The organism is Massilia sp. TWP1-3-3 (genome assembly GCF_049897805.1).
In the GTDB taxonomy this organism is placed as follows: domain Bacteria; phylum Pseudomonadota; class Gammaproteobacteria; order Burkholderiales; family Burkholderiaceae_D; genus Telluria_A.
In genome coordinates, this window is the sequence record NZ_JAFCWX010000007.1 from 112900 (window position 1) to 168879 (window position 55980).

General features: G+C 62.7%; 52 protein-coding genes (2 of these 52 cut by a window edge). 17 read left to right on the forward strand and 35 right to left on the reverse strand.

Translation table 11 applies throughout. The annotated features are described in order from the left end of the window. From ACP7D4_RS08950 to ACP7D4_RS09005, 12 genes are all read right to left on the reverse strand, one after another. Positions 1-1817 carry the 5' portion of an HDOD domain-containing protein gene (locus tag ACP7D4_RS08950; protein WP_426208720.1) on the reverse strand. Its footprint begins 340 nt before the window's first position, so 1817 of the gene's 2157 nt are visible here — the first part of the coding sequence; its start codon is at positions 1815-1817; its stop codon lies beyond the left edge, outside the window. A 276-nt stretch (positions 1818-2093) separates the two neighbouring features. After that, positions 2094-3374 (reverse strand): multidrug effflux MFS transporter, encoded by a 1281-nt coding sequence (locus ACP7D4_RS08955; RefSeq protein WP_426103772.1) that lies wholly within the window; start codon positions 3372-3374, stop codon positions 2094-2096. A gap of 11 nt (positions 3375-3385) precedes the next feature. Further along, positions 3386-4588, reverse strand: a complete 1203-nt coding sequence (locus tag ACP7D4_RS08960; protein WP_426103773.1) for a THUMP domain-containing class I SAM-dependent RNA methyltransferase — start codon at positions 4586-4588, stop codon at positions 3386-3388. 68 nt (positions 4589-4656) lie between these two features. After that, positions 4657-5256, reverse strand: a complete 600-nt coding sequence (locus ACP7D4_RS08965; RefSeq protein WP_426103774.1) for a 2-hydroxychromene-2-carboxylate isomerase — start codon at positions 5254-5256, stop codon at positions 4657-4659. 11 nt (positions 5257-5267) lie between these two features. Next, the gene (locus ACP7D4_RS08970) at positions 5268-5684 is read right to left on the reverse strand and encodes a CopD family protein (protein WP_426103775.1); all 417 of its coding nucleotides are present in this window, start codon (positions 5682-5684) and stop codon (positions 5268-5270) included. Positions 5685-5687: 3 nt separating this feature from the next. Then, positions 5688-6296 (reverse strand): hypothetical protein, encoded by a 609-nt coding sequence (locus ACP7D4_RS08975; RefSeq protein WP_426208721.1) that lies wholly within the window; start codon positions 6294-6296, stop codon positions 5688-5690. 11 nt (positions 6297-6307) lie between these two features. After that, on the reverse strand, positions 6308-7690 hold the full coding sequence (locus ACP7D4_RS08980) for an AAA family ATPase (protein WP_426208723.1): 1383 nt from the start codon (positions 7688-7690) through the stop codon (positions 6308-6310). Between the two features lie 13 nt (positions 7691-7703). After that, entirely contained in the window at positions 7704-8969 is a 1266-nt protein-coding gene (locus ACP7D4_RS08985; RefSeq protein ID WP_426208724.1) for a glutamate-5-semialdehyde dehydrogenase, read from the reverse strand. A gap of 208 nt (positions 8970-9177) precedes the next feature. Beyond that, positions 9178-10194 carry a DNA polymerase III subunit delta gene (gene holA, locus ACP7D4_RS08990; RefSeq protein ID WP_426103779.1) on the reverse strand — a complete coding sequence of 339 codons (1017 nt, stop codon included), beginning with the start codon at positions 10192-10194 and terminating at the stop codon, positions 9178-9180. A gap of 20 nt (positions 10195-10214) precedes the next feature. Further along, positions 10215-10727 carry an LPS assembly lipoprotein LptE gene (gene lptE / locus ACP7D4_RS08995; protein ID WP_426103780.1) on the reverse strand — a complete coding sequence of 171 codons (513 nt, stop codon included), beginning with the start codon at positions 10725-10727 and terminating at the stop codon, positions 10215-10217. A gap of 2 nt (positions 10728-10729) precedes the next feature. Beyond that, positions 10730-13372, reverse strand: coding sequence for a leucine--tRNA ligase (gene leuS / locus ACP7D4_RS09000; protein WP_426208725.1), 2643 nt, complete (start codon positions 13370-13372; stop codon positions 10730-10732). Between the two features lie 218 nt (positions 13373-13590). Beyond that, positions 13591-15702, reverse strand: a complete 2112-nt coding sequence (locus ACP7D4_RS09005) for a carbohydrate-binding module family 20 domain-containing protein (protein WP_426103782.1) — start codon at positions 15700-15702, stop codon at positions 13591-13593. Positions 15703-16289: 587 nt separating this feature from the next. Between ACP7D4_RS09005 and ACP7D4_RS09010 the strand changes: the two genes are divergently transcribed. Then, positions 16290-16655, forward strand: coding sequence for a VOC family protein (locus ACP7D4_RS09010; RefSeq protein ID WP_426208727.1), 366 nt, complete (start codon positions 16290-16292; stop codon positions 16653-16655). Positions 16656-16922: 267 nt separating this feature from the next. Here the strand turns inward: ACP7D4_RS09010 and ACP7D4_RS09015 are convergent, their stop codons facing one another. From ACP7D4_RS09015 to ACP7D4_RS09025, 3 genes are read right to left on the reverse strand one after another with little or no spacing between them, the layout of a single operon-like run. Then, on the reverse strand, positions 16923-17249 hold the full coding sequence (locus ACP7D4_RS09015) for a barstar family protein (RefSeq protein WP_426103784.1): 327 nt from the start codon (positions 17247-17249) through the stop codon (positions 16923-16925). Next, entirely contained in the window at positions 17236-17673 is a 438-nt protein-coding gene (locus ACP7D4_RS09020) for an ExbD/TolR family protein (protein WP_426208729.1), read from the reverse strand. The genes ACP7D4_RS09015 and ACP7D4_RS09020 overlap by 14 nt, the downstream gene beginning before the upstream one ends. 7 nt (positions 17674-17680) lie before the next feature. Continuing rightward, a complete protein-coding gene (locus tag ACP7D4_RS09025) occupies positions 17681-18340 on the reverse strand; it encodes a MotA/TolQ/ExbB proton channel family protein (RefSeq protein WP_426208731.1) in 660 nt (219 codons plus the stop codon). Positions 18341-18804: 464 nt separating this feature from the next. Here ACP7D4_RS09025 and ACP7D4_RS09030 point away from each other — a divergent pair, with 464 nt between their 5' ends. Further along, the gene (locus tag ACP7D4_RS09030; protein ID WP_426208733.1) at positions 18805-20889 is read left to right on the forward strand and encodes an acyltransferase family protein; all 2085 of its coding nucleotides are present in this window, start codon (positions 18805-18807) and stop codon (positions 20887-20889) included. 51 nt (positions 20890-20940) lie between these two features. On the opposite strand, the gene dapB is transcribed toward ACP7D4_RS09030, so the two are convergent. Together dapB and ACP7D4_RS09040 are read right to left on the reverse strand one after the other, a co-directional pair. Further along, positions 20941-21747: a 4-hydroxy-tetrahydrodipicolinate reductase gene (dapB, locus tag ACP7D4_RS09035; RefSeq protein WP_426103788.1), complete on the reverse strand. Its 807-nt coding sequence runs from the start codon at positions 21745-21747 to the stop codon at positions 20941-20943. Between the two features lie 14 nt (positions 21748-21761). Continuing rightward, positions 21762-22322 carry an outer membrane protein assembly factor BamE gene (locus ACP7D4_RS09040; protein ID WP_426103789.1) on the reverse strand — a complete coding sequence of 187 codons (561 nt, stop codon included), beginning with the start codon at positions 22320-22322 and terminating at the stop codon, positions 21762-21764. A gap of 90 nt (positions 22323-22412) precedes the next feature. Here ACP7D4_RS09040 and fur point away from each other — a divergent pair, with 90 nt between their 5' ends. Then, positions 22413-22841 (forward strand): ferric iron uptake transcriptional regulator, encoded by a 429-nt coding sequence (gene fur / locus ACP7D4_RS09045; protein ID WP_426103790.1) that lies wholly within the window; start codon positions 22413-22415, stop codon positions 22839-22841. A gap of 38 nt (positions 22842-22879) precedes the next feature. Here the strand turns inward: fur and hrcA are convergent, their stop codons facing one another. Together hrcA and ACP7D4_RS09055 are read right to left on the reverse strand one after the other, a co-directional pair. Then, positions 22880-23893: a heat-inducible transcriptional repressor HrcA gene (gene hrcA, locus ACP7D4_RS09050; RefSeq protein ID WP_426103791.1), complete on the reverse strand. Its 1014-nt coding sequence runs from the start codon at positions 23891-23893 to the stop codon at positions 22880-22882. A gap of 149 nt (positions 23894-24042) precedes the next feature. Next, positions 24043-24759, reverse strand: coding sequence for an HAD family hydrolase (locus ACP7D4_RS09055; protein WP_426208734.1), 717 nt, complete (start codon positions 24757-24759; stop codon positions 24043-24045). 214 nt (positions 24760-24973) lie between these two features. On the opposite strand from ACP7D4_RS09055, the gene ACP7D4_RS09060 reads away from it, so the two are divergent. Both ACP7D4_RS09060 and ACP7D4_RS09065 read left to right on the forward strand, forming a co-directional pair. Next, positions 24974-25582, forward strand: a complete 609-nt coding sequence (locus tag ACP7D4_RS09060) for a hypothetical protein (RefSeq protein WP_426103793.1) — start codon at positions 24974-24976, stop codon at positions 25580-25582. 35 nt (positions 25583-25617) lie between these two features. Beyond that, the gene (locus ACP7D4_RS09065; RefSeq protein WP_426103794.1) at positions 25618-26277 is read left to right on the forward strand and encodes a hypothetical protein; all 660 of its coding nucleotides are present in this window, start codon (positions 25618-25620) and stop codon (positions 26275-26277) included. A 218-nt stretch (positions 26278-26495) separates the two neighbouring features. Here ACP7D4_RS09065 and ACP7D4_RS09070 read toward each other — a convergent pair whose 3' ends face one another. Genes ACP7D4_RS09070 through ACP7D4_RS09080 form a run of 3 tightly spaced genes read right to left on the reverse strand, consistent with a single transcriptional unit; the run spans position 26496 to position 30039 of the window. Further along, on the reverse strand, positions 26496-27173 hold the full coding sequence (locus tag ACP7D4_RS09070) for a hypothetical protein (RefSeq protein WP_426208735.1): 678 nt from the start codon (positions 27171-27173) through the stop codon (positions 26496-26498). Beyond that, positions 27163-28560: an alkaline phosphatase gene (locus ACP7D4_RS09075; RefSeq protein WP_426208737.1), complete on the reverse strand. Its 1398-nt coding sequence runs from the start codon at positions 28558-28560 to the stop codon at positions 27163-27165. The genes ACP7D4_RS09070 and ACP7D4_RS09075 overlap by 11 nt, the downstream gene beginning before the upstream one ends. Before the next feature lie 24 nt (positions 28561-28584). Beyond that, positions 28585-30039, reverse strand: a complete 1455-nt coding sequence (locus ACP7D4_RS09080; protein WP_426103797.1) for an alkaline phosphatase — start codon at positions 30037-30039, stop codon at positions 28585-28587. 246 nt (positions 30040-30285) lie between these two features. On the opposite strand from ACP7D4_RS09080, the gene ACP7D4_RS09085 reads away from it, so the two are divergent. Then, the gene (locus tag ACP7D4_RS09085) at positions 30286-30891 is read left to right on the forward strand and encodes a PEP-CTERM sorting domain-containing protein (protein WP_426103798.1); all 606 of its coding nucleotides are present in this window, start codon (positions 30286-30288) and stop codon (positions 30889-30891) included. Positions 30892-31005: 114 nt separating this feature from the next. Here ACP7D4_RS09085 and rsmA read toward each other — a convergent pair whose 3' ends face one another. Genes rsmA through ACP7D4_RS09105 form a run of 4 tightly spaced genes read right to left on the reverse strand, consistent with a single transcriptional unit; the run spans position 31006 to position 36591 of the window. Continuing rightward, a complete protein-coding gene (gene rsmA / locus ACP7D4_RS09090) occupies positions 31006-31794 on the reverse strand; it encodes a 16S rRNA (adenine(1518)-N(6)/adenine(1519)-N(6))-dimethyltransferase RsmA (RefSeq protein ID WP_426208738.1) in 789 nt (262 codons plus the stop codon). Then, positions 31791-32888, reverse strand: a complete 1098-nt coding sequence (gene pdxA / locus ACP7D4_RS09095; protein ID WP_426103800.1) for a 4-hydroxythreonine-4-phosphate dehydrogenase PdxA — start codon at positions 32886-32888, stop codon at positions 31791-31793. The genes rsmA and pdxA overlap by 4 nt, the downstream gene beginning before the upstream one ends. Before the next feature lies 1 nt (position 32889). Continuing rightward, positions 32890-34257, reverse strand: a complete 1368-nt coding sequence (locus tag ACP7D4_RS09100) for a peptidylprolyl isomerase (RefSeq protein WP_426208740.1) — start codon at positions 34255-34257, stop codon at positions 32890-32892. 60 nt (positions 34258-34317) lie between these two features. After that, the gene (locus ACP7D4_RS09105; protein WP_426103802.1) at positions 34318-36591 is read right to left on the reverse strand and encodes an LPS-assembly protein LptD; all 2274 of its coding nucleotides are present in this window, start codon (positions 36589-36591) and stop codon (positions 34318-34320) included. Between the two features lie 98 nt (positions 36592-36689). On the opposite strand from ACP7D4_RS09105, the gene ACP7D4_RS09110 reads away from it, so the two are divergent. The 5 genes from ACP7D4_RS09110 to ACP7D4_RS09130 all read left to right on the forward strand — a co-directional run bounded on the left by ACP7D4_RS09110 (position 36690) and on the right by ACP7D4_RS09130 (position 42055). Next, positions 36690-37745 carry an aminoglycoside phosphotransferase family protein gene (locus tag ACP7D4_RS09110; protein WP_426208742.1) on the forward strand — a complete coding sequence of 352 codons (1056 nt, stop codon included), beginning with the start codon at positions 36690-36692 and terminating at the stop codon, positions 37743-37745. Positions 37746-37759: 14 nt separating this feature from the next. After that, the gene (gene murU, locus ACP7D4_RS09115) at positions 37760-38482 is read left to right on the forward strand and encodes an N-acetylmuramate alpha-1-phosphate uridylyltransferase MurU (RefSeq protein WP_426208743.1); all 723 of its coding nucleotides are present in this window, start codon (positions 37760-37762) and stop codon (positions 38480-38482) included. Then, positions 38482-39816 carry a Xaa-Pro aminopeptidase gene (pepP, locus tag ACP7D4_RS09120; RefSeq protein WP_426208745.1) on the forward strand — a complete coding sequence of 445 codons (1335 nt, stop codon included), beginning with the start codon at positions 38482-38484 and terminating at the stop codon, positions 39814-39816. Before murU ends, pepP begins: the two co-directional genes overlap by 1 nt. Continuing rightward, positions 39813-40955 (forward strand): UbiH/UbiF/VisC/COQ6 family ubiquinone biosynthesis hydroxylase, encoded by a 1143-nt coding sequence (locus ACP7D4_RS09125; RefSeq protein WP_426208747.1) that lies wholly within the window; start codon positions 39813-39815, stop codon positions 40953-40955. The genes pepP and ACP7D4_RS09125 overlap by 4 nt, the downstream gene beginning before the upstream one ends. Positions 40956-41140: 185 nt before the next feature. After that, entirely contained in the window at positions 41141-42055 is a 915-nt protein-coding gene (locus ACP7D4_RS09130; RefSeq protein ID WP_426103807.1) for a GGDEF domain-containing protein, read from the forward strand. On the opposite strand, the gene ACP7D4_RS09135 is transcribed toward ACP7D4_RS09130, so the two are convergent. The 6 genes from ACP7D4_RS09135 to ACP7D4_RS09160 form a co-directional block, all read right to left on the reverse strand. Further along, positions 42048-43004, reverse strand: coding sequence for a M20/M25/M40 family metallo-hydrolase (locus ACP7D4_RS09135; protein ID WP_426208748.1), 957 nt, complete (start codon positions 43002-43004; stop codon positions 42048-42050). The genes ACP7D4_RS09130 and ACP7D4_RS09135 overlap by 8 nt on opposite strands. 16 nt (positions 43005-43020) lie before the next feature. After that, the gene (locus ACP7D4_RS09140) at positions 43021-44391 is read right to left on the reverse strand and encodes a reverse transcriptase family protein (RefSeq protein WP_426208749.1); all 1371 of its coding nucleotides are present in this window, start codon (positions 44389-44391) and stop codon (positions 43021-43023) included. Between the two features lie 387 nt (positions 44392-44778). Next, on the reverse strand, positions 44779-46242 hold the full coding sequence (locus tag ACP7D4_RS09145) for an NAD(P)(+) transhydrogenase (Re/Si-specific) subunit beta (RefSeq protein WP_426103810.1): 1464 nt from the start codon (positions 46240-46242) through the stop codon (positions 44779-44781). Further along, positions 46239-46568 carry a proton-translocating transhydrogenase family protein gene (locus tag ACP7D4_RS09150; RefSeq protein ID WP_426103811.1) on the reverse strand — a complete coding sequence of 110 codons (330 nt, stop codon included), beginning with the start codon at positions 46566-46568 and terminating at the stop codon, positions 46239-46241. Before ACP7D4_RS09150 ends, ACP7D4_RS09145 begins: the two co-directional genes overlap by 4 nt. Positions 46569-46604: 36 nt before the next feature. Next, positions 46605-46964 carry an aspartate 1-decarboxylase gene (gene panD / locus ACP7D4_RS09155; RefSeq protein ID WP_426208829.1) on the reverse strand — a complete coding sequence of 120 codons (360 nt, stop codon included), beginning with the start codon at positions 46962-46964 and terminating at the stop codon, positions 46605-46607. Positions 46965-47020: 56 nt separating this feature from the next. Beyond that, positions 47021-48133: a Re/Si-specific NAD(P)(+) transhydrogenase subunit alpha gene (locus tag ACP7D4_RS09160; protein WP_426103813.1), complete on the reverse strand. Its 1113-nt coding sequence runs from the start codon at positions 48131-48133 to the stop codon at positions 47021-47023. Between the two features lie 221 nt (positions 48134-48354). On the opposite strand from ACP7D4_RS09160, the gene ACP7D4_RS09165 reads away from it, so the two are divergent. From ACP7D4_RS09165 to ACP7D4_RS09180, 4 genes are all read left to right on the forward strand, one after another. After that, on the forward strand, positions 48355-48858 hold the full coding sequence (locus ACP7D4_RS09165; protein WP_426103814.1) for an NUDIX hydrolase: 504 nt from the start codon (positions 48355-48357) through the stop codon (positions 48856-48858). 9 nt (positions 48859-48867) lie between these two features. Further along, positions 48868-49974: a tRNA 2-thiouridine(34) synthase MnmA gene (mnmA, locus tag ACP7D4_RS09170; RefSeq protein WP_426103815.1), complete on the forward strand. Its 1107-nt coding sequence runs from the start codon at positions 48868-48870 to the stop codon at positions 49972-49974. A 122-nt stretch (positions 49975-50096) separates the two neighbouring features. Beyond that, the gene (locus tag ACP7D4_RS09175) at positions 50097-50435 is read left to right on the forward strand and encodes a PadR family transcriptional regulator (protein WP_426103816.1); all 339 of its coding nucleotides are present in this window, start codon (positions 50097-50099) and stop codon (positions 50433-50435) included. Next, positions 50432-50944 (forward strand): DUF2812 domain-containing protein, encoded by a 513-nt coding sequence (locus tag ACP7D4_RS09180; RefSeq protein ID WP_426103817.1) that lies wholly within the window; start codon positions 50432-50434, stop codon positions 50942-50944. The genes ACP7D4_RS09175 and ACP7D4_RS09180 overlap by 4 nt, the downstream gene beginning before the upstream one ends. Here ACP7D4_RS09180 and ACP7D4_RS09185 read toward each other — a convergent pair. From ACP7D4_RS09185 to ACP7D4_RS09195, 3 genes are read right to left on the reverse strand one after another with little or no spacing between them, the layout of a single operon-like run. Then, positions 50941-51330, reverse strand: a complete 390-nt coding sequence (locus tag ACP7D4_RS09185) for a response regulator (RefSeq protein WP_426208751.1) — start codon at positions 51328-51330, stop codon at positions 50941-50943. The genes ACP7D4_RS09180 and ACP7D4_RS09185 overlap by 4 nt on opposite strands. Positions 51331-51346: 16 nt before the next feature. Further along, positions 51347-52123, reverse strand: a complete 777-nt coding sequence (locus ACP7D4_RS09190) for a 5'-3' exonuclease (RefSeq protein ID WP_426103819.1) — start codon at positions 52121-52123, stop codon at positions 51347-51349. 7 nt (positions 52124-52130) lie between these two features. Next, positions 52131-52802 (reverse strand): glutathione S-transferase family protein, encoded by a 672-nt coding sequence (locus ACP7D4_RS09195; RefSeq protein ID WP_426103820.1) that lies wholly within the window; start codon positions 52800-52802, stop codon positions 52131-52133. A gap of 70 nt (positions 52803-52872) precedes the next feature. Between ACP7D4_RS09195 and ACP7D4_RS09200 the strand changes: the two genes are divergently transcribed. Both ACP7D4_RS09200 and ACP7D4_RS09205 read left to right on the forward strand, forming a co-directional pair. Beyond that, positions 52873-54495 (forward strand): FMN-binding glutamate synthase family protein, encoded by a 1623-nt coding sequence (locus tag ACP7D4_RS09200; RefSeq protein ID WP_426103821.1) that lies wholly within the window; start codon positions 52873-52875, stop codon positions 54493-54495. A 65-nt stretch (positions 54496-54560) separates the two neighbouring features. Next, positions 54561-55980 carry the 5' portion of a CocE/NonD family hydrolase gene (locus ACP7D4_RS09205; protein ID WP_426208753.1) on the forward strand. 500 nt of this gene lie beyond the right edge of the window, so 1420 of the gene's 1920 nt are visible here — the first part of the coding sequence; its start codon is at positions 54561-54563; the stop codon falls past the right edge of the window.

The window sequence follows — 55980 nt, forward strand, 5'->3', positions numbered from 1 at the left end:
TGGTCGCGTTTGACGTGATTGCGGTCGGCGATCTCGATCTTGCCGCCGTCCGGCATGGCTTCCACCGCGTTCTTGATCAGGTTGACCAGGATCTGCTTGATCACGTCGGCGTCGCACGCGATGTCGCCGCACACGCTGCTCATGGTGGACGTCAGCGCCACCTGTGCCGGCACAAAGCCGGTGGCGTGAAACAGGCGCAGCACATCGTCCACCACGCGCGCCAGGCTGGTGCTGCGCGCGCCGTCTAGCATCGGCACCTCGGTCAGGCCGTTGATCAGGTGGCCGACGCGGTCGATTTCCTCGTTCAGGATCGACATCTCGCCCACCACCGGTTCCTGCCGGTTCAATTTGTCGTCCAGCACGCTCAGGTAATTCTTGATGATCGACAGCGGGTTGTTCACTTCGTGCACCACGCGGCGCGACGCTTCGCGGTATTCCTCGGCCACGTGCGCCAGCTGGCGGCGCGCGTGGCCGCGCCCGGCCATCGCCGTTTCAAGCGCGTTGGCCGCCTGCGCGCCGAACGCGTGCAGGAAGCGCTCGCGATTTTTGCACGCGGCTGCCTGCCATGGCGCGACGCCGCCCACCAACACGCCTAGGCAGCGCATGCCGGCCACCAGCGGCACGCACAGCATGGCGTCGGTGCCCAGGATGCGCAGCAGCTGCTGCTCGGCCAGGCCGATCTGATGCGCCTCGCCGGGGATCAAGGCCAGGCGGCGTTCCAGCGCGGCGTCGGCCAGCGCGCCGCCCTTGTCGAGCGGGACCGAGAACTCGGCCACGCGCTGCTGCTGCCCGCTCGGGGTGCCCACCAGCGCATGGCCGCTGGCGTTTTCAAGCAGGATGATGGCGTTGTCGAAGTCGAACAGGATGCGCGCCGAGCGCGTCATCGCTTCGAGCAGCGCGCTTTCGCCCTGCTGGCGCGCAAAGGCCTGGCCCACTTCGGACACCAGCACCAGGCTGCGCACGTCGTCCGACAGGCGTTGCTGAACGGGGTCGCGCAGCGTTGGCGCGTACGCCGGCGGCGGATCGATCTGGTCGGCGCCGGCCAGGTCGATGCCCAGGTCGGCGGCGGCCTTGCCGACTTTTTGCGCGGCGGCGGCGCACATGGCGGCGGCCTGCTCCAGGTCCACCCCGCACAGCGGCAAGCCTTCGGCCACGTCGGCGCCGTCGATACCGTGGGTGGCCAGCAGGTGCGCCACGCGCACGATGCGGATCAAGGGATGGCTGTCGGCCAGCTTGCTGCTCGGCTCGTGGTGGTACAGCACGGCGTCGGCCAGAAAGGAGTCGAGGTGCCAGCGTTCGATCAGCCAGGCGCCCGCCTCGGCGTGCGTGATGTGCAAAGTGCGCTGCTCGACCGCGCACAAGTCTTCGTCGTCGCGGGCGGCAAAGTTAAAGGCGTATTCCTGGGGGGCCGTGGCCAGCAGCGCGAGCCGGCCCACGTTATGCAGCAGGCCGGCCAGGTAGGCTTCCTCGCCCTGCGCGTAGCCGATGTGATCGGCCAGGTCACGCGCAATCATGGCGGCGCACAGCGAGTGCTTCCAGAAGCTGCGCAAATCGGTACTGCCGGAATGGGGGAAATTGCTGAAGGTCTGGAACACCGATTCGCCGATGACCAGCAGCTTGATCATGTCGGTGCCCAGCGTGATCAGGGAGTGTTCCAGGCCGATGGCACGCGCGCTGCGGTGATAGGCTGAACTGTTGGCAACGGCGAGGATCTTGCTGGCCATGCCGGGATCGTTTGACACCAGTGCCGCCAGCGCTTGCATGCCAAGGTCGTCGGCCTGCAAATGCTCGATCAACTTGATCAACATCTGCGGCATAGCCGGCAGACGGGCAATCAGCAACCGATTGCGAATATCATTGTCTGATTGATGCATCGTCTCGAAAAGCCGCCAACGTACGTTATTTTGGAGGTGGCGCCCAACGGCAACGCAGCCACGACAATATTTTTTTATGCAGCCCGGACGCGGCTTGCGGCCCGCGCCTGTGGATTTGGAAAAAACGATATTAGCATAACTACACCAAAATTAACTCTAAGAATATGCATAAATGCAATCTTGCTCTTTTGTCGATATCGCAGCGGGGTTACAGCGCGGTCACAGTGCCGGATTGCGGGCCAGCGAACGCCGATACAGACGCGACGCGATCCATAGCGCCAGCGCCAGCAGGGCGAAGCAGGCTTGCCCGATAGCCAGCCAGAGCACCGAGTGCGACAGGAAAGGCGCGATCACGCCGGCCACCAGCGCGCCCAGCAAAGTGAGCGCGAACGACTGGCACGAGGCGACAGTGCCGCGGATGTGGGGAAACAGGTCGAGCGTGAGCAGCGTGGCGCCCGGGGCGATGACGGACATGCCAAAGGTGTAGATGAACATCGGCGCGACCGACCACGGCAGCGCTGGCGGAAACAAACTGTGATAGAGCACGTTGACGGCGCAGGCAAACAGCAAAAAGCCAAAGCCGATGCCGATCTGGCGCGCATACGTGATTTTTCCGGCAATCCGGTTGGCGGCCAGCGCGCCCATGAAAATGCCGCTGACCGACGGAATGAACAGCCAGCCGAACTGGTCCGGCCCCAGGTGCAGATGCACCGGCAGCATCACCGGCGCGGCCGTGATGTACAGGAACAAGCCGGCAAAATTGAGCGCGACCACCCCGGCTTTCATGTGGAACAGCGGCGAACTGAAGATGGCGCTGTAGCTTTGCCACAGAAAACCGGGGTTGAACGGCTGGCGCTTGTCCGGCGGCAGCGTTTCCGGCAAGCGCTTGTAGCAATAGATAAACAGCAGCACCGTGTAGCCCAGCAAGGCGAGGAAGATCGTGCGCCAGTCGGAATAGGCCACGATCCAGCCCCCCAAAATGGGCGCGATGGCAGGGGCGATGGTGAAGATCATCGTCACCAGCGACAGCAGGCGCACCGCCGCCGCGTCGGCATACAGATCGCGGATGATCGCGCGCCCCACCACCACGCCGGCCCCCGCGGACACGCCCTGCATAATGCGAAAGATCCACAGGTAGTGCACGGAGTGCGAGGCGGCGCAGCCAAAGGTGCCGATGGCGAAGACCACCAGCGACACCAGGATCACGTTGCGGCGCCCGAAAGCATCCGACAGGGCCCCATGCCAGAGCACCATGGCGGCAAAGGCCAGCATGTAGGCCGTCAGGGTTTGCTGGACCTCGATCGGCGTGGCCTTCAGGTCGGCCTGGATGTTGGGAAAGGCCGGCAGGTAGGCGTCGATGGAAAACGGCCCCAGCATCGACAGCCCCGCCAGCAGCGTGGCAAGCATCACCGTTCCCGGCAGCGCCATCTGGTGCACCGGCCGCAGCGGCACCGGGGTGACCGGGTCCGGCGGCAGGTTCGATGGCGGGCTGGGGAACATGACAACGCTCCTTATGGCTGCTTGGGCTTGGCTTCTTCGCGGCGGTTGTAACCGGCCACCATGTCAAACCTGAACAGGCGGCATTCGAGCGCGCCATTGAAGAACGGCGTCTTGCGGGCTTCTTTCAGGCGCAGCAGTTTTGGCAGCGACAGGTCGGCCGTGAACAGGAACACGGTCCAGCCGGCGAAACGCTGCTTGAGCGTGGTGCCCAGCGCCGAGTAGAACGAGACCGACATTTCATCGGCCGGCACCGTGCTGTCGCCGCGCACGCCGATGCGCTCGCCGTAGGGCGGGTTGGTGAGCAGGATGCCCGGCTGCTCGGTCGGCGGCTTGACTTCCTGCGCCTCGATCTGCTTGAGCGGCACCTCGAAGCGGATGCCGGCAATTTTCAGGTTGTGGCGCGTCATTTCGATCATGTCGCCCGAAATGTCGCTGCCGAAAATGGTTGGTTCTGCCGGCAGTGCGCTTGGCGCAATGGCGTTCTTCATCTCTTGCCACGGGCCGGGCACGAAGGTGTTGAACTTTTCAAAGGCAAAGCGGCGGCTCGCGCCTGGCGCAATGCCCTGCACCATTTGCGCCGCTTCGATCAGGATCGTGCCCGAGCCGCACATGGGGTCGAACAGCACCATGCCAGGCTTCCAGCCGGCCACGCGCAGCATGCCCGCCGCCAGGTTTTCGCGCAGCGGCGCGTCGCCCGTTTCTTCGCGCCAGCCGCGCTTGAACAGCGCCTCTCCCGAAGTGTCGAGGTACAGCGTGAAATTGCGCGCGTCCAGAAAGCCGACGATGCGCATGTCCGGCTCGCGCGTATTGACTGACGGGCGCTGGTCGAACTGGTCGCGGAAGCGGTCGCAGATCGCATCCTTGATCTTGAGCGTGGTAAATTCCAGGCTGCGCAAGGGGGACTTGACGGCGGTGACGTCGACCCGGATCGTGTGGTCCACGCCGAACCAGTCTTCCCACGGCTGCGCCAGCGCCAGGTCGTAAATGTCGTTCTCGTTCTTGTAGCTCTGGTGGGCGATGCGCATCAGCACGCGCGAAGCGATGCGCGAATGCAGGTTGATGCGGTACGAATCGGTGATGTCGCCCGAGCAGTGCACGCCGCCCGGCACTTGATTGTGCACTTTCATGGTGGTGCTGGTGAGCGCGATTTCGCCCAGTTCCTCGGCCAGCGCCGCTTCCATGCCGCGCGGGCAAGGACAAAAATATGAAGCCATGGTGTACCCTTTATCCGTTGTGTAAAAAATGCTGGTATTGCTGGTATTGCTGGTATTGCTCAATTAATTTAGCTTATTGCCCGTTCCACGAAATCAAGCCGGTCCTGGCCCCAGAACGCTTCGCCATCGACCACGTACCATGGCGCGCCGAAGACGTTGGCGCCGATCGCTTCGTCCGTGTTCTTGTCGTACTGTTCCTGCACGCCGGCGGTTGCGGCGGACTTGAGCAGCATGCGCCCGTCCAGGCCGCACAAATCGGCCACCTGCACCAGCGTGGCCTCGTCGGCGATGTTTTTTTCTTCGGCCCACAGGGCGCGCATGATGGCGCCTGCGACCGCCAGCGAAATATCCTCGCCCAGGCTGGTGCGCGCGGCGATGATCATTTTGCCCGCCTGCTCGGGCGGCACCGGGAAAAACTTCGGTTGTACGTTCAGTGGCAAATCAAGCTGCGTGGCCCAGCGCGCCATCTCGGCCAGGCGGTAAGCCTGGCGCTGCGGCGCGCGCTTGGCCAGCGGCAGCCCGCCCGAGACGCTGAACACCTTGCCCAGGTCGAAAGGCTTGATGTCGATCCTGGCGTCATGCATTTTTGCCAGTGCCACCAGGCGTTCATGGCCCAGGTAGGTCCATGGCGACTGCGGTGTCAGATAATAAGTGACGGTCTTGCCCATGCTTGTGCCAATCAGAAAGGTTTGACGACCACCAGGATGACAATGACCAGCAGCAGCACGACCGGCACCTCGTTAAACCAGCGAAACCAAGTGTGCGAGCGCGTATTGACGCCTTTTTCAAACTTTTTAAGGATGGCGCCACAGGCATGATTGTAGCCAATTGCCAGCACCACCAGCGCGATCTTGGCGTGCAGCCAGCCGCCGGTGAAGATTTCGCGCCAGCCCAGCCATAGCGCCACGCCAAGCAATACCGCGGGAATCGACAGGTAGTTGGTAAATTTGTAGAGCTTGCGCGCCATCAGCAGCAGGCGGGCAATGGCGGCCTTGTCGGTTTCCATCGCCAGGTTGACAAAAATGCGCGGCAAGTAGAACAGGCCGGCGAACCAGGACGCGATGAAGACGATGTGCAGAGCTTTAATCCAGAGCATATTTTAGAAATCCATAAGAACGTTGAGCAAGCTTGTTTCGAGCGCGTCAAACGACGCAAGCCCACGCAAGGGTGAAAAATCGGTCGTCCACGCAGCGACCATGGCGCGGGCTTTAGGAAGTGAGAACCTGGCCTGCGCCCGCCGCGTTTTTCCGCTGGCAAGCACCAGTGCATCAAACAGTACTTGTTTGGGATTGATCACTGTTTCCCACTCCCGCTTGGGCGGCAAGTCGAGCCTGACATGGCCATACTTGTTTTCCGCAACGGCGCGGATCGCAATTTCATCGGACAACAACCACGCTTCCGTCATGCGCGCCGGCACCACCGGCACCCAGTGCGAATGCAAGGGCCGCGCCGCCTCGTCAATCTCGCGCACGCGCTCTGCGATAGCGACTCCTTCGGTATCGCGGTGCACGAAAAGCATATCACACGGATATAACGTGAGCGCTGCCGGCAGACGATCCGACAATCGGCTCCCGACCCTGCCGAGATCGCGGGCAAAGCTGCCAGTTACTGCCAGATCGGGCCTGTGAAAAGCAATCAGCCAGTCGATGACGTGCATCAGCAACTGGTCGGAACTGCCGTCGGCGACAAGCGTATAGCGAAGAATCATCAGCCGCTGACCTACGTCGACGGCAAGTGGCGATATGAGCGCAAAACGCTGGCCGGACTGTCCGCCTCGACTGCGTCCCCGTCCCCTGATTCCAGGTAAGAGAGCAAGGCGCCGAACCCCACCGCACTCGGCACGCCGCTCCGGGCGCGCCAGCTACCGGCCAAGGGGCTGAATATGCTAAAGCGCGCGCCATCACGATTATACGTTGCCGCGACCAGCACATCGTCGATACCGGCTGCCTGTACGATATTGGGGGCATGCGTAACAAGCAAAATTTGCCGTAATGGATTATCCGCATCAACCGGGAATCTCGCGTCCACAACCGTCTCGCCGATCAGATTAACGAGCAGGCGCAGCGCGCTCGGGTGCAAGCTGTTTTCCGGCTCTTCGATACAGATCAGACCGTCCGGGTCCGGGTCCATTGCAATCGCGGCAAAGGCGAGCATACGCAGTGTGCCGTCAGAAAGCGAAGCGGCATCGATGCGTCCTTCCCCGACGGTCTCGACATGGAAGGTTTTGCTTCCCGCCAGTTGGTCGATATCGACGGTGATATGGGTCACGCGGGGCACAAGGGCTGCGAGCCGGTAAACCATGGCTTCATCGCAATTGAGCCGTTCCAGTACCGACGGCAAATGCGCGCCATCCGGCGCGAGATAGGGCGAAGCATGCAGGCCATCCGGCCGGCGCAGCGCTGCAACTTCCAGCCGCATGACGCACCAGCGCTGCATCTCGCGCCGGGCCGCAAGCGCCGTTGGGCGCTCGATCGTCTCGCATGTACTAAGGAACGTGCGCGCCGATGCGCCCAGCGCAAAGCGGGTGGGCGGTGCGCCCCGCTCTTCAGCGGCCACCAGCAAGGTACCGGGATGGTCCGCATCCATCGACAGGAAATGCTTACTGCTCGCGCCGGCATGCAGAGACTCAAGAAATGATGGAGCCATGTCAAAGCCGATGTGATCGGCAAGTTCAGCACTGCTGATGCCCTCTAGCGTTTCGGACTCGATCACGATGCCGGCCGGCGCCGCTGCCGTTTCAAGCTGACGCCTCAAGCAGACTTGATAACGCAGCGCGGTAGCGGCGCTCGTTCCCCTGTGCCCCTGATGGTCCGCCACGTGCTGATCGACCAGGAAGTCGGCGGTAAGCGTCATGGTTTCCGCCCGGCCATGGCGCGTCACGGAGAAAATGGAAACCGCATCACGCGACAACGCAGCCGAGGGACGCACGCCGGCCGCCGCATCGGCTACAGATCCATCACACAGCCGCGACAGGAAATTGATCGCATCAAGCACGTTCGACTTGCCCGAATCGTTGGGCCCGACCAGCACGGTCAAGGCGCCAAAACGCAGGTCCACATCTTCAAGACTCTTGAATCCCTTGATGCGAAACCGGATCAGCATGCTCGATACCTCATCAGTTGCGAATTTCGCCGTGGCCGAAGACGACGTACTTCAAGGATGTTAAACCTTCCAGGCCAACCGGGCCGCGCGCGTGCAGCTTGTCGTTCGAAATGCCGATCTCGGCGCCCAGGCCGTATTCAAAACCGTCGGCAAAGCGGGTCGATGCGTTGATCATCACGGAGGCCGAATCGACCTCGCGCAAAAAGCGCATGGCGGCGCTGTAGTCTTCGGTGATGATGGCGTCCGTGTGCTTCGACGACCAGGTGTTGATATGGTCGATCGCTTCGTCCATGTTCTCCACCGTCTTGATCGCCAAAATGGGGCCGAGATACTCGGTGCTCCAGTCCTCGTCGGTGGCCGCAACCAGGTGCGGGTAGCCGGCCAGGAGCGCGAACGCTTCCGGGTCGGCGCGCAGCTCGACTTCCTTGGTTGCGTACAGCGCGACCAGCTGCGGCAGCACGGCCGGCGCAATCGCGCGCGCCACTAGCAGCGTTTCCATGGTGTTGCAGGTGCCGTAGCGCTGGCACTTGGCATTGAAGGCGATCGCCAGCGCCTTGGCGATCTCGGCCTTGGCGTCGATATACACGTGGCAGATGCCGTCCAGGTGCTTGATCATCGGGACCGTCGCTTCATCGATCAGGCGCGCGATCAAGCCCTTGCCGCCGCGCGGGACAATCACGTCCACGTACTGCGGCATGGTGATCAGCGCGCCCACGGCGGCGCGGTCGGTGGTGTCGACCACCTGCACGCCATCGGTCGGCAGGCCGGCGCCGAGCAAGCCTTCGGCCACGATTTTGGCCAGCGCCCGGTTGCAGTGGATGGCTTCCGAGCCGCCGCGCAGGATGGTGGCGTTGCCGCTCTTGATGCACAGGCCCGCCGCGTCGACCGTGACGTTGGGGCGCGATTCATAGATGATGCCGATCACGCCGAGCGGCACACGCATCTGGCCGACCTGGATGCCGCTGGGGCGATATTTCAGGTTCGAGATTTCGCCGATGGGGTCGGACAGCGAGACGATCTGGCGCAGGCCTTCGACCATCGTGTTGATGGCCGATTCGGACAGCGCAAGGCGCTCGAGCATGGCGGGGGCCAGGCCGGATGCCCGGGCGGCGTCGAGGTCGAGTTGGTTTGCGGCGCGCAGCAGTGGGGCGTCGCGCACAATGGCGTCGGCGATCAGCAGCAGCGCGCGGTTGCGGGTGGCGCTGTCGGCACGGGCCATGGCGCGCGAGGCGACGCGGGCGCGTTGGCCGACGGATTGCATGTATTCGGTAATGTTCATTTGTTTGCTTTATCTATGTACGTGCATTGGCGGAATGCGAGGGGAACTCAGAGCCCGAAGCTTTTCCGCCCTACGTTAAGCAGGCGGCAATTTGCGTAGGGCGGAAAAACGCAGTGCATTCCGCCATGCGTCGCCGTGGACGGCGAACCGCAGGGCCGAAAAACGTCGGGCTCGGCTCTGAGTTCAGATGCATTGCCCCAACCGTCGATCAGCCGCGTGCGACCTTCAATGCCAGATGCAGCATCGCATCCCAGACATCGCCCGCAAACGCTTTCGCGCGCAGGCCCTTAATCATCTTGTCCACCTGCGCTGCATCCTGCAGCGCCTTTTCCAGCGCCGCCAGCGAGATACGCCTGAGTGCCGGTTCCATCATGCGCTCCTTCGGGCCCCAGATCCGGGCCTCCTTGAGCAGCAGTCCGAGCGGCCTGCCTTGGGCCATCCCGGATTTCAATTTTAACAGCGTCCTGATTTCCTCGGCGACGGCCCACAAAACCAGCGGCAGCGCCTCGCCCTCGCCTTTCAAACCCTCCAGCATGCGCACCAGGCGCGCCGGGTCACCCGCCAGCATGGCTTCGGACAGCTTGAACACATCGTAGCGCGCCACGTTGAGCACCGCTTCGTGAATCTGCTCGTACGTCAGCTTGCCCGGTTCATGCAACAGTCCCAGCTTCAGGATTTCCTGGTGCGCCGCCAGCAAGTTGCCCTCGACCCGGTCGGCGATGAAGTCCAGCCCCTGGCGCTCGGCGCTTTGCCCCTGCGCCGCCAGGCGCGTACCGATCCAGTTGGGCAGCGCGGCGCGCTCGATGATGGGAATCTCGATGTACACCGCGGCCTGCTGCAAGCTGCCAACCCAGGCCGCCTTGGCAGTTTGCCAGTCCAGCTTGGGCAAGGTGATCAGGGTCACATTGTCGGGGCTGAGCGCCTTGGCGTACGCCTGCAGCGCGGCGCCGCCGTCTTTGCCGGGTTTTCCGGTCGGGATGCGCAGCTCGATCAGTTTTTTGTCGCCGAACAGCGACATTTCCTGGTTGGCCGCCAGCAGCTCGCCCCACTTGAAGCTGCGCTCCACCGTCAGCACATCACGCTCGGAAAAACCGTTGGCGCGCGCGGCGCGGCGGATCTTGTCGGCCGCTTCCAGCGCGAGCAGATGCTCGTCGCTGCTGATCACATACAACGGTGCGATCGCCTTTGCCAGGTGGCCTTCAAGTGCATCAACGCGCAGCTGCATCGTTCGGTCTCAGTCCGGTCTCAGTTCGGTTTGACCGCGGCCAGGCGGCGCATGATCTGCTGGACCAGGTCGGTCTGCATGTCGCGGTACAACAGCGCTTCTTCCGCTTCCTTGGCCAGTACCTGGCTTTCATTGAAGGTCAGCGGGCGCTTGAGTGCGATTTCGGTCGGGGTCAACAGCTCGTCGCCCTTGTTGTCGAGCACCCGGAACACCAGCGTGTAGTTCAGCAGGTATTCGCGCACCCGGCCCTGGGCGTTGAGCGAGAGAATCGACTTGGACCGTTTTTCGGACAGCACCTCGAAGCGCGCCTCGGCCTTGCCGATGTCGCTGACCACATCGACCCGGTCGCCGCCGCGCAGGTTGCGCCCCAGCTCAGTGCCCAGCGCCGATGTCTCGGCAAAGCCCAGGTAGATGCTCTTGAACGGCATGCTGTAGGTGCCGCCCGAGCCGCGCAGCGTAAAGCCGCAGGCCGACAGGCTTGCCAGCATCAGCACTAACAGCGGCACCAGCGCGAACCTGCGAAAGGCGCTCATGCCTAGACCACGATGCTGATCAACTTGCCGGGAACGACGATCACCTTTTTCGGCGGCGTCTCGATGTACTTTTGCACCGCTTCGCAGGCCAGCGCCTGCGCTTCGATCGACGCCTTGTCGGCATCCTTGGCGACCTTGATCGAGCCGCGCAGCTTGCCGTTCACTTGGATCATCATCTCGATCTCGGCCTGCTCCAGCGCTGCCGGGTCAACCTGCGGCCATTGCACGTTGAGGATGTCGCCGTGCACGCCCGCGTAGCCCAGCTCTTCCCACAGCACGTGGGTGATGTGCGGCGCAACCGGGTTGAGCACGCGCAGGAAGATCGACAAGCCTTCGGCCATCACGGCGTCGGTGGCCGGGCCGTCTTCCAGCTTGGCCGACTCCATCGTGTTGAGCATCTTCATGCAGGCTGACACGACGGTGTTGTACTGGATGCGTTTCAAGTCGTAGTCCGCCTGCTGCAGCAGCTTGTGCAGTTCGCGGCGCAGCGTCTTGTGGGCTTCGACGCCTTCCCCGGTCTCGCCGGCGGCCAGGGCCGCAGTAACGCGCGGCGCCTGCGCAAAGGCAAACGCCCACACGCGGCGCAGGAAGCGCGACGCGCCTTCGACGCCGGTGTCGGACCACTCGAGCGTTTGCTCCGGGGGCGAGGCGAACATCGTAAACAGGCGCGCGGTGTCGGCGCCGTACTGGCCGATCTGCGCCTGCGGATCGATGCCGTTATTCTTCGACTTCGACATCTTCTCGGTGCCGCCGATGCACACCGGATTGCCGTCGGCCTGCAGCACGGCGCCCAGCGGACGGCCCTTGTCGTCCAGCGTCAGGTCGACTTCAGCCGGGTTGTACCAGCTCTTCTTGCCCGCTGCATCGTCGCGATAGTAAGTCTCGTTGAGCACCATGCCCTGCGTGAGCAGATTGACAAACGGCTCGTCGAACTTGACCAGGCCCATGTCGCGCATGACCTTGGTGTAAAAGCGCGCATACAGCAGGTGCATGACGGCGTGCTCGATGCCGCCGATGTACTGGTCCATCGGCATCCAGTAGTCGTTGCGCTCGTCGACCATGGCGTTTTTGCTGCCCGGCGATGTATAGCGCATGTAATACCACGACGAATCGACAAAGGTATCCATGGTGTCGGTTTCGCGGCGCGCCGGTTTGCCGCACTGCGGGCAGGCGCACTGCAGGAACGCTTCGTACTTGTTGAGCGGGTTGCCGCTGCCGTCCGGCACGCAGTCTTCCGGCAAAATCACGGGCAAGTCTTTTTCGGGGACCGGGACCACGCCGCAGTCAGCGCAGTGGATCATCGGGATCGGCGTGCCCCAGTAACGCTGGCGCGAAATGCCCCAGTCGCGCAGGCGGAAGGTGACCTTCTTGTCGCCCAGGTTCTTGGTGGCCAGGTCGCCCGAGACGGCGTTGACGGCAGCGATGTGGTCAAGCCCGTCGTAATTGCCCGAGTTGATGCACATGCCGTTTTCCTTGTCGCCGTACCATTCCTGCCAGCCTTCCAGCGAAAACTCCTTGCCTTCGACGGCCACCACCTGCTTGATCGGCAGGTCGTATTTTTTGGCAAAGGCAAAGTCGCGCTCGTCGTGCGCGGGCACGCCCATCACGGCGCCGTCGCCATAGGTGATCAACACGTAGTTGCCGACCCAGACCTGGATCTGCTCGCCGCTGACCGGATGGGTGACGAACAGGCCGGTGGGCATGCCCTTCTTTTCCATGGTCGCCATGTCCGCTTCGATCACGCTGCCAAGCTTGCACTCGGCAATGAACGCGGCCAGTTCAGGATTGGTTTGCGCGGCATGCTGCGCCAGCGCGTGTTCGGGCGCCACGGCGCAAAAGGTCACGCCCATGATGGTGTCGGCGCGGGTGGTAAAGACGTACAGCTTGCCGTCGCTGATCGCCTCGCCATTGGCGGCGGCGATCGTGTGCGGGAACGCAAAGCGCACGCCGACCGACTTGCCGATCCAATTGGCCTGCATGGTGCGCACGCGCTCGGGCCAGCCGGGCAGCTTGTTGTCGACATAGTCGAGCAGTTCGTCCGCGTAGTCGGTGATGCGCGCGTAATACATGGGGATTTCGCGCTTTTCAATCGGCGCGCCGGAACGCCAGCCACGCCCATCGACCACCTGCTCGTTGGCCAGCACGGTCTGGTCGACCGGGTCCCAGTTCACGGTGCCCGTTTTTTTGTAGATGATGCCTTTTTCCAGCATCTTGAGGAACATCCACTGGTTCCACTTGTAGTATTCGGGGGTGCAGGCGGTCATTTCGCGCGACCAGTCGATCGCCAGGCCCATCGACTCCATCTGCTCCTTCATGTGGGCGATGTTCGAGTACGTCCATTGCGCCGGCGGCACCTTGTTCTGCATGGCCGCGTTTTCGGCGGGCATGCCGAACGCATCCCAGCCCATGGGCATGAGCACGTTGTAGCCGTTCATGCGCAGGTAGCGGTACATCACGTCATTGATCGTATAGTTGCGCACGTGGCCCATGTGCAGCTTGCCCGATGGGTAAGGCAGCATCGAGCAGGCGTAATACTTGCCTTTGGGGAAACGTGGGTCGTTTTCCACCGCTTTGTAGGCATCGATCGCCTTCCAGTGGGCTTGGGCGGTTTGTTCGACGTCAGCGGGACTATATTTATCTTGCATGGTGATGGGCGGGCCGGAAATGAATATGAACCGGTGATTATACCGGTTCAGCCTTGCGGCGGGAGGAGCGAGGGAGGCGATTGGCTGGACGACGGGGCAGCGGCGTTCAATGCGATGCCGGGCGGGCGTCGCGACCGCCGACGCCGGCTTCGTGACCGCCGATGCCGGTGCCAGCCGCAACCGGTCAGGACAGACCGGAATGCGCATTCATGCTGCTGTTACTGACGGAAGCTGGTCAACGCCACGGTCACCGCTGCGCTGCCACAGGCCGGCACGGCAAGCGCCCGGTTCACGCCCGCTTCCCACTGCAATGCCCGGACACCTTTTTTGAGGTATTTGTATTCATAGGTAGTGCCCGCGTTCAGGTTGCGCGAGACGGTCCAGAGCGGCCAGGCCGCGCCCGACAGTTTGGTTGCCAAATCGGAACTCCAGTTGTTCAGCTCGGCCCCACTGCCGGTCACGTAGACGTCCTGTCCAACCACGGTCGTGTTGTCGCTCACCTGGAAATTGACTTGCACCGTACACACGCTACCAGTCTGGGTCTTCACGGGAAGCGGCGCCGTCAAGGCCGAGCTGTTACCGGCAAGATCGAGCGCCGAAACCGTATAATTGTACGTCGTGTTGGCCAGGCGACCTGCGTCGACATAGGTGGTGCCCGTGGTGAAGATCGGGGCGCCGTTGTCGCGCACGACGTTATAACCTTTCATGCCGCTGCCGCCCGCATTGTCGCTCGAGGCATTCCAGCTCAAGGTCACCGAGCTGCTGGTGCTCGTGCCCGTCAGGCCCGCTGGCACCGACGGCGCGGTGGTGTCGCCCGACGGGCCGATTTTTTGTCCGGCGTGAATGGCGACGGCGGGAATCCCGGTCGCGCTCATCGATGCAATCGTCAGCGTCGCCGTGGTGTCGCTATTGACGGTGACGATATCGCCGCTGCAGGTCGTCTTGTCAGCGCTCAGCGTTCCGTTGATCACGTTGCAATAGCGGCCAGCCGCCATGCCGGTGCGGAAGGTGCGCGACCAGGCATTGCCATCATCCCGGTTAATGGCCAGAAAGCCCCGGTCGTCGCGGTGGAAGGCAATCCGGTCATTGCCGTCGGTAACCCAGTCGTCGATCTGCCATTTGCCCTGTGTCTGGTTGCGAAATTCCACCATGTTGCTGATTTCGCGCCAGCGGTGTTGCTGGTCCCAATTGGTGAAGTTCGGCACGCCGTTGGTGTAGATGTTCCCGCTGGGCACAAGGGTCGCGTCATCAGCCTGATTGCCGGTGAGCTTGAAGCCCGATTGCAACTGGGTCTGGCCGTACGGATAAGCCAGCATGAAAATATTGGCCAAGTTAAACAGTTTGCCGCTGTTGCGCGATGTGAGCGACGCGTTGTGGCGCTCAAGATCGTGATTGCTGACAAAAACGGTAGCATTGCGGCTGGCAAACAGACCGCGCGGATTCGGGCTGGTGTCATTGATCGGCAACAGGGACGCCAGTTGCGAGATCGAGCTGCCATTGCGGGTGAAGGTATCGCGCATGACTTGCGGGTATTTAAATTCGTTCATGCTGCCGAGACCGAAATACACACTGCGCTGGTCCTCGCCAACCGGGCCGAAGCCGCCGAAGATTTCTCCGGTGAGCCATGGCTTGGTCATGCCAAACGCCGACGCCGTGGCGCTGTTGAGTCCCCCGGCCTGGTCAACCATCGACTTCAGGTCGTTGGCGTTCATGTGCTTGGCTGCATCGACGCGGAACCCCGCGATACCCAGGCCCAGCAAGTCCCTCAGATAGGCTGCTCCCGCCTGCCGCACTTTGGCCGAGTCGGTGCGCAAGTCCGGCAAGTCGCCGCCCAGCCAGCATTCCTGCACATTCTGGGCGCTGCTGTCATTGACCGTGCAACGCGGGTGAAAATCGGAGCTGAAATAGCCGGGGCCAGGGTAATTGTTGGCGCTGTTGTAGGTCGAACCGGCCTCGCCCGTGCCCGTGCCATTGGCCATGTGATTCAAGACCACGTCGGCGTAGATGGCAATGCCGGCGCTGCGGCAGGTAGCGACCATGTCGGCCAATTGCTGGCGGCTGCCAAGGCGGCCGTCGAGTTTGTAGCTGGCCGGCTGATAGCGTTCCCACCATTGATTGGTGTTCGCCTTCGCCTCTGACGGCACCGAGATTTGCACGGCGCTAAAGCCGGCCGGCTTGAGCGCCTGGTTGCACTCTTGCGCGATGTCGGTGTACTTCCATTCAAACAGGTTGACATAGACCTGGCCTGGGGCGGCGCGGGCAACGGTCGGGCTGGCAAAGCAGGCGGCTACGCTGGCGGCCAGAAGCAACTTCTTGGTTGTGGTGTTCAATCGAATCTCCTTTATGTTTTTATGAAAGCTGCCGTTCAGCTGCGATCGGCAGGGGCGTGACGGTTCAATACGGCCGCAAAGCGGTCGGTGCAATATCGCCAGGGCGCACTTCGCCCGCAACCGACTGAAAGCTCGGTCGCCTGCTCGGTGAAGGCATGCAGGCGAGAAGCCTGCATGCGCGGCGCGTGGCCGTGGCAATACGGGTGCTGCCAAGTGGTGCGAGTTGATGCGATACAAGTCTTGCGGCACGCGACCTGTTGGCATGCTGAAGTCAGTCAGCAGGCGGCGGGCAGCGATGTTGGCAAGGTAAGAACGTCTCCGTGCGGATGCCTCTTTGCGAGGTCATATAAGTCTAGCAACTGTATTTATACTACAGCTATTTTACGGGGCAACTATGCTGTCGCCCTCGTAGGTTTATAAATCTACGCTTAACTGAAAATACTGTCAATACGTAAACAATAAAATCTCGTAGTTTTGCTACATGCACGTCAGTACGTGCTGGTGCGCTTCAGACTTCCTGCCATCTTCCATGTGACACGGGCGGCGTGCAGTGGCACACTCTGGTTTTTGCAAACGAGGAGACCAGCATGATTCACGGAATGCGTACGACGGTGTACCCGGTGGCCGACCTGGCCAAGGCCAAGGACTGGTTCACGCAGGTGTTCGGCAAGGCCCCCTACTTTGACCAGCCGTTTTATGTGGGCTTCGAGATTGGCGGCTTTGAACTGGGCCTGGTGCCGGACGGCGAGCCAGGGACCGCGGGCGCGACGGTGTACTGGGGTGTGGACGATATCGAGGCTGAAACGGCGCGCATTGTCGTTCTTGGCGCAACGGTGCACACAGCAATCCAGGAAGTAGGCGACGCGATCAAGGTGGTGGATCTGCGCGACCCGTTCGGGAACTTGCTGGGACTGATTTACAATCCGCATTTCGACTTGAAGGCAGTGCGATAAGGCCGTCTTGCCACGATGTGACAGCGAAAAAATCGTAACATGTGGCAACGCGAACATCCAACATCGTCCTCGCGCGCGTGCCCGAGGACGCTGCGACGCTGCTGCAGCCTAGTGTCCCGAGTTGGAAGTTCGTTGTATAAATATTCCGACAATCCCCACGATGCTGCGTCAAAAATGCTCGCAAGGCCTCGGCCTTGCTCCGCTTTTGTTCCTTGCCTCATGGCGATTTCGGAACATTTATGAACAACGAACTTCCAATTCAGGACACTAGCGCAGCACCAGCGCCAGCGCCGGCTTCTCGCCGTAATCCTCGTAGCGCTCGTTGATCCCGGCCACGCAAAACGTGATCTCTTCCAGCAGATCGGGCAAGCGCTCGCGCAGCGCGGCGGCGTCCTTGACGACAATGTCCAGCACTTCATTCGGTTTCAGCCGAAACTTGCTCATACCATCTTCGTCACGCAGGTAGCTCAGGCAATCGACCCATGCATCCATGGTGTTGCCGTAGGTCTCGGGAAAGCCGAACGCTTGCCGGCATTCGCTGTGGAAGCTATCCCAGCTGATAATCGAAGAGCCGTTCAGTTCAGCGCTGGCCATGTTGTTTCTCCTTGTGTGGTTCTGTGATAAAGCCGATCTTGGTCAAGCCGTGCATCTGGGCCGCCGCCATGACCTGCGCCACGACTTCATAGCGGGTGCTGCGGTCGGCGCGCAACTGCAGCTCGGGCGCCGGCACGGCGGCGCCCGCCAGCGCCATGCGCTCGGCCAGCTGCGCCAGGTCGACCTTGTCTTCGTCCCAGTATACGGCGCCGCCGGCGTCGATGGCGATCATGATGCTCCCTGGCAGCGCGCCCGCTTGGGCCGCCGCCGCCGCCGGCAATTGCAGCTTGACGGCATGCGTGAACATCGGCGCGGCAAGGATGAAGATCACGAGCAGCACCAGCATCACGTCCACCATGGGCGTGACGTTAATGTCGCTTAACATCGACTGCTGCCGCTGCGGATTAAAGCTGCCGAAAGCCATTGCTCGCTTATTTGGTGAAATAGGAATGCAGGTCGTAGGCAAAGCCGTCGAGCTCGGCAAGCACCACCCGGTTCAGCCGGTTAAAGCCGTTAAATGCCAGTACAGAGGGAATGGCCACCACCAGCCCGAAGCCAGTCATGATCAACGCTTCGCCCACCGGGCCGGCCACCTTGTCGATCTGCAGCACGCCCGCGGCCGACACCTTTGCCAGCGCATGGTAAATCCCCCATACGGTGCCAAGCAGGCCGACGAAGGGCGCGGTGGCGCCGATCGAGGCCAGCACCGTCAGCCCGCTTTCAATGCGCTGCGTGGAGCGGGTGATTTGTTGGCGCAGCACGCGCGTGATCTGGTCGCTGCGGCTGACCTGGCCGCCCAGACTGGACGCGCTCGCCGCTTGCGCCAGGGCGCAGGCCGGCAGCGGGGCGAAAACAGCTTCGCTGTCGGCCAGCGCCAGCAGGGTAATACCGTCGGTGACCGTGGGCGCGGCCCAGAACAGGTGGAGCGCGCTCGCCGCGCCGCGCAGGCGCCAACTGCTGTAGGCCCTGGCGAAAATGAAAAACCAGCTCGCCAGCGACATTGCCAGCAGTACGCAAGCCACGAGGTGGCTGACGGCGTCGCCCTGCTCCCAGTAGCGCGAAATGCTGAAATGCTGGTCGGGCGGCAGCATGTCCGGCATGCCTTCGCTTAGCACGTGAGGGCCCGAACAAGCAGCGTGGTGTGCCGTAACCGAACTCTACGGTTTAATCCGCCACAATCAAATTTCCCACTTTCTACAATCACACGGACCCTCTTGTCGGTCAACTTCATTCATCAACACCAGTCAATTTCAGCAATTTTCAACGGCACCGGATTGTATCCATCACATCAACTATGCATCCCCGAACGAAAGCCTACACGCAATCCATAACAACCGGGCTCATGATGCGAGCAGCCAACAGTGGCGTCAGGTCGGGAACTGTTCAATACCGGATTATCCACTACCCGAGCTTTGTCCGCGCGACCTACGCTCGATACTATGAAGCACATTGCTCATGTTGCCAGCCCAGCTTTGCCCGACTGGGGCAGCGTTGCCAGTACGCCGCTCATCCGACGTAAATATCGCCGTGCATTTCGTAGCCACTGTGCAACAATATGACTTTATTGTCGGGCAATCGGGCCACGATTGATACTTCAAGAGGCCAAGGATTATTTCGAGTGAATGCAGGAACATATCCCCACCGACATCTGAAGTACCGACCTGATATAGATGGCCTGAGGGCTCTTGCGATCCTGTCTGTCGTGTTGTATCACGCCTTTCCGACCACCATGCGTGGCGGCTTCATTGGCGTCGACATCTTCTTTGTCATTTCCGGGTATCTGATCTCCAGTATTATCTTTAAGGGCTTGCGCGCAGGTGATTTCAGCTTTACTGACTTCTATCAACGTCGTGTCAACAGGATTTTCCCCGCATTGATGCTGGTACTGGTGACCTGCTATGTGGTCGGCTGGTTCACCTTGATTTCAACCGAATTCAAGATGCTGGGCAAGCATCTGGCAGGGAGCGTCGGATTTGTTCAGAATCTGGTTTTGTGTGAAGAAGACGGCTATTTCGATACCGCTTCCGATTTAAAACCGCTTCTGCATCTATGGTCGCTTGGCGTCGAAGAGCAGTTCTATATCTTGTTCCCGCTGGCGGCTTGGGCTTTGTGGCGATGGCGAATTGCCGCTTTGCCCATCATTGTCGGAACTGTCCTGGTTTCTTTTTGTGCCGGTGTCCACATACTGACGGTTAGTCGTTCGGCAGCTTTCTACATGCCGCAATACCGATTTTGGGAGATACTCGTCGGTAGCATTGCCGCTTACCACGGCATCTTTCATGGCATATCTTCATCGCGGATACATAATTCTGCCGCTGCCCGCAACGTATTATCGTTGTCGGGCGGGGTTCTGTTAATTGCATCGGTCGTGGTAATCGACAAAGATAGCGTGTTCCCAGGCTTCTTGGCCCTATTGCCGGTGTCTGGATCAGTGTTAATGATCGTAGCCGGCCCGCAAGCGTGGCTTAACAAGCACGTGATGGCCAACAGAATGCTGGTGTCGATAGGACTGATCAGCTACCCGCTCTATCTTTGGCACTGGGTAGTTATCACTTACATGAGAATCGTCGGAGCCAACGAACTGGACTTTATCGGCGCTATGCTGGCCATATTCATCAGTCTGATTCTCGCCGTGCTTACCTACAAATTTGTAGAATTGCCATTTCGAAAAGCAAGGATCAGAGTGCCGAAGGCTGCACTTTTGCTCGCTTTTGGTGTCACGGTAGGTGCCGCTGGTGTATGGACGTTTGTCCAGAACGGACTCCCTTTTCGGCCCGGCACCGACGTCGATGAGCGGACCGAGTACGCCCAGTACTTCGAAAACTCCTTGCCTGACTGGGCGTACGCCACCAAGCAGGGGCTTCTTGAAGCTTACCGGATAGAATGCGACTTTTTCGACGTGGAAAGCTACAGGGCAGGCAAGATAACGATGGAACCACGCAAGGCAATCAATACGGATTGCTATATCCCGAAAACCGGTATCAAGGTCATGATCTGGGGAGACTCCCACGCCCAACAGTACAACTTCGGACTGCGCAAGGTGTTACCGACCTCGATCTCCATTCTCCAGGTGGCAAGTTCTGGATGTGTGGCGAATTTTCCGAGCAGCACGCCCGGCAGCCGCAAGTACTGCAACCGATCCAATGCGTTTGCTTTTCAAGTAATGGAAAAAGAAAAGCCGACGGTTCTAGTCATCGGGCAGAGCGAAGGGCACGATACGGCCAACAACCTGACGGCGCTGACCGCGCGCGCGAAATTGCTGGGCGTCAAAGCAGTGATTGTCGTCGGCCCTGTGCCGCACTATGCACCGTTCCTGTATCAGGTGGTTGTTCGCAAATATTGGAACCATACGCCGAAGCGGACCAAGGAAAATCTGATGGTCGCCGCGTCAAGAAGTGATACGGCCTTGCAGCACAAGTATGTTCGCGGTGCGGGTGGTTTTGACTATCTGTCGGCGATGGATGCATTTTGCAACAAAGAAGGCTGCATGATCTACGTCGGCGATGACCGGAAGGCTGGGCTGGTGACGTACGACTACGGCCACTTGACGCCGCCAGCATCCTTGTATTTTGCTCAAACGGCATTAGCGCCGCTGATCATGCGGCACCTCGATCCTCTATTGGCTGGACATCATCCATAGTCGGCAGCCCCCCCCGTCGTCGCTCCTGCTCTGCGCATCGCACTGCTGCGATTACGACAGATTCAATACATCCTGCATGTCGTACAGCCCGCGCGTTTTGCCGGCCAAAAAGCGCGCGGCGCGCAGGGCGCCGTGGGCGTAAGTGACGCGGCTGCTCGATTTGTGACTGATCTCGATCCGCTCGCCCGTGCCGGCAAACAGCACGGTATGGTCGCCCACGATGTCGCCGCCGCGGATGGTGGCAAAGCCGATGGTGGACGGGTCGCGCTCGCCGGTGACGCCTTCGCGGCCGTACACGGCGCACGACTTCAGGTCGCGCCCGAGCGCGTCGGCAATCACTTCGCCCATCTTCAGGGCGGTGCCGGATGGCGCGTCGACCTTGTGCCGGTGGTGCGCTTCGATAATTTCGATGTCGTAGCCTTCGGCCAGGCTTTTGGCGGCCATCTCCAGCAGCTTGAGGGTGACGTTCACGCCCACGCTCATGTTTGGCGCGAGCATGATGGCGGTTTTTTCCGCCGCCGCCCGAATTGCCGCCTTGCCTGCCTCGTCAAAACCGGTGGTGCCGATGATCATCTTGATGCCATGCTCGGCGCAATACGCCAGGTGCTTGAGCGTACCTTCGGGACGGGTAAAGTCGATCAGGAAATGCGATTGCGCCAGACCTTGCGCCAGGTCGGCGGCAATCGCCACACCCGTGGGCTTGCCGGAAAACGCCCCGGCGTCCAGGCCCAGGCTGGCCGAACCGGCCATGTCAAGCGCGCCGCTCAGCAGCATGTCGGGCGCCTCGGCGATCGCTTCAATCAGCATCCGCCCCATGCGCCCGTTGGCGCCGGCTACCGCAATTTTCAGTTGGTCCATCGCGCCACCCGCCTTTATTTGTTGATCTTGATGGACGCGGCGCCCACTTCTTCCTGCTTCGGCACGTCCTTTTCGCGTTTCAGCTTGGCCGGACCGGCGATGCGGGCAATGTACTCCTGCTCGCTCGGCAAGTTACCACCTTCGAAACGCTCGACTTTGTCGTCCTTGAAGAAGATGACGACCTTGGCGGAGGTCAGTTCACCATTGCCGCGCGCCATGTAGAACGGATAATCCCAGCGATCCTGGTGGAAGACGTCGGTCAGCAGCGGCGTGCCGAGGATGAACTTGATCTGGTCGCGGGTCTGGCCGACCTGCACCTGGGCCAGCATTTCCTTCGACACAAAGTTGCCCTGCTGAATATCCGGACGATACGGCGAGAAGACCCAGAAGAACTTTTGCAGCTTGGTCGTCGTCACCGTCTGGGCGCCGGCGCTGGGGGGCGTGGCCGGGGCAGCGGGACCGGCGCGCGAGCCGAAAGTGCCGCATCCGGCCAGCGTCAGCGCGGCCAGGGCCAGGGCCGCTGCGCGCGGCGCGCAGATGCGCAAACGGTTCAAAACAACAGTATCGACACGCATAGGTAACCTCAAAACGTTAAACGGAAGGTTGGGCACCTCCGCCAGAAACGCTATATGATAAAGCACTCCGCCAATCTACGAGTAACAAACATGAGTAACAACCCCAGCGACCTGAAAGCCAGCGGCCTCAAAGCGACTTTGCCGCGTCTGAAAATCCTCGAAATTTTCCAGAACAGCGAGGTGCGCCACCTCACGGCCGAGGACGTCTACAAAATGCTGCTGACCGAGAATATGGACGTCGGCCTGGCCACCGTGTACCGCGTGCTGACCCAGTTCGAGCAAGCGGGCTTACTTAACCGCAACCATTTTGAGACGGGCAAGGCAATTTTCGAGCTCAACGCCGGCTCGCACCACGATCACCTGGTGTGTCTCGATTGCGGGCGCGTGGAAGAGTTTTACGATGAAGAAATCGAATCGCGCCAGCACAAGGTGGCCGTCGAGCGCGGCTTTAAAATTGCCGAGCATGCGCTGGCCATTTACGGCAATTGCGTCAAGGAAGAGTGCCCCCACCGCAATTAAGGGCGCGACTGCGCCAGGCCCATTCGGGCTGTTGCGCTCTACAAGCTCAAGGCATTCGACAACAGCTTGGCCGTAATATCCACAATCGGAATGACCCGCTCGTAGGCCATGCGGGTGGGTCCGATCACGCCCAGCGTTCCCACGATCTTGCCATTGACTTCGTACGGGGCCGTCACCACGCTCATTTCGTCCATCGGCACCAGGTTCGACTCGCCGCCGATGAAAATCTGGACCCCGGTCGCCTTGCTCGACACGTCGAGCAATTGCATCAAGCCCGTCTTTTGCTCGAACATGTCGAACATCTGGCGCAGCGACGTCATGTTCGACGACAGGTCCGACACGCTGAGCAGATTGCGCTCACCCGAGATGACCATGTCGTCCGACTGGTCTTCCATCGCTTCGCTGCCGGCCTCGACCGCAGCCTGCATCAGCCGGCCCATGTCGTCGCGCAACTGGCGCAGTTCGCCCTTCAGGCGCAGGCGCACGTCGTCAAATGACAGGCCGCCGTAATTCTGGTTGATGTAATTGGCCGACACGATCAGCTGGCTGGGCGTGTAGTCGGACTCGGTGAGCAGCAGCCGGTTTTGCACGTCGCCGCGCGGGTCGACAATGACGAGCAAGATGCGCTTTTCGGACAAGCGCAAAAACTCGATCTGCTGGAACACCGACTCGCGCCGGGGACTGAGCACCACGCCGGCGAACTGCGACAGCGACGAGAGCATTTGCGCCGCGTTGGCGATCAGCTTTTGCGGCTGCTGCGACGGCAAGCGCATGCGCGACTGCACCGCGTGCTCGTCGATGTGCTGCACCGTGAGCAGCGTGTCGACAAAGATGCGGTAGCCGCGCGGCGTGGGCACCCGCCCGGCCGACGTATGCGGGCTGGCGACATAGCCCATTTCTTCCAGGTCGGCCATGATGTTGCGAATGGTCGCCGGCGACAGATCGAGCCCGGAAATCTTGGACAGCGCGCGCGAGCCGACCGGCTGGCCGTCGGCGATATAGCGTTCCACCAGTGCCTTGAGCAGCGTTTGAGCCCGGATATCGAGGGACATGATGTTCTAACTAGTGCGCGCGTGGTGTCATGGACATATTATGCACGTTCGCCGCAGCGACGGGGACAAGTTCGCACTCAGCCACGCACTGAGCCACGCGCTCATCCACGCACTCATTCACGCACTTATTCACGCAGTTATTCACGCAGTTATTCATATTCCCGCTGCAGCCAGTCGAGCAACTCGTCAAAGTTGCCGCAAATGGCGTCCGGCGCGACGCCGTGCGCCAAGTGACCCGTGCTGCCGGTCCGGTTCAGCCAGACCGCGCGCAGGCCGGCCCGCTGCGCAGCCTGGACGTCAAGCAATACGTCATCGCCCACGTACAGCGCCTCGGCCGGCGCCACGCCCAACTGGGCGCAGGCGGCGTGAAAAATGGCGGCGTCAGGCTTGGCGCAGCCGAGCTGGTGGGCCGCGACCGATACCTGGAAGTGGTGCGCCAGCCCGATCGCCTGCAAGTCGGCGTTGCCGTTGGAAATGGAGCCGATCAGCGTGCGGCCCTTCAGGCGCAGCAGGCCCGGCACCACATCGTCATACGGAATGACGGCATTGCGCGCGGCAAAAAAATGCACCATGGCGTGCTCGACCAGGTCCAAATCCTCGCCTGCCTCCTCGAACGCCGAGATCAGGCCGGCGCGGCGCAGCGCGCCCAGGTCGAGGTGGAATTCGGGTTTGCTCGCGAGCAGCGCCAGCCTGGCCAGGCGCAGGTGGTCGATCGAGAAACGCTCGGCCACGCGCGGCGTATGCTGCTGCAGCCACGCGTGCAGCGTTTGCTCGGCTTGCACGATGACGGGCGCGATCGGCCACAGCGTGTCGTCGAGGTCGAACAGGATGGCCTTGGGCCAGGGGCGGCGTGGCGGCGTCGGCATGGTGCTCTTCGGTTGCAGGGAAGTGCCTAGCATAGCGAGCCGCAGGCGGAAAATCAATCCGCCGGGGCCGATGCCTATTCGTCAAGCCGCTTACATGATGAAACAAGCCAATGAGCCGCCATGATACGAAATGCACTAAAATGACGACCAATTCAGTCACGCGGCGCCCGGCGACAGGCTTGCCCGCCCACATCAGTTTGTTTTCGGAGAAGTCATGAAAAAAAGTTACCTGTGTACCGCCCTTGGGTTGGCGTGCGCCCTGGGCCTTGCCGCCTGCGGTGGCAGCGGTCAAGGCGAATTGCAAATCTCGATGGGACTCAGTGGCGTCACCCGCGACGGCCTGAAGATCAGCAATATGGGCCGCCCGGCCGTCGCCGTCCCGCCCGGGGCCCTGTACATCTTCCCCGACCTGGTGCCGATCGACAGCGACTATGACATCGTCATTATCGACCGTCCGCCCAACGTCGACTCGTGCACGGTCCTGAACGGCAAGGGCAATACCGGCGCCGTCAGCCCGGGACGCATTTTCATCGGCTGCGTGGTCACCACGTTCCCGCTGGGCGGCACCGTGAAGGGGCTAACTGGCGAACTGATCATTAACAATGGCAGCCAGAAGGTGACGATTCCCGCCGGCGCGACCACCTTCAGCATGACCGCCCCGACGGTTGACAACCCCAAGTTCGGCCAGGTGGCCGAAGGCACGCCATACGGGCTGACCGTTCTCCAGCAGCCGCCAGGCAGCACCTGCACGATCGACAAGTCGGCCGGCACCATGCCCAAGGCGGCGGTCAATGACATTGCCATCAGCTGCAAGCCGAATTGAGCGCGACCGCCACTCACCATAATACTGGAGAACACATGACATCATCTTTTTTGCGCCCCGCCATCCTCATCGCGCTGGCTGCGGCCAGCCTGGCAGCTTGCGGCGGCAAGGCCACGTTCGACATCACCGGCCAGATCTCGAACCTGCGCTACGACAGCCTGGTGCTGGTCGAGACCGTGAGCGGCCAGACTGTTACGGTTGGCAAGAACGCGACCACGTTCGCATTTCCCAACACCATTGAATACGGTGCGCAGTTCAAGGTGGCGGTGCGCGAAACGCCAAGCGGCCAGCCGCCGCACCAGACCTGCACGCCCAACTTCCTGGCCACCGGTACGGCCGGCCAGCGCGCCTCGATCACCATGGGCATCGTTTGCACCGACAATCCGCACACAGTGACTGGCAGCATCACCGCCAGCGGCACCGGCGCCAGCTATGTTGGCTTGAAGCTGATCAACGGCAGCAATGACCTGGCCCCGTTCACCGTTACCGACGCCGTCGCACAGACCGCCTATTCGTATCCAAATATCACGTATGGCACGTCATACGGCATTACCATCCTCCAGCAGCCAACCGACCTGGTCACCATGTGCAAGCTGGTGCCCAAGGTGGCAACCCCCGGCGCCCTGCCGACCATGGTGGCCGGCGACATGGGCGACGTCGATATCGTCATTGATGTCGTGTGCGCGAAACCTTGATTGACGGAGATATTTGCTGCGAAGATATCTGATATTCCAAATATAAATTAGATTTATATTTTGCGCTGCAGCATACTGTACTTGTCTCCTCCAACTCTCCTCAAAAGAATTGGATTTCAAGCCCGCTTCTAGCGGGCTTTTTTTTGGCCGCAAAATTCTGGCCGCAAAAAAGCCCGGTGCGCGCACCGGGCTGTTGGCGTGGCATGCGGAGCGGCGTGCTAGTCGAGGAAGTCGGCATACTCCTTGTGCGCGTAACCGGCCAGCGTGGTCCATGGCAGGACCGGCGCTAAGCCCGGCTGCACCGTCACCTGCACCCGCTTGAACACCGTGGCGGCCTTGTCGCCACTCTCGATGACCAGCGCCAGCTCGCGCGCCGCATCCCACAGCACGCGCTCGAACATGCCGTCGCGCTCCCGTTCGCGCCACTGCGCCCCGGCCACCGGCGACGGCCGCGCCGACAACGGCAGCGACATCACGCGGCGCGGATCGAGCAGCGAGGCCGCATTCTCCCACGAACCATCAAAGCCGACGTTGGCGTATTCCGCCGGCGGCACCGCCACGCGCTCGCGCCCCCGCCGATCGACAAACTCGACACTGACCTTGCCCTGCTGGAGCATCACATGCCGCGCCAGCAGCACCGGATTGAATTCGGCGTGGGCCGGCCGGGCCGGCGCGGGACCGGCCGGCAGCACCCGCGTGACCCAGACGTGGCCGGGCCGGCGCAGCATGCTGTCCTGGTAGCGCGCCTCGCGCGTGACCCCTTCCGGGGTGGTCACGCGGCTGTAGTAGGCGATCGACAAATCGAGCGGCGGGGCCGCCTGCGCCGCCTGGCAGCAGGCGCCCGACAGCATAGCGGCGCCGAGCAGTAGCTGGACGGCGCGCACTTTAGAATCCAAAGGCGGTTTTGAGCAGGCCAAACACGGTCGTGTTGTCGAGCGTGCCCTTGAATGCCTTGGCGCCGGCGCCCGTGGCCAGCAGCTTGACGTCGCCGCCGCCATGGGTTTCGCTGGCCAGGCGCACACCGGTTTCCTGCAGGTAGTTGTCGCCCATGACGGTGTTGCTGTCCAGGCTAGCGCGCACGGCGGGCCGGTTCGGTCCATTGCCAAACACCAGCGTGGTGTAGGTGTTGCCGTCGGCATCCTTGCTCGGCTGGCCATCCTTGTAGTTGCGCGTGACGTCCAGCACCGAACTGCCGCGCTTGCCGTAACCGTTAAAGGCGAGCGTGTGGTCATGGTCGGCAGTGACGACGATCAGCGTGTTGGCCAGCGTCGGGTCGGTCAGCTTGGCCTTGTCCAGCGCCGCCTTGATGGCGTCGTCGAAAGCGATGGTGTCGGTCAGCGCGCGCTTGGCATTGGTGCCGTGCAGCGCATGGTCGATGCGCCCGCCTTCGACCATCAGGAAGTAACCGTTCGTATTTTGCGACAGCAAGTCCATGGCCTTGACCGTCATCTCGGCCAGGCTCGGCTGGCTGGCGCCCTCGCCCAGCGGCACTGCCGCGCTGCGGTCGAGTTCATATTCCAGGTGGCTCTTACTGCTGTACAGGCCGATGAATTTCTTGCCCGCTGGCGCTGCCGCCATGTCCGCCTTGGTGGCGGCCACGGTATAGCCCTTGGCCGCCAGTTCGGTCAGCAGGTTGCGCCCGTCGGCGCGCCCGGCCTTGTTGGCGACGGCGTCAAACGGCGTGAAATGGTTGCGCCCGCCACCCATCAGGACGTCCACCCCGTCACCGAGCGCGGCATTGTAGCCGGCGCCGCCCGGCACGGCCTGGGCCGCGATCGCATACTGGGCGTTGCGGTTGCAGATGTGCGAAAACGTCGTGGCCGGCGTGGCATGGGTCAGTTCGGTGGTGGTGATGGCGCCCACGGCCTTGCCCTTGGCCTTGGCCAGTTCCAGGATGGTGGGCACGGCCACGCCGTTGCCGCTGGCGGCGCAGTTGTTCACGCCCAGGTTGCCGTTGGCGTCTTTGCCCGGCGGCGTCGCCTGGGTGGCCGCCGACATCGAAATCACCTCGTTGTTCATTTTCACGCCCGTCATGTAGGCGGCCATCGACGGTGCGCTGTCGGTGGTCTGGGCGTCGTTCGAGTACGTCTTGATGCGCGCGCTGCGTTCCAGCTTGTCCATGGTGAGCGAGCCATCCTCGCCGTACTTGTAGATGCGCGAAGCGGTGACGGTGGTCGGGCCCATGCCGTCGCCCAGGAAAAAGATCACGTTTTTCGCTTCGCCGGCCGCTTGCGCAGCGCCAAAGGAGAGCAGCAAGGCCGCCGATAACAGGGTGCGTTTCATGTGTAGGTTCCTTTGCATAATCAGTTACAGACCGGCCGCGGTCTTGACCAGGCCGAATACTTTGGTGTTGTCGATGGTGCCGCTGAAGGTGTCGGCGCCCTTGCCCACCGCGCCCAGGAAGACGTCGGCGCCGCCGTGGGTTTCGCTGCCCACCGCCATGCGCACCACGGCTTCCTGGTGATAGGTGGCCGCGCCGGTCACGCTCTCGTCCATGGCTGTCACGGCAGCGCGGCTGGACTGGGTCCGGTTCTCGCCATTGCCAAAGCCGATGATCGAATACGGCGCGCCATCGAGGTCTTTTTCAACGGCGCCGCTGACGTAGTTCTTGACCACGCCCAGCACGCCCGGATTGCCGGCCGCGGTCTTGCCGGTGCGTTTGGCGTAGCCGTTGAGCACCAGCGTATGGTCATGGTCGGCGGTAACGACCAGCAGCGTATTTTTCAATTCAGGGTCAGTCACGCGCGCCTTGGCCAGCGCCGCCTTGATGGCGTTATCGAACGCAACGGTGTCTTGCAGTGCCTTTTTTGCCGTGGTTTCGTGCAGCGCATGGTCGATGCGTCCGCCTTCGACCATCAGGAAGTAACCCTTGCCATTCTTTTGCAGCACGTCCATCGCCTTGGTCGTCATCTCGGCCAGGCTCGGTTCCTTGGCCGGGTCGCGGTCCAGGTCATAGCTCATGTGGCTGGAAGTGAACAGCGCCAGTACGCGCTCGGCCTTGGCCGGGTCAATCGCCGTGAACTCGGTGCTGTTACTGGCATACGCGTAGTTTTTCGCCTTCATCTCGGCCACCAGGTCGCGCCCGTCGGCGCGCTTGCCGCCATCTTTGAAGGGGAGGAAGAACTGGCGTCCGCCGCCGATCAGCACGTCCAGGCCGGTGCTGCCGAGCGCGGCGTTGTAGCCGGTCCCGCCGGGAACGGCAGCGGCGGCGATATCGTTTTCCAGGTCGCGGTGGCAAATATGCGCATAGGTCGCCGCCGGCGTGGCGTGGGTCACGCGCGCGGTGCTCACCACGCCGGTCGACAAGCCCTTGGCCTTGGCCAGTTCGAGCAGCGTGGTCACGGGCGTGCCGTTCTTGCTGCCGCAGTTGTTCGTCAGTTTGTTGCCGTTGGCGTCAGGCAGCGGGTCCAGCGCGAGCGTGTCGGCCGACATCGACAGCACTTCATTGTTCATCTTCACGCCGGTCATGTAGGCGGCCATCGACGGGGCGCTGTCGGTGACCTGGGCGTCGTTCGAGAACGTCTTGACGAAGGCGGTTTCCGGCAGCGTGTCCATGGTCAGCTCGCCATCTTCGCCCACGGCGTAGATGCGCGCGGCCGTCATGGTCGTCATGCCCATGCCGTCGCCGAGGAAGAAGATGACATTCTTGGGGGGAGCGACGGCGACAGGCGGGGCCTGGGGTGCATCGTTTGGCGAACAGGCGCCCAGCAGGGCTGCGGTTGCCGCGCCGACGGCGGCGATGAGAAGTCCATTGCGTAACATGTTGTCAGTCCCGGAGTTGAAAACCGGGAGTCTGACAAGGCTATGTTACGGGCTGATGAAACGCAGCTGCGCACGCGCGGCTGCCTGCCGCAGGCTGGCCGAGACGCGGGATGCTGTCGGAAAACTTTACATATGGGACCGGCAAATTATTGCCGCTTGGCCCAAGCCGTTGATTTTTCGAAACAATTTTTAACCGGCACGTTAATTGCTTATAGTAAATTATCTTTATCTATCCTGGAGCATCACATGTTGTTGAAAAGTCTGTTCGCCGCTCTGAGCCTTACCGCTGCCGTTGGCGCGACCGCCGCACCGATCGTGAACGGCGACTTTGAAGCCGGCCTTGCCGGCTGGACCACCACCGGCAATGTGGCGCAGGCTTACCAGGTCGGCGGCGCCTTCTGGTTCGGCGCGGGCAGCAGTGCCCAGAACGGTAACTTTGCAGTGGCGTTCAATGCAGGCGACCAAGCCCCGAACGGCACGCTTGCGCAAAGCTTTGCCACCAACAGCGGCGCCACCTACGTGGTCAAGTTCGACTTTGGCGCGAGCAACTGCGGCGCGTACAGCTGCGGTCAATCGCTGCGCGCGTCGGCCCTCGGCAACGACGGCGTTGCCCTGCTGTCGTCGATGACGGCGGTCGGCGCGTCGGCAGGTCCACTGGCGTCGTACACCTTTGATTTTGTTGCCAACGGCGCCACGACCACCCTGCGCTTTTCAGACATCGCCGGCAACGACACCGTCTGGCTCGACGGCGTTCTGGACAACGTCAACGTGCAAGCAGTACCGGAACCGGGATCGCTGGCCTTGCTGGGCCTGGGTCTGTTCGCCATTGCTGCCCGCCGTCGCCGCAAGTAAGTAAGTAAGTAAGTAAGTAAGTAAGCAGAACGCAAGGCCGGCGCTTGCGCGCCGCGACAAAAAACCCCATGGCCCGCCAAGGACCATGGGGTTTTTTTATCGCCCGCGCTGCGACTAAGGTGCAGGTTGCACCGGCTTGAGCAGGTTCGCCAGCGCCACGTACTGCGCCAGAGCCACCGTCTCGGGCCGGGTCGACGGATCGACGCCGCAGTCCGTCAGCTGCTGCTCGGTGAACATCCCGGCCAGGCAGTTGCGGATCACCTTGCGGCGCTGCGAGAAAGCTTTCATCACCACCGCCGCCAGCGTGGGTCCGTCGCACGCCATGCGGGTCGCGACCGGGATCATGCGCACGATGGCCGACTCCACCTGCGGCGGCGGATCGAACGCGGTGGGCGGCACGATGAACATCAACGTCATGTCGTAGCGCCACTGCAGCATCACCGACAGCCGCCCGTACGTCTTGCTGCCCGGCGCGGCCACCATGCGTTCGACCACTTCCTTTTGCAGCATGAAGTACTGGTCTTCGATCAGGTGCGCAAAGTCCGCCAGGTGAAACAACAGCGGGCTCGAGATGTTGTACGGCAGGTTGCCCACCACGCGCAACTTTTGCCCCGCCGGTACGGGAATCAGGCCGTAGTCGAACTTGAGCGCGTCGCCCGAGTGGATGGTCAGCTTCTCGGCCGGGAACTGCTGCTGCAGGCGCGCCACCAGGTCGCGGTCCAGCTCGACAACGTGCATGTGGCCCAGATGCTTGAGCAGCAGCGCCGTCATGGCCGCCAGGCCCGGGCCGATTTCAACCATGGTCTGGCCGCTGTGCGGTCCGATGGCGTCGATGATATCGTTGAGGACCATTTTATCGGTCAAAAAATTCTGGCCAAAACGCTTGCGTGCTACGTGTTTCATGATGTGCTTTTCTTGGTGCTGCTTTTGATGTTCAGGGCCATGGCAAGCGCGGTGCGGATCGCTTCTTCCATGCTGGTGCAGTCGGCCAGGCCAAAGCCGCGGGCGGCCAGGTCAAGCGCGGTGCCATGGTCGACCGAGGTGCGCACCAGCGGCAAGCCAAGCGTGATGTTCACGCCGCGCCCGAAGGTGGCGTGCTTGAGCACCGGCAGTCCCTGGTCGTGGTACATGGCCAGCACGCAGTCGGCGTCCTCCAGGTACTTGGGCTGGAACAGCGTGTCGGCCGGGTACGGGCCGCGCGCATCGATGCCGCGCGCGCGCGCCGCATCGATCGCCGGCCCGATGGTGTCGATCTCCTCGCGTCCCAGGTAACCGTGCTCGCCCGCGTGCGGGTTCAGGCCCGTGACCAGGATGCGCGGCGCGCCAATCCCGAACTTGGTCTTGAGGTCGGCGTCGATGATGTCGAGCACGCGCCCCAGGCCATCCCGGGTGATCGCCGCCGGCACATCCTTGAGCGCCAGGTGGGTGGTGGCCAGCGCCACGCGCAAAGGCGGCAGGCCGGGAGCCGGGGCGCCGGCCAGCATCATCACCACTTGCGCGGCGGCGGTCTTCTCGGCCAGGTATTCGGTATGCCCTGAAAACGCGACGCCGGCGTCGTTGATGGTGCTCTTTTGCAGCGGCGCGGTGACGATGGCGTCGAACCAGCCGGCGCGCGCGCCTTCGATGGCCACGTCGAGCGTGGCCAGCACGCTGCGCCCGTTCTCGGCATTCAAGGTGCCGGGCACCACGTGCGCGGCTAGCGGCACGTCGACCACGGCTACGCGCTTGGCGCCGAAATGCGGCAAGCCATTGTTGCGCAGCGCCTGCACCGACAGCGCCACCAGTTGTATGGCGGGGTCGATCAGGCTGGCCGTGAGCGCCAGGAAGGCGGCGTCGCCCACCAGCACGCAATTGACCTGCTCGCGCAGCGCCCACGCGGCCACGATCGAGATTTCAGGCCCGATGCCGGCCGGTTCGCCAACGGTGACGGCGATTGCAGGACGCAGGACAGGCCGCAGTGCGGGTGCAGCCACCGTAGTGGCCACTGGGGTGGCCACCTTATTTCTCGTCGCGGAACTCGACGTAGGCGCGGTCGCGCACCTGGCGCTGCCACTCTTCGGTCGCTTCGGCCAGCTTGCGGTCGCGAATGACCTGACGCGCGGCATTGCGTTTCTTTTCCTTGGACTGGTCTTCGCTCTTGCGCTCGAGTACTTCGATCAAGTGGATGCCGTACGGCGTTTCCACCACGCCGGAAATTTCACCCGGCTTGAGCGCAGCCATGGCCGTTTCAAATTCCGGCACGGCGTCGCCGGGGAACAGCCAGCCCAAATCGCCCCCCTTGGTGGCCGAGGCGTCGTTGGAAAACTGGCGCGCCAGGTCTTCGAACTTGGCGGCCTTGTTGTCGAGGCGCTCTTTGAGCTCGGTCAGTTTTTTCTTGGCCGCTTCGGCCGTCATGGTCGGCGACACCTTGAACATGATGTGGCGCACGTGCGTTTGCTGCACGATGGTCTTTTCGTCGGACGCGGCCAAGCTGCGCTTGTCGACCAGTTTAAGGATGTGAAAGCCGGCCGTGCTCTTGATCACCGGCGTGCTCTGGCCGGGCTTGAGCTTGGAGAGCGCTTCGGCGAAGATCGGCGGCAGGCGGTCCGGATCGCGCCAGCCGATGGCGCCGCCGGCGAGCGCGTCGGGCGCATCGGAATAGGTGCCGGCGATCTTGGCAAAGTCGCCGCCCACGCGCAGCTGGCGCGACACTTCATCGGCGCGCGCCTTGCGCGCGGCAATCTGTTCGGGCGATGAATTCTCGGGGATGCGCACCAGGATCTGCGCGATATTAACCTCGACCTTGTCGACCGCGGCGGCCTGCTCGGCGGCCAGATAGGTATCGACTTCGGCGTCCGAAATCTGGATCTTGTTGTCCACTTCATGTTCGCGCAGGCGCTGCATGGTGATCTCGTTGCGGATCTCTTCGCGGAAGGCGGCGAACGGCATGCCATCTTTTTCCATCGCATTGCGCATGTCCTGGACCGACAACTTCTGCTGCTCGGCGATGCGGGCGATGGCGCGGTCAAGTTGGCTGTCGTCGACCGCGCGCACGCCCATCTCCTTGGCCAGCTGGAACTGGGCGCGCTCGACGATCATCGCCTCAACCACCTGGCGCTGCAGGTCGGCCGCCTCGGGCATCTGCGCATTCTGGCCCTTCATGCGCTGTTCGATGCTGCGCACGCGGGCGGCCACTTCGTTGCGGGTGATGACTTCGTCGTTGACGACAACGGCGATCGAATCGATCACATTGCCGTCGGCAGACGCCGGCGGAATGGAGCCGGCCGACGGCGCCGCCTTGGCGGGGGCAGGCTTGGCCTGGGCGGCAGCCTGGCCGGCGGCAGTAGCGGCGCACAACACGAAAGCGGCGATCTTAACTTGGTGCATACTGATTTTACGCATAATCTGGGAAGCACTTATTCAGGTGAATAAAAATGAAAATCTTGGCTAGCGGCCGGCGCCAGGGTTCAGGCGGGAATAGCCGGGGATACTCTTGTAGAACGATTCCAGCGGGCTGCCTGTGCCCAGCTTGGACAGGCCGTTCAACTCCAGTTCAAAGAAAATCGGGGTCGATGCGTCGCGCGTGGTGACGACGAAACGCTGCGCCCCCATGCGAAACACCCAGCAATCAGCCTTGTATTCCAGGCCGATCAAGCTTTCCAGCGTCTTGTGCTGGCTGAGCGAATAACTGACCCGACCCACGCCATACCAGCGCCGCCCGATCGGCCACTGCGCCGACAGGTCAAGGTTCTTGACCTGGTCGCGCACGAAACGGTATTCGGCGTTGATGACTTTTTGTTTGCCCGGAATCCATTGCACGCCATAGTTCGAGCTCACCACGCTGCTGGTGTTCGCATTGTATTGTACTGCGCTGTCCACGCTCCAGGTTTCGGAAACGCGCCCGCTGGCGGCCAGCAGCACGTCGGAACGGCTGTCGGCGCCGGGCGAATTGCCCAGCAATTGCACGCGCTGGTCGGACAGGTAAAAGCGCTGGCCCAGCGACAGGCGCAGGCGCTCGGCGCCATTCGACTCCAGGAAGCGCGAGACCACCGCGGCCGTCACCTGGTTCGCGTCGGACACGCGGTCCGAGCCGATAAAACGGTTTTCGGTAAAGATTTGGGCGAAATTGAAACCCGGCTCGGCCGTGTCGAACAGCGGGAACCGGCTCTGGTCCTTGTACGGCGTGTAGACGTAGAACAGGCGCGGCTCCAGCGTTTGCGTGACGGCGCGCCCGAACAGGCGGGCACGCCGCTCGAACACCAGGCCGCTGTCGACCGAGAAGGTGGGCAGCACGCGCGAGAGCGAACCGGGGGTGCCGGGCACGCTGCCGTCGCGCTGACTGCCGAGCGCGCTATCGGGCTTGCTGTCGGGCTTGCTGTCAAGCTGATACGCGCTGGCATGCAGCAGCAGCTTGGGCGTTACGTAATAGCCGGGGCGCACCACCGGGTAACTTACCTGGGGCGTCACCACCGCGCGGTTGCCGCTGATCAGGTCCGGATGCGAAAAGCGCGTCGCCTCGGCATTCACGGCCCAATCGAAGCCGCCCACGTCGTAGCGCCCGGCGCGCAGCAGGATTTCGGGTAGCCGGTTGTACGGACGCGGCACGAACAGCGCCGGGTTGGTCAGCGCCGCCGGGTCTTGCAGCACCTGGTAGTTTTGAACGCGCGCCGTCAGGCTCCAGTACTTGCCGTACAGGTCGGTGCGCACTTCGCGCAGCAGTTGCCGTTCGGCGCTGCTCGAGACCGACTTCGAAAAGTCGCTCGGGTACTCGTCGTCGGAGGCGGCGTTCAGATTCCAGCCGAACGACCAGTTGCGCCGCAATGCCTGGGCGTGGGTCGACTTGACCAGCCAGCGGTCCGACTTGGTGATCTGGTCATGGAACAGCGCCTCGAGGTGGGTCTGGCCGGCATAGGTTCCGGCGTCGGTCTCGCCCAGGTAGCGCCCGGTGGCGCCCAGTTGCAGGCCGCGCCCGATCATCATGCGCGGAAACACGGTCAAGTCGCGGTTCGGTGCGATGTTGACATAGTAGGGCACCATCACTTCGGCGCGGCCCTTGGCGCCCAGGCCGATCGACGGCGGCAGCCAGCCCGAACGACGCGCGCCCGACAGCGAGAACGACATGCCGGGCGCGCCCATAATCGGCACGCCCTTGAAATAGACGATCGTCTTGCCGGCCACGCCCACATCGCGCCCGGCGTCCAGGCGCAGCGTGGACGACTTGAGATACCAGTCGGGATTGGGGCCTTCGCAGGTGCTGTAGGTGCCGTTGGTGATGAGCGCTTCGTCTTCGCTGATGAAATCAAGGCGCGCGGCGCGGCCCTGCGCATTGTTCAATTCCATCTTGTATTCGGGGCGCAAGACCCAGCCCTTGCCCGAGGCCAGGTTCAGCTGCAGTTCGTCGCCCTTGTAGCGGTCGCCAAAGCGCGCCATGTTGACGTGGCCTTGCGCGGTCACTTCATTTTCCACTTGCTTGAAGCAGGCGACGTCGGCCGTAAGGCGGGTTTCGCCGCGGATCAGTTCGACATTGCGCTTGAGCGTGACGTCGCGATCGGGCCGCCCGTCGATCTCTTCGGCTTCCACATACACGGTGGGATTGCTTTCCTCGATCCGCAATTTGTTTTGGGGAGGCTGGGCGAACGCCGGCACCGCGGAGGCGGTCACGAGCGCCGTCAGGGCATAGGCCCAACGCTGCGAAGGAGGAGAAGCTGCAAACCAGCTCATGAAAAGACGGGGAGAAACGCCATGGAAAGCGATTTTTTGAGTTGAATCCCTTATTATATGGGAATTGTCACCTTTCACCGGATTCCACGGCTCGCAACATGTCATCAATATCAATAACTCCCCCCATCGCCACCCCAGAGCAACGCGTAGATCAGCTCACCACCTGGCTGGGCTCGCTTGGCCTGGTCGACGTGGCTTCGCGCCGCCCGGCCTCGGCCGACGCCAGCTTTCGGCGCTATTTCCGGCTCGACGTCGCCCCAGCGCTGCGCGCCAGGCTGGGCGACACCCTGATCGCCATGGACGCCCCGCCCGAGCGTGAAAACGTGCCGGCCTTTCTCCACGTGCAAGGCTTGCTGATGGCAGCGGGCGTGACGGTGCCGGCCATCGTCGCCCAGGACGTGCCCAACGGCTTCTTGCTGCTGGGCGACCTTGGCAGCACCACTTATCTGCAGCGCCTGACGGTCGACAACGCGCCCATAATGTATTCCGACGCCGTCGATACACTGATCAAGTTTCAGCTCAGCAGCGAACCGGGCAAGCTGCCGGAATACGATCGCGCCTTCATCATGCGCGAATTAAATTTATTCCCTGAATGGTTTATCGGCAAGCACCTGGGCATCACCATGACCGACGCCCAGACGGCCACGCTGAACGGCGTGTTCGACGCCATCGCCAGCAACTGCCTGGCGCAGTCGCAAGTGTTCATGCACCGCGATTTTCACTCGCGCAACCTGATGTTCGTCGAGCAGGGCAACCCTGGCGTGCTCGACTTCCAGGATGCCGTGTTCGGCCCCGTCACCTATGACCTCGGTTCGCTGCTGCGCGACGCCTATGTGCAGTGGGACGAAGAAATCGTGCTCGACTGGGTGGTGCGCTACTGGCAGCGCGCCAAGCAGGTGGGTTTGCCGGTCAACCCGGACATCGACGCCTTTTACCGCGATTTTGAATTCATGGCGCTGCAGCGTCACTTGAAAATCCTGGGCATTTTCTGCCGCCTGAATTACCGCGACGGCAAGAGCCACTACCTGGGCGACCTGGCCACCGTGAGCAGCTACGTGCGCAAGACGGCCGGGCGCTACGGCATCCTCAAGCCGCTGGTGCGCCTGCTCGACACCTTCGAAGACACCGCGCCGACCGTGGGCTACACCTTTTAATTCAAGGCTCGAACATGAAAGCAATGATTCTGGCCGCAGGCCGCGGCGAGCGCATGCGCCCGCTGACCGACACCTGTCCCAAGCCCCTGCTCAAGGTCCGCGGGCGTCCGCTGATCGTCTGGCATATTCTGAACCTGGTGCGCGCCGGGATCACCGAAATCGTCATCAACCACGCGTACCTTGGCCACATGATCGAGGAAGAACTGGGCGACGGCAGCAAGTACGGCGCGACCATCGCCTATTCGGCCGAAGCGGTGGCGCTGGAAACGGCGGGCGGCATCGCCAACGCGCTGCACCTGCTGGGCGAGGAGCCCTTCCTGGTGCTGTCGGGCGACATCTACTGCCCCTACTTCGACTTCGAGCAAGTCAAGGATGTTTTGCACGACAAGGACGTACTGGGCAACGCTTACACGAGCGAGCAGCGTGACGCCTGCTGGCTGTACCTGACCCCCAACCCGTGGCACAACACCAAGGGCGACTTTGCGCTCAACATGTTCTCGGTCGCGAACGACGGCGAGCCGAAATGGAATTTCTCGAACATCGGCGTGTACCGCGCCGAGATGTTCAAGGCGATTGAACCGGGCCAGCGCGCCGGCCTGGGCTTGTTGATCCGCGCGTACGCGGCCAAAGGTCTGGTGGGCGGCGAACTGTATGAAGGGCCGTGGGTCAACGTGGGCACCGTGCAGCAGCTCGAGGAACTGAACGCCCCGCTGTCGGGCAAGGTCAAGGGCGCCTGATGACATCTTTCAGCGCGCGCCGCGCGCGCCTGTGCCAACGGATGGCCCCGGGCGCAGTGGCGATCCTGCCGACGGCGCCTGAAGTCAGCCGCAACAGCGACAGCGACTACCCGTACCGGCACGACAGCTGTTTCTATTACCTGACCGGCTTTACCGAGCCAGGCAGCGTGCTGGTGCTGGTCGCCGCGCACGGCAGCGCACCCGCGCAGGCGGTCCTGTTCTGCCGCCAGAAAAACGCCGAGCGCGAAGTCTGGGATGGCTTTCGGCACGGACCGGACGGCGCGAAAGCAGCCTTCGGATTTGACGCCGCCTTCCCCATCGACGAACTCGACACGGAAATGGCGCGCCTGCTGGCCAACGCGCCGGCCACCTACCATGCGCTGGGCCACAGCGCCGCGCTCGACCTGCAAATGAAGACGTGGCTGGGCAGCGTGCGGCGCCAGGCGCGCAGCGGCGTGACCGCGCCCACCGTGGCGCATGACCTGCTCGCGCTGCTCGACGAAATGCGCCTGTTCAAGGACGACGGCGAACAGGCGCTCATGCTGCGCGCGGCGACCATCTCGGGCCAGGCGCACGCACGGGCCATGCGCGCCTCGCGTGCCGGCATGTTCGAGTACGAAATCGAGGCTGAACTGCTGCACGAGTTTCGCCGTAACGGCGCCCAGTTCCCCGCTTACACGCCGATCGTGGCGGCCGGCGCGAATGCCTGCGTGCTGCACTATACCGTCAACAATGCGCAAAGCCGCGACGGCGACCTGATCCTGATCGACGCCGGCTGTGAACTGGACAGCTACGCCGCCGACATCACGCGCACCTACCCGGTCAACGGCCGCTTTACGGAGCCGCAGAAAATATTGTACGAACTGGTGCTGGCGGCGCAAGCGGCCGCGCTGGAGCAGGTTCGCCCCGGCACCATCTACACCGCCATCCACGACGCGGCCGTGCGCGTGCTGGCGCAGGGCATGCTCGACACGGGCTTACTCGCCAAGCAAAAGTTCGGCAGCGTCGACGACGTCATCGCCGAACGCGCGTACCAGCAGTTTTACATGCACGGCACCGGCCACTGGCTGGGACTGGACGTGCACGACACCGGCGCCTACCGCGACGTGCATGCCGAAGGCAAGCCGTCGCGCGCGCTGCAGCCTGGCATGGTGCTGACGGTGGAACCGGGCATCTACGTGCGTCCCGCACAAGGCGTGCCGGAACAGTTCTGGCATATTGGCATCCGCGTCGAAGACGACGTACTCGTCACCGCCGCCGGCCACGCCATTCTCAGCGAGGCGGCGCCCAAAACCGTGGCCGCCATCGAACAGACCATGCGGCGCGCCCCATGACGAACACCACCTTTGATGTCGCCATCTGCGGCGCCGGCCCGGTGGGCATGGCGCTGGCCGCCCTGCTGGCCCGGCGCGGCATGCCCGCCCGGCGCATTGGCCTGATCGACGCCAAGTCGCTCGGTGCGGCGATGACGGACCCGCGCTCGATCGCACTGTCGTACGGCAGCCGCTTGCTGCTCGAAGAAATCGGCGCCTGGCCGATTGCCGCCACCGCGATCCACGAGATCCACATCTCGCGCCGCGGCCACTTTGGCCGCAGCGTGATCGAGCGCAGCGAACACGCTGTGCCGGCGCTCGGCTACGTGACGCGCTACGGCGAGCTGGTCACCGCCTTGTCGCTGGCCTGCGAGCGCGCCGGTGTCGGTGTGATCCGGCCGGCGCGCGTGACCGGGCAGCTCGAGCACGCCGACGGCGTGGGGATCAAGCTTGACGACGGGCGCGACCTCGACACCTTGCTGATGGTACAGGCCGAAGGCGGCCTGTTCGGCGCCCAGGACAACAAGGCCGTCACCCGCGACTACGGGCAGACGGCGGTGATTGCGCGCGTGAGCGCCAGCGCGCCCATTGCGCACCGCGCCTATGAACGCTTCACCGATGAAGGGCCGCTGGCGCTGCTGCCGCAAGAAGGCGACGACCGCCGCCAGTACGCGCTGGTGTGGTGCGTACGTCCGGAAACGGCCGCGGCGCTGCTGGCGCTGGACGACGCAGCCTTTCTGGCGCGCCTGGGCGAAGCCTTCGGGACCCGGCTGGGGCGTTTTACAGCGACCGGCGCGCGCGCGGCCTATCCGCTCGGCTTGAATGCGGGTGCGGCCGGAACGGCGCGCACGGTGGCGATCGGCAATGCAGCGCAGACGCTGCATCCGGTGGCCGGCCAGGGCTTTAACCTGGGGTTGCGCGACGCGGCCGTGTTGGCGCGCTTGCTGGCGTACGAAGCCACGCCGGCGGCGCTTGGCAAGTTTGCGCTGGAGCGCAGCGCCGACCGCCAGCTGGTCGTGGGCCTGACCGACGCCATGGCGCGCGCGTTTGCCGGCGCGGGGCCGGTACAGGCGCTGCTCGCTCTGTCGCTGGGCGTGCTCGACACGGTGGCGCCGGCGCGCACGCTGCTGGCCGAGCTGATGATGTTCGGACGGCGCTGAAACACCACACCGGCGTCCTCGCTGGCGCTGGTGCCGCTAAAGGGGCGACGGTGCAGCAGCGTTACATCGTCCTCGCGAAACGCGGGGACGATGTTGGTCAAGGGCAGTAAATCAATTGCCCGTGCGGCGCCATTTCTGAACTGGTGGGACAATACCGTCATCTCCATCAATGAGTCTCCCGCCACATGCTCGGTACCCTCCCCGCCGCCATCGTCTCGCGCCTGATCGAGGAGTCCCTCGATGCGGTGCTCGTGGTCGATGCAAGCGGCGCCATCCGCTACATGAACGCGGCCATGCAGGCGCTGTCCGGCTATTCTCCCGCCGAAGCGATCGGCCAGCCGCTGGCCGGCTTGCTGCCTGAATCGTTCGGCGATGGGCATCCCGGCTCGGTTGCCAGTCTCCTCAAAAAAAACGACTGCGACGCGCTGCTGCGCGCACCGCGCGAATTTGTGATCCGGCACCGTACCGGCGACATGATCCCCATCGAAATGAAGGCGCTCGACCTGGGCGTGGTCGACACAGTGCGCTATTTCGGCGCCTTCATGAGCGACTTGCGCGCGCGCCGCCAGGCCGAAGCGAAAAACGCCGCCCTGCTCGACCAGCTCGAGCGGCAGGCCATGAGCGACACGCTGACCGGCCTGCCCAACCGGCGCGCGTTCGAAGCCGAAGCGACGCGCATGGTGGCACGCGCAAAGCGCGGCGGGTCGGTCATTACGGTCGGGGTAGCCGACATCGACCACTTCAAAAAGGTCAACGATCAACACGGCCATGCGGTGGGCGACGAGGTGCTCGGCGCCGTCAGCGCCGTGATCGCGCAAGCGGCCCGCGCGACCGACTTCGTGGCGCGCATCGGCGGCGAAGAATTCGGTCTGCTGTTCCCGGACGCCATGCCCGATACCGCGCGCGCCGTGGCCGAACGCATGCGCCACGCGGTGGCCGACTTCCCGGTCTTTACGTCCAATGGCGAGCAGCTGCACGTCACGATCAGCATTGGCTTGGCGCCATTTGAGGGAGAGCTGACCGCAGCGCTGTCCAAGGCCGACAGCGCCCTGTACGCGGCCAAGAACGGCGGGCGCAACCGGGTCGAACAGGCTACTTGAGCGTGTCCAGATTCTGGTCCAGGATCGCGGCGGCCGAGACCAGCAGGCGCGCCACCTCGGCAAAGAAGGTCGGATCGATTTTCTCGAAAGAGTCGCTCGGCTGATGGTAGTCGGCGTGATCTTCGACACCAAAATACAGGAAGGCAATGCCGGCCTCGTGGAACACGGCGTGATCGGACTGGCCGGTCCAGTCGTCGTCCGGCGGCGCGCCAGGAACCTTGCTGTCATGCCCGAGCCTCACCTTCACGCTGCTGCTCGCGGCCGCCTTGGCGACCAGCGGCTTGAGCGACGGCGTGTAGCGCGTGCCGGCTGCGTAAATCTCGTTCTTGTCGTTGCGGCTGACCATGTCGAAATTCAGGTTCAGGGCCACGTTCGCGATCGGAAAAGGGGCCGCCTTGACCAGCGCGCGCGCCCCATGATGGCCGAGTTCTTCAGCATCAAAGGCGGCGAAGACAATGGTGTTTTGCGGCGGGTTCTGCTTGAAATAGGCCGCCACGGCCAGCATCGCAGCAACTCCGGACGCGTTGTCGTCGGCTCCCAGGTAGGCGGCGCCCTTCTGGACGCCCAGGTGATCGTAGTGCGCCGACACCACCATGTAGCGTTCTGGATGGACGCTGCCACGGATATGGCCGACCAGGTTGAGCGCTGCCGGATACTCCGTCTTGACCTGGCCGCGCAGGCTGGTAAAGGCAAACGGCATCGCGTAGTTTGCGCCAAACGGCTTGATGCCGATCTGTTCGAAACGGCGCGCGATGTAGACCTGCGCCATCTTGCTGCCCTCGCTTCCCGTGCGGCGGCCAGCCAACTCGGGTGCGGACAGGGTGCGTACGTCGGCGAGCAAGGTTGCGCTGTCGAGTGGTGCGGCGCCGGCGAGCGGTGTGGCGCTGGCGGCGAAAGCATTCGGGGCGAATAACGAGATGAGACCGATGAGCGCCAGCAGATTTTTCATGAACGCGACTTCCTATTTACACGATGGATAGCTGCCCTGCCGCCCAGTCAATGGACTGAAACAGCCGCTGCAGCTTGCTTGCCCGGTGCGGGTTCACCATCATCACATAAGATATCTTGCCCGCCAAGTAATCGCGATAGTTGGATCGATTCTCGTGGTTTTGCGACATGGGCCCGTGCCGCACGCAGTTGGTCAGCGTGGCCTTGAGAATGTCGTACTCGTCGCGCGCGATATTCGAATGGCGGTTCACCACCACGCCGGTGACCTGCTGGCGCACGCCTTCGCGCATCACGCGCGTCTTGCGGGTATTGACCCGGAAGCCTTCTTCGATGGCGATGGCCGCCACTTGCACATGGAAGCGCTCGGCGGCGCGTTCGAGGTCGGGCCCGCCGGAAAACACCAGATCGTCGGCATACCGGCTGTAGGTCGCGCCGAGCGCGCCCGCCAAGGCTTCGAGGCGGATGTCGAGGCGGTAGGCGCACAGGTTGGCCAGCGCCGGGGAGCTTGGGGAACCTTGCGGCAAGTGTGGCGTTTTCAGGGCCTGGCGTTCGGCCCACGGCAGCGAGCCGCCGGTGTGCCGGTCACTGAAGGCGCCCGCCGGTGTGCGGTTGACGCAGATGCGCGCCAGCGTTGCGGCGACGCCTGGCGGGTAACCGAGTTTTTCAAATAGCGCATGGATGCGGGACACCTGGATGCTCGGAAAAAAATCCTTGAGGTCCATGCGAATGACGACGCGCCGGCCCGCATGCAGCGCCGCGTGCGTGACGCTGGAGCGACCGCGCCGAAAGCCGTGCGCGGCCGCGTGCGGCGGCACCAGGTCGAGGATCTGGCGCAAGATCTCTTGCTGGATCAGGCGCAGGCGCGACTTGGGTATCTCGATCAGGCGCCAGCCGCAACTGCGCTTTGGCAGCCAGCGATAGTGGTAGTGCTGTAGCGGCGAAGATGCGTCGGACCCGGGACGCCATTGGTCGGCAAACCAGTCGACGGCGCCGACGGGTTCACCAAGCCACGCGGCCAGTTCGCCAATTGTCGGCAAGCCGGGCAAGCCGAGTGCTGCCAGCCATGCAGGTGCGGGCGGTCGCAGCGGGGGCGCGATGCAGTAGCGCCGCACTGCGGGCAGTGCGATCCAGGGAGCGGCCGGGACGTCGTCGGGCGTGGCGTGGCCGCCCCTGCCGACAAGTTCGAGGAGAATGGCGGCCAGCTCATGGCGGCTGAAGTAGTGGAAATTGTCGCTAGTGCGCGCCAGGAGCGCCGCGCACACCCCTGGGGCCCAAGGCAGCGCGGCATCGAAGACGTGCGCGACGCACGCAACCAGGCTAACCAGGCTGGCGTCTGTGGCCAGCATGGTGTCGGCAAGCGCCAGCGCAGCGTGTTGGTCAAGGTTCATGAGCGGCAAGGGGGCGCAGAGCCTTCAACGAGTCTCGTGATGCGTGAGCAAACGTACGCGCAAGCGCACTGCCGCTCATGCGGTGGAAGTGCTGAACACTGAATTTCCCACGGGGTAACCCCGTAGAGGCAGTCTTTACACGAGGCAAAGACCAACCGGCTTGAAGGATCCGCCCCGGGGAACACAGTAGGCGAATTTTAAGGAAAGGTCAATATGAGCAAAAACATAAATCCCCCTTCGCGTTTGATCGTGTCGCAAAAGCTCCACAGGAGCAGGCTTTGGCCGGCGGTCGGAAAAGCCCCGCGCTTTTTCCACAGGCAGCTTGCAGGCCGCAGCATAAAAAAACGCACGGGCAAGCCGTGCGTTGTTGGCGACAATGAACCGGACTTAGTCGACAGCCTTGACCATCGATTCAATCACTTTCTTCGCGTCGCCAAACACCATCATGGTATTGGCCTGGTAAAACAAATCATTATCCAGACCCGCGTAACCGGACGCCATCGAGCGCTTGTTGACGATGATGCTCTTGGCCTTGTACGCCTCCAGGATCGGCATGCCGGCAATGGCCGACTTCGGATCCTTGGCCGCCGGATTGACGACGTCGTTCGCGCCCAGCACCAGCACCACGTCGGTCTGGCCGAATTCGCCATTGATGTCTTCCATCTCGAACACCTGGTCGTACGGCACTTCGGCTTCGGCCAGCAACACGTTCATGTGGCCGGGCATGCGCCCTGCCACCGGGTGGATCGCATACTTGACGATCACGCCCTTGTGGGTCAGCTTCTCGACCAGTTCCTTGAGCGAGTGCTGGGCACGCGCCACGGCCAGGCCGTAGCCGGGAACGATGATGACGGTTTCCGCATTGCTCATGATGAAGGCCGCGTCTTCCGCTGAACCTGCCTTCACCGGACGCTGCTCGGCAGAACCGGCCGTCGCCGTCGCCGCCGCATCGCCGCCAAAGCCGCCCAGAATCACGTTGAAGAACGAACGGTTCATCGCCTTGCACATGATGTACGACAGGATGGCGCCGGACGAACCGACCAGGGAACCGGCGATGATCAGCATCGAATTATTCAGCGAAAAACCAATGCCGGCCGCCGCCCAGCCCGAATAGCTGTTGAGCATCGACACCACCACCGGCATGTCGGCGCCGCCGATCGGGATGATGATCAGCACGCCCAGGATAAAGGCCAGCACCGTCATGATGATGAACGGCGTCCATGCCGGTTCAACGGCATCGGAAAAACAGAACACCAGGCCCAGAGCAACCAGCGCCACGGCGATGACCAGGTTGACCAGGTGCTGGCCGGGGAAGCTGACCGGCGCGCCCTGGAACAGGCGGAATTTGTATTTGCCCGACAGCTTGCCGAACGCGATGACCGAACCTGAAAAGGTAACGGCGCCGACAAAGGTACCGATGAACAGTTCAAGACGGTTCCCGAAAGGCAGCTTCATGCCCGCTTCGGCGATGTGGAAAGCGGACGGCTCCGACACCGCGGCGACCGCGATGCACACTGCCGCCAGGCCGATCAGCGAGTGCATCGCCGCGACCAGTTCCGGCATCTTGGTCATCTCGACCGTCTTGGCGGCAAAGGTGCCGATGGCGCCACCGACCACAACGCCGATCAGCACCAGGCCGTAGCCGAGCGAATTGCTGCCGTCCGTTTGCAGGCCCTTGATCTTGAGGATCATCAGCAGCGTCGTCACGGCCGCAATGGCCATGCCGATCATGCCAAAGGCATTGCCCTTGCGCGCCGTGGCGGGCGAGGACAAGCCCTTGAGCGCCTGGATGAAGCACACCGACGCGATCAGGTAGAACATGGTGACCATGTTCATAGTGATGTAACTCATGCGTGCTCTCCCGTCTTTGGAGCGGCAGCCTTGGGCGCCTTCTTCTTGAACATTTCGAGCATGCGCTGCGTGACCAGGAAGCCGCCAAACACGTTGACGGCCGCCAGTGCCACGGCCAGCGTGCCGCTGACCTGGCCGACCAGGGTCGTGGTGAGGCCCGCGGCGAGCATGGCGCCGACGATGATGATCGCCGAAATCGCATTGGTGACCGCCATCAGCGGCGTATGCAGTGCCGGCGTCACGGTCCATACGACGTGGTAGCCGACGTAAATTGCCAGCACGAAGATGATCAGGTTGATGATGGTGTGGCTGACTTCAAATTCCATGTTGCCTCCCTCTTTTCAATTTTTTTGGGCGAAGAATTACTTCTTCGTTGAAGTGATTTTATTGTTCGCGTCGACGAAGACCAGCTTGGGGGTGTGCTCCCGCGCCGCCTCTTCGCTCATCGGCGCGTAGGTGCAGATGATCAGCAGGTCGCCCAGCTGGGCCTTGCGGGCCGCCGCGCCATTGAGCGAGATGCAGCCGCTGCCACGCAGGCCTTCGATTGCATAGGTCGCAAACCGTTCACCATTGTTGATGTTGTACAGTTCGATTTTTTCGTTCACCCAGATATCGGCCGCTTCCAGCAGATCCACATCGATCCCGCACGAGCCTTCATAGTGCAGGTCGGCCTGGGTGACGGTGACGCGGTGGAGTTTGGAGCGCAGCATTACTCGTTGCATGGACATCGTCTACATCTTTCCTAAAGTTGGTATTCGGTTCGCGCGATCTGCAGGCGCTACTTGCGCAGCACTTCGCCGCCGGCGCAGACCAGGGTCGGCTTGAGGATTTCGTCCTCGCGGTCGATCACCAGGTTCTCGTCCTTGTCGATGATCAGCTTGAGAAAATCGAGCACGTTGCGCGCATACAGCGCCGACGCGTCAGCCGCCACCAGCGTGGCCAGGTCAGGCTCGCCCACAATGTGCACGCCGTGCTTGATGACGGTCTTGTTCAATTCCGACAGCGGGCAGTTGCCGCCCTGCGACACAGCCAGGTCGACGATCACCGAGCCGGGCTTCATGGCCTTGACGGTTTCCTCGGAAATGAGAATCGGCGCGGCGCGGCCGGGAATGAGCGCGGTGGTGATGATGATGTCGGCCAGCTTGGCGCGTTCGTGCACCAGTTCGGCCTGGCGCCGCATCCAGTCCGGCGGCATCGACTTGGCGTAGCCGCCCGAACCCTTGGCGATTTCCTTTTCTTCGTCCGTCAGGTACGGCACGTCGATGAACTTGGCGCCGAGCGACTCGACCTGCTCCTTGACGGGCGGTCGCACGTCGGACGCTTCGATGACGGCGCCCAAGCGCTTGGCCGTGGCGATCGCCTGCAAGCCGGCCACGCCCACGCCCATGATCAGCACGCGCGCCGCTTTCACCGTGCCGGCGGCCGTCATCAGCATCGGCATGAAGCGCTGGTAAGTATTGGCGGCCACCATGACGGCCTTGTAGCCGGCGATGTTGGCCTGCGACGACAGTACATCCATCGACTGCGCGCGCGTGATACGCGGCACCGCTTCGAGGGAAAACGCCTGCAGGCCGGATGCGGCCATGGCGGCGATGTTTTCAAGGTCGAAAGGATTGAGCATGCCGATCAGGACTGCGCCCTGCTTCATCAGTGCGCGTTCGTCGGCGCTCGGCGCGCGTACCTTGAGCACGACGTCGCAGCCGAAAGCGTCGGCGGCGGTGCCGACGGTGGCGCCGGCGGCGGCGTACGCTGCATCGATCACGGAGGCATTAATGCCCGCGCCCGACTGCACTACCACTTGATGCTTGGCTGCGAGCTTCTTGACTGTTTCAGGCGTTGCTGCAACACGGGTTTCACCCGGCCGCGTTTCGGCCGGTATGCCTATTCTCATGACGCCTCCTAAATTATTAAACTGGCTGGAATCTTACACGGAAACCTCAAAATAGAACTATCGTTCTTTTTTTCTAGACTCAATCCTCGATTTTCAAACCGGTTATGCTACAAACCTAGCGTTATTCGCAGTTTCTTTGTATCAGATCAATGTGGCTTTCCGGCACATCGGCATGGCCCGCAACACCAAGGTAAAATGGCGGCACTTTTTCGAGGAGTCGCATGCCGCACATCTGGAAGCCGTCCGTAACCGTTGCCGCCATCATCGAACGCGATGGCCGCTACCTGCTGGTGGAAGAAGAAACCAGCGAAGGCATCCGGCTCAACCAGCCGGCCGGCCACCTCGATCCGCTCGAAACGCTCGAGCAGGCGGTGGTGCGCGAAGTGATGGAAGAAACGGCGCATGACTTCACCCCGACCGCGCTGGTGGGCATGTACATGTCGCGCTACAGTTCCAAGCGGCGCGGCACCGACGTGACGTACCTGCGCTTCACCTTTTGCGGCACGCCGGGCAGACAGTACGACCAGCCGCTCGATCACGGCATCTTGCGCACGCTGTGGATGACGCGCGAGGAACTGGCCGCCTGCCCCGAACGCCACCGCAGCCCGATCGTGCTGCAATGCGTGGACGATTACCTGGCCGGCAAGCGCGCGCCTTTGGAGCTGCTGCATACCCACTCGTCGGTGTTCGAGGGTGGGCTCACATTGAAAACGGATGTCACGTAATGACGAATTATGAGTAAGCAGCGAGTCGTGATCGGCATGTCGGGCGGAGTCGACTCCTCGGTCGCGGCGTGGATGCTCAAGGAACAGGGATACGAAGTGATCGGCCTGTTCATGAAGAACTGGGAAGACGACGACGACTCCGAATTCTGCTCGTCGCGCCAGGACTGGATCGATGCGGCCAGCGTGGCCGACGTGGTGGGCGTGGATATTGAAGCGGTCAACTTCGCGTCCGAATACAAAGACCGGGTGTTCGCCGAATTTTTGCGCGAGTACCAGGCCGGGCGCACGCCGAACCCGGATGTGCTGTGCAATGCCGAGATCAAGTTCAAGTCTTTTCTGGACCATGCGATGCACCTTGGCGCCGACCTGATCGCCACCGGCCACTACGCGCGCGTGCGCAAGAATGAGGCGGCCGGCAAATTCGAGCTGCTCAAGGCCTTCGACCATACCAAGGACCAGAGCTATTTTTTGCACCGGCTGAACCAGGCGCAGTTGTCCAAGACGCTGTTCCCGCTGGGCGAAATTCCCAAGACCGACGTGCGCCGGATTGCCGAAAAACTGGCGCTGCCCAATGCCGCCAAAAAGGATTCGACCGGGATCTGCTTCATCGGCGAGCGGCCGTTCCGCGACTTTTTGAACCGCTACCTGTCGTACAAGCCGGGGCCGATGAAGACCGACGACGGCACCGTGGTGGGCGAGCACGTGGGCCTGTCGTTCTACACGCTGGGCCAGCGCAAGGGCATCGGCGTGGGCGGCATGAAGAAGTACAGGAACGACGACGGCAGCAGCGACGCCTGGTACGTGGCGCGCAAGGATATTGAGAACAATACGCTGTACATCGTGCAGGGGCATGACCATCCGTGGCTGCTGTCAAGCACCCTGGTGGCGGCGCAGGCGAGCTGGGTGGCGGGCGCGCCGCCCGAGGCGCGCGAGCTGGCCGCCAAGACGCGCTACCGGCAGGCTGACGTGGCCTGCCGCGTGGACCCGAGCTCCATGAGCGCCTTTGCGCTCGACTTCACCGATCCGCAATGGGCAGTCACGCCCGGGCAGTCGGCCGTGCTGTATGACGGCGACGTATGCCTGGGCGGCGGCATCATCGACAGCTCCAAAGCATAAGAGAAATGTAGGGCGCAATGCGCTGTCGCTGTTGCGCCCTACGTTTCGGTTGACGCGACCATCAATTCGCCCTACTATAGCGACTGTCGATATACCGACTAACGATGCAAAAGGAGCCAGGGTTGGACATCAACTATTCAAAATTCCTGCCGCTGTCCGAGGCCACGTTTTACGTGATGCTCGCGCTCGACGAGCCGCTGCACGGCTACGCCGTCATGCAGAAAGTCGAGACCATCAGCGAGGGCAACGTCGTCATCGGACCGGGCACTTTGTACGGCGCCTTCACGACGCTGGAAAAACAGGGCCTGATCGAAAAAATCAGCGAGGAAGAGCGCCGCAAGACTTACGCGCTGACCGCCAAGGGAAGGCTGGTACTGGCTGAACACGTGCGGCGCCTTGCCATCATGGTGCGCAATGGTCAGGCGGCACTTAACTATCTTTCGAAGGGAAACGCAACGTGAGCGAAATCACCGTCACCAAATACAAATGGTTTTGGGCCGACCAGGACCTCGAACAAGAACAATGGCTGCGCGAGATGGCCCGCAACGGCCTGCACCTGACAGGGGTTGCCATGATCCGCTGGACGTTCGTGAAAGGCGAGCCGTCCGACGTCGTCTACCGGGTCGACTACAGCAGCAAAGGGCGCCATTCGGACTACAACCGCCTAATCGAAGACGCGGGCTGGGAATGTGCGGCGACGGCGGCCGGTTGGCATTACTGGCGCAAGCGGGTCGTTGCGGGGCAGGCGCCGGAGATTTTCACCGATAACGAATCGAAAATCGCAAGATTTCGCCTGCTGCTGGCCGTATTCGTGATGCTGAGCATGCCCTCGGTGATGATGCTGGGGACCGGAAATTCGACGCTCCAACCGCGCGACCTTGTCTGGCTCGTCGGCTTCGTCGCATTTTTCCTGTATTCGGCCGTGCGCCTGCTGCTGCGGATCCGCCGGCTGCACAACGCAGGCTGCTAAGTCTGCGCGCTCTGCTGCTGCTTGATCATGGCGATCACGGTGGCGCAAATGGTGCGCAGCACCTTGTCGGCGTTGAACGGCTTGACGATAAAGCCGGACACGCCGCGCGCCAGGGCCTTTTGCAGCGTGGGCGCGTCGAGCGCGCCGGACATCATGAAGACCAGCGTTTTGGGATGATTGGCGCGGATCTGTTCGACGACATCGGCGCCGTCATCGACCTGCTCGAGGGCGATACAAAACACATGCGGTCGGTACTTCTGCACCATCAGGTAGCCCAGCGCCGCCGTGTGCGTGATGCCCGCCACGCTGTAGCCGCCTTCGGTCAGCACGGTGTTCAGCAGGCCGCGTGAAAGCGCACTGGGGTCGACGATCACTGCCTTTAGCATGGCGCTATCCTTCACGCTAAAACGTCTCGTAAGCGAGCATATTCCAGGTGACGCCGAGCTTGACGTCGCACTTGAGTTGCACCAACTGGCGCGACAGGTACAGCACGTCGCGCTCGGCGCGCAGGCGCTCGCCGACCGGCGTCTTGAGGATGCCGGCACCGGCCATCACCGCATCGAGATTGCCATAGGCGTTGAGCAGCTTGGCGGCGGTCTTCATGCCGACCTTGGAGACGCCCGGCACGCCGTCGGTCACGTCGCCCATCAGCGCCAGCAGGTCGACCAGCAGCTCGGGCGCCACGCCGAATTTGGCGCGCACCCAGGCGTCGTCATGCCACTCGCCCTTGAAATGATCCCACACCAGGGCGCCGTTGGCGACCAGTCCGTGCAAATCCTTGTCGGTGCTCGCGACGATCGCCGCGCCGCGCCCTTCGGCCAGCCAGCGCAGCACGGCCGTGCCGATGACGTCGTCGGCCTCGACTTCCGGGATACTGAGTACGTGCAGTCCTTCGGCGGCGAGTTTGCCGTAGAAGGCGGGCAGCGCGTCGCGCAGGTGCGACGGCATGGGCGCGCGCTGTTCGCGGTAGCGCGGATACAGCGCATGGCGCCAGGTCGGGCCGCCATAGTCGAACGCGGGCAGCACGTGGGTCGGCGCATGGGTGGCCAGCAGCTTGCGAAACGACGAGAACGCGTTGCGCAGCGCCGTCTCGGCCTTGTCGGGCGAGTCGTCCTCGGGACTGGCCTCGTAGACGCGCCGGACAATATTGAGGCCATCGATTGCAAGCAGTTTGCCCATGCCGCGCTTACTTGATCAGCGCATACGGGCCGCCGCGTTCAAGGCCGCGCTGGTACGCCGGGCGCGCGTGGATACGCTTGAGAAAATCAAACAGCTTGGGATATCTGTCGCCCAGGCCGCCGCGCGCGGACGCCGCTTCAAGCACGAAGCTGACCTGGATGTCGGCGCCGGAAAATTGTTCGCCGGCGAACCAGGTGCGCGTGGCCAGCTCTGACTCAAGATACTGCAAGTGCTGCACGATCTGCGGCATGATGTAGCTTTTCTTGACCTTTTGCGCGATGCCCCTGGCGATCGGCTTGGCGAAGAACGGCATGGGACTGGTCTCGACCTTGTCGAACACCAGCTTCATCAGCAGCGGCGTCATGGCCGAGCCTTCGGCATAATGCATGAAGTAGGTGTAGCGCAGCTTGTCTGCGGTGCCGGCGGCGGGAATGAACTGGCCCTTGCCGTAGCGCTCAATCAAGTACTCGATAATCGCGCCCGACTCGGCTACCATGGTGTCGCCGTCGGTGATGACGGGCGATTTGCCCAGCGGATGAATGGCGCGCAGCTCGGGCGGCGCCAGCATGGTCTTGGGGTCGCGCTGGTATTTCTTGATCTCGTAGTCCAGGCCCAGTTCTTCAAGCAGCCACAAGATGCGCTGGGAACGGGAATTATTCAAATGGTGGACAATGATCATTGGGTTCTTTCGCCGGTAAGGAATCGGCGTTAGCTTAGCATTGTTGAAGGCGATTCGCCACGGAGTGAACTTGAGACTATACGCCCCCCGCTACCTGCCGCTGATCGTGTCGGCCGTGGTCTTTCCGCTGTCGGCCTATCAGGCCTACAACCACGAGGGCCCCGGCTGGTGGCTGGTGGCCATCAGCGGCGCGCTGACCGCGGTGGGCATCGGCGACCTGCTGCAAACCCGGCATGCGCTGCGGCGCAACTACCCGCTGCTGGCGCACTTCCGCTTTTTCTTTGAATCGATCCGCCCCGAGATCCGCCAGTACTTCCTCGAAGACGACATGCAGGCCGCGCCCTTTTCGCGCAACCAGCGCAGCATCGTCTACCAGCGCGCCAAGCAGGAGACCGACAAGCGCCCCTTCGGCACCCAGCTCAATGTCTACGAAACCGGCTACGAGTGGATCAACCACTCGATTGCGCCAGTCAAAATCACCGACACCAATTTCCGCATCGAGATCGGCAACCACCCCGATTGCCCGCGCGCCCAACCCTACCGCGCCAGCGTCTTCAATATATCGGCCATGAGTTTCGGCTCGCTGTCGGCCAACGCCATCTTGGCGCTGAACGGCGGGGCCAAGCTGGGCGGCTTCATGCACGACACCGGCGAAGGCAGCATCAGCCGCTATCACCGCGAAAACGGCGGCGACCTGGTATGGGAAATCGGCTCGGGTTACTTCGGCTGCCGCACGGCCGAAGGCACGTTCTCGGAAGAGAAATTCGTCGCCAACGCGGCCCTGGCTCAAGTCAAGATGATCGAACTGAAAATGTCGCAGGGCGCCAAGCCCGGCCAGGGCGGGATCCTGCCGGCGGCCAAGGTGACGATCGAGATCGCCTCGGCACGCGGGGTGCCGGTGGGCCGGGACTGCCTGTCGCCGTCGTCCCATTCGGCGTTTTCGACCCCGATCGAGATGATGCACTTCATCGAACGCCTACGCACGCTCTCGGGCGGCAAGCCGACCGGCTTCAAGCTGGCGATCGGCCATCCTTGGGAATTTTTCGGGATCGTCAAGGCGATGCTGCTAACCGGGATCACGCCCGACTTTATCGTCGTCGACGGCGGCGAAGGCGGCACGGGCGCGGCGCCCGTGGAGTTTTCGGACCACGTGGGCGCGCCGCTGCAGGAGGCACTGCTGTTGGTGCATAACACGCTGGTGGGCGCCAACCTGCGCGAAAAAATCAAGATCGGCGCATCCGGGAAAATCATCACCGCGTTCGACGTGGCGCGCACCATCGCGCTGGGCGCGGACTGGTGCAACAGCGCGCGCGGCTTCATGTTTGCGCTGGGCTGCATCCAGTCGCAGACCTGTCACACCGACCGCTGCCCGACCGGCGTGGCCACCCAGGACGAGCTGCGCCAAAAGGCCCTCGACGTGCCCGACAAAACCACGCGCGTGGCGCATTTTCATAAAAATACCGTCAAGGCGCTGGGTGACTTGATTGCGGCGGCGGGGCTGTCGCATCCGTCCGAACTTAAACCCCATCACATCGTGCGGCGCGTCTCGCCCAACCAGGTGAAGCTGGCGTCGGCGCTGCTGCCGTACCTGGAGCCGGGCGAATTGCTCGATCCTGGCCAGCTCGATCGGCTGCCCCCGGTGTATGGCCTGTACTGGCCGGTGGCGCAGGCCGAGTCGTTTCATCAGCTTTGAAATTGCGCGCCGCGCACCCTGCTCGGGTAACCTTAACCTGCACCGACAACACCGTGGAGAAACCAATGTCGCGTACCACCTTTCCGCTTTTTTCCGCACTCTCCGTGCTGCTTGCAGCCTTGCACACCCCGGCTTGCGGCCAAACCGCCGCGATGGCCCCGGATATCGGCGCTGCCAAGTTCGAAGCGGTGATGCCGGGCGCGGACTACGAAAAACGCGTGGTGATGATTCCGATGCGCGACGGCGTCAAGCTGTACACGGTGATCGTGCTGCCCAAAGGCGCGCAGCGCGCGCCCATCATGCTCACCCGCACACCCTACAACGCCGCCACCCGCGCGCAGCGCAGCGTCAGCCCGCGCATGGCGTCCATCCTGCCCGAGGGCGACGACGGCTTTGTCGCCAATGGTTACATCCGCGTGTTTCAGGACGTGCGCGGCAAGCATGGCTCGCAAGGCGACTACGTCATGACGCGTCCTTTGCGCGGCAAGCTCAATGACAGCAAGGTCGATCACGCCACCGACGCCTGGGACACCATCGAGTACCTGGTCAAGCATACGCCGGAAAGCAATGGCAGGGTCGGCATGGTGGGCTCTTCCTACGAAGGCTTTACGGTGCTGATGGCGCTGGCCGACCCGCACCCGGCGCTCAAGGCCGCCGTCCCGATGAGCGCGATGGTGGACGGCTGGCGCGGCGACGACTGGTTCCACAACGGCGCCTTCCGCCTGCCCAACCTGAGCTACTTCGCGGGCCAGACCGGTGCGCGCGGTCCCGGCCCGGCGCTGGCAACCGGCGTGTACGACGACTACGATTTCGCGCTGCGTGCCGGTTCGACCGCCGACTACGCCAAGTTGTTCGGGGTCGACCAGCTCACCTACACCAAAAAGATTTTCGAGCATCCGGCTTACGACAGCTACTGGCAAGAGCAGGCGCTCGACCGCATCCTGGGCGCGCGAGCGCTCAAGGTGCCGACCATGCACGTGGTGGGGCGCTGGGACCAGGAAGACATTTACGGCCCCTACGCCGCGTACGCCGCGACCGAAAAGCGCGACACCCAAAACAATATGAACCACCTGGTGGTGGGCCCGTGGCGCCACAGCGGCGTCAATTACAACGGCTCCAGCCTGGGTCCGCTGCGCTTTAACGGCGACACGGCAGCGCAATTTCGCAGCGAAGTGATGCTGCCATTTTTCAACCAGCACTTGCGCGACGATGCGCCCCAGGCTGCCACGCCGCCGGTCTGGTCGTACCGCACGGGGGCGGACAAATGGCAGCGCCTGGACAAGTGGCCGCTGGCGCAGTCGCTGCAGCCGATCTACCTGAAGGAAGGCTTCAAGCTTGGTTTCGACAAGCCGCTCGCCGGGGCCGCCTTCGAGGAATACGTATCCGACCCGGCCAAGCCGGTGCCGTTCGTGCCGCGCCCGGTGCGCGCGCATGAAGGCAATGTCTGGAAACCGTGGCTGGTGAGCGACCAGCGCGGCTACTCGG

Bases quoted from the DNA above. Each gene is read 5' to 3' on its own strand.
- ACP7D4_RS08955 (WP_426103772.1), bottom strand. From the start codon at position 3,374: ATGTTCCCCAGCCCGCCATCGAACCTGCCGCCGGACCCGGTCACCCCG.
- ACP7D4_RS08960 (WP_426103773.1), bottom strand. From the start codon at position 4,588: ATGGCTTCATATTTTTGTCCTTGCCCGCGCGGCATGGAAGCGGCGCTG.
- ACP7D4_RS08965 (WP_426103774.1), bottom strand. From the start codon at position 5,256: ATGGGCAAGACCGTCACTTATTATCTGACACCGCAGTCGCCATGGACC.
- ACP7D4_RS08970 (WP_426103775.1), bottom strand. From the start codon at position 5,684: ATGCTCTGGATTAAAGCTCTGCACATCGTCTTCATCGCGTCCTGGTTC.
- ACP7D4_RS08975 (WP_426208721.1), bottom strand. From the start codon at position 6,296: ATGATTCTTCGCTATACGCTTGTCGCCGACGGCAGTTCCGACCAGTTG.
- ACP7D4_RS08980 (WP_426208723.1), bottom strand. From the start codon at position 7,690: ATGCTGATCCGGTTTCGCATCAAGGGATTCAAGAGTCTTGAAGATGTG.
- ACP7D4_RS08985 (WP_426208724.1), bottom strand. From the start codon at position 8,969: ATGAACATTACCGAATACATGCAATCCGTCGGCCAACGCGCCCGCGTC.
- holA (WP_426103779.1), bottom strand. From the start codon at position 10,194: ATGCAGCTGCGCGTTGATGCACTTGAAGGCCACCTGGCAAAGGCGATC.
- lptE (WP_426103780.1), bottom strand. From the start codon at position 10,727: ATGAGCGCCTTTCGCAGGTTCGCGCTGGTGCCGCTGTTAGTGCTGATG.
- leuS (WP_426208725.1), bottom strand. From the start codon at position 13,372: ATGCAAGATAAATATAGTCCCGCTGACGTCGAACAAACCGCCCAAGCC.
- ACP7D4_RS09010 (WP_426208727.1), top strand. From the start codon at position 16,290: ATGATTCACGGAATGCGTACGACGGTGTACCCGGTGGCCGACCTGGCC.
- ACP7D4_RS09015 (WP_426103784.1), bottom strand. From the start codon at position 17,249: ATGGCCAGCGCTGAACTGAACGGCTCTTCGATTATCAGCTGGGATAGC.
- ACP7D4_RS09020 (WP_426208729.1), bottom strand. From the start codon at position 17,673: ATGGCTTTCGGCAGCTTTAATCCGCAGCGGCAGCAGTCGATGTTAAGC.
- ACP7D4_RS09025 (WP_426208731.1), bottom strand. From the start codon at position 18,340: ATGCTGCCGCCCGACCAGCATTTCAGCATTTCGCGCTACTGGGAGCAG.
- ACP7D4_RS09030 (WP_426208733.1), top strand. From the start codon at position 18,805: ATGACTTTATTGTCGGGCAATCGGGCCACGATTGATACTTCAAGAGGC.
- dapB (WP_426103788.1), bottom strand. From the start codon at position 21,747: ATGGACCAACTGAAAATTGCGGTAGCCGGCGCCAACGGGCGCATGGGG.
- ACP7D4_RS09040 (WP_426103789.1), bottom strand. From the start codon at position 22,322: ATGCGTGTCGATACTGTTGTTTTGAACCGTTTGCGCATCTGCGCGCCG.
- fur (WP_426103790.1), top strand. From the start codon at position 22,413: ATGAGTAACAACCCCAGCGACCTGAAAGCCAGCGGCCTCAAAGCGACT.
- hrcA (WP_426103791.1), bottom strand. From the start codon at position 23,893: ATGTCCCTCGATATCCGGGCTCAAACGCTGCTCAAGGCACTGGTGGAA.
- ACP7D4_RS09055 (WP_426208734.1), bottom strand. From the start codon at position 24,759: ATGCCGACGCCGCCACGCCGCCCCTGGCCCAAGGCCATCCTGTTCGAC.
- ACP7D4_RS09060 (WP_426103793.1), top strand. From the start codon at position 24,974: ATGAAAAAAAGTTACCTGTGTACCGCCCTTGGGTTGGCGTGCGCCCTG.
- ACP7D4_RS09065 (WP_426103794.1), top strand. From the start codon at position 25,618: ATGACATCATCTTTTTTGCGCCCCGCCATCCTCATCGCGCTGGCTGCG.
- ACP7D4_RS09075 (WP_426208737.1), bottom strand. From the start codon at position 28,560: ATGAAACGCACCCTGTTATCGGCGGCCTTGCTGCTCTCCTTTGGCGCT.
- ACP7D4_RS09080 (WP_426103797.1), bottom strand. From the start codon at position 30,039: ATGTTACGCAATGGACTTCTCATCGCCGCCGTCGGCGCGGCAACCGCA.
- ACP7D4_RS09085 (WP_426103798.1), top strand. From the start codon at position 30,286: ATGTTGTTGAAAAGTCTGTTCGCCGCTCTGAGCCTTACCGCTGCCGTT.
- rsmA (WP_426208738.1), bottom strand. From the start codon at position 31,794: ATGAAACACGTAGCACGCAAGCGTTTTGGCCAGAATTTTTTGACCGAT.
- ACP7D4_RS09100 (WP_426208740.1), bottom strand. From the start codon at position 34,257: ATGCACCAAGTTAAGATCGCCGCTTTCGTGTTGTGCGCCGCTACTGCC.
- ACP7D4_RS09105 (WP_426103802.1), bottom strand. From the start codon at position 36,591: ATGAGCTGGTTTGCAGCTTCTCCTCCTTCGCAGCGTTGGGCCTATGCC.
- ACP7D4_RS09110 (WP_426208742.1), top strand. From the start codon at position 36,690: ATGTCATCAATATCAATAACTCCCCCCATCGCCACCCCAGAGCAACGC.
- murU (WP_426208743.1), top strand. From the start codon at position 37,760: ATGAAAGCAATGATTCTGGCCGCAGGCCGCGGCGAGCGCATGCGCCCG.
- pepP (WP_426208745.1), top strand. From the start codon at position 38,482: ATGACATCTTTCAGCGCGCGCCGCGCGCGCCTGTGCCAACGGATGGCC.
- ACP7D4_RS09125 (WP_426208747.1), top strand. From the start codon at position 39,813: ATGACGAACACCACCTTTGATGTCGCCATCTGCGGCGCCGGCCCGGTG.
- ACP7D4_RS09130 (WP_426103807.1), top strand. From the start codon at position 41,141: ATGCTCGGTACCCTCCCCGCCGCCATCGTCTCGCGCCTGATCGAGGAG.
- ACP7D4_RS09135 (WP_426208748.1), bottom strand. From the start codon at position 43,004: ATGAAAAATCTGCTGGCGCTCATCGGTCTCATCTCGTTATTCGCCCCG.
- ACP7D4_RS09140 (WP_426208749.1), bottom strand. From the start codon at position 44,391: ATGAACCTTGACCAACACGCTGCGCTGGCGCTTGCCGACACCATGCTG.
- ACP7D4_RS09145 (WP_426103810.1), bottom strand. From the start codon at position 46,242: ATGAGTTACATCACTATGAACATGGTCACCATGTTCTACCTGATCGCG.
- ACP7D4_RS09150 (WP_426103811.1), bottom strand. From the start codon at position 46,568: ATGGAATTTGAAGTCAGCCACACCATCATCAACCTGATCATCTTCGTG.
- panD (WP_426208829.1), bottom strand. From the start codon at position 46,964: ATGCAACGAGTAATGCTGCGCTCCAAACTCCACCGCGTCACCGTCACC.
- ACP7D4_RS09160 (WP_426103813.1), bottom strand. From the start codon at position 48,133: ATGAGAATAGGCATACCGGCCGAAACGCGGCCGGGTGAAACCCGTGTT.
- ACP7D4_RS09165 (WP_426103814.1), top strand. From the start codon at position 48,355: ATGCCGCACATCTGGAAGCCGTCCGTAACCGTTGCCGCCATCATCGAA.
- mnmA (WP_426103815.1), top strand. From the start codon at position 48,868: ATGAGTAAGCAGCGAGTCGTGATCGGCATGTCGGGCGGAGTCGACTCC.
- ACP7D4_RS09185 (WP_426208751.1), bottom strand. From the start codon at position 51,330: ATGCTAAAGGCAGTGATCGTCGACCCCAGTGCGCTTTCACGCGGCCTG.
- ACP7D4_RS09190 (WP_426103819.1), bottom strand. From the start codon at position 52,123: ATGGGCAAACTGCTTGCAATCGATGGCCTCAATATTGTCCGGCGCGTC.
- ACP7D4_RS09195 (WP_426103820.1), bottom strand. From the start codon at position 52,802: ATGATCATTGTCCACCATTTGAATAATTCCCGTTCCCAGCGCATCTTG.